This is a genomic window from Streptomyces sp. NPDC059002, assembly GCF_042740435.1.
Classification (GTDB): domain Bacteria; phylum Actinomycetota; class Actinomycetes; order Streptomycetales; family Streptomycetaceae; genus Streptomyces.
The window spans coordinates 1-56,048 of the sequence record NZ_JBHYJI010000015.1; the positions used below are offsets into that span (position 1 = coordinate 1).

Genomic DNA, 56,048 nt, shown 5'->3' on the forward strand with positions numbered 1-56,048 from the left:
CTACCAACCCCAAACCGCCCCAGCCCCTTGACCGAAGTCATAGGGGCACCCCCCCGCAGGCCCGGGGGCGCGTGTGCCCCCGCTTCCACCCACCCACCCCACCCCAGCGCCGCCGCAGGCCCCGCCGCTGTGGGCAGGCGTGCCGCAGGGCGGCACGGGTGGGCACAGCCCACGTCGCCGGGGGGCGTGAACGGAGGCGGGAGGCCGGGTGTGGGTGGGGCGTAGGGTTCGGGGATGGGTGAGCGAGGTTTGGGGCGGTGGGGCGGGGCCCTCGTGGGGGCCGGGGTCGCCGCACGCGCAGGGGCCGCCGTGCTGCGGGCGTGGGCGCCGGGCGGGGCGGGCCGGTGGGAGCGGAAGAACTACGCGGGGCGGACCGTGGAGTTGTACGCGGGACCGGCCGCCGCCGTCGGCACAGCGATCGGCGTGAGCGCGCTGCCCGCCAGACCCCGCGCCGCCGCGACACTGGCCGTGCTCGCGGCAGGCGCCTGCGGGACGTACGACGACATGGCGGGGGCCGGTGATCCGCGCCGCGGGTTCCGGGCGCATCTGGGGGCGCTGCGGCAGGGCGAGGTGACCAGCGGCGCCGTGAAGCTGTTCGGCGTCTCGGCCGCGGGCCTCGCCGCCGGTGCGCTGCTCAAGGAGCGCCCCGTGGACCGGCTGCTCGCGGGTGTGGTCGTCGCGGGCGCCGCGCACTTCGTGAATCTCGTCGACGTACGCCCGGGAAGGGCCGCCGGGACCGTGCTGGCCCTCGCGGCACCGGGGCTGCTGCGCAAGGGCCCCGGCGCGGTCGTCGCCGCGGCCTCGATGGGCGCGGCCGCTGCCGTGCTCCCCGACGACATCGGCGAGCGCGCGATGCTCGGCGACGCCGGGGCGCATGCCCTGGGTGCGGCGCTGGGCACCGCCGTCGTCGCGGGCAATGGACGCCTCGGCCTCGCCGCGCACGCCGCCGCACTGGTGGCCGCGGCGGTCTACGGGGACCGGGTGAGCGCGTTCGCTTCCACTCCTGCCGTCCGCACAAACACGGCGACCCTCACCCGTGTGGGTGATCCCAGGCCCTGAGTTGCCCCTCCAAACGCGGAAGTGACCTTTCGGCGGTGCCGGAACGCCCGTGCGGGCTGGCATCCTTGGCGCAGCATCTGCCCGACCCGCCCGAGCACCCCGACGCAGACTCAGGAGTCCCGGCCACGTGAGCCACGTGAGCAGCCACTCGCCGCACGGACAGACGTCACTGCACACCGTTCAAGTCCTCGGCGGCGGCAGCGCGGGCAGCAGCGCGCACGTCAGATCGCTGGCCGCGGGACTCGCCGCCCGGGGCGTGCGGGTCACCGTGTGCGCCCCCGAAGAGGCGGCCCTCGCATACGACTTCGCGAGCACGGGCGCCCGGCACGTCCCCGTGCCGCGGAGCGGCGATCCCGCCTCCGTCGCCGCCCTGCGCGCGGCCTGCGCCGAGGCCGATCTCGTCCACGCGCACGGCCTGCACGCCGCCCTGCGCGCGTCCGTCGCGCTGACCGGACGCCGCACCCCGCTCGTCGTCACCTGGCACACCCGCTCGCACGCGGAGGGCGCCCGTGCCCGCGTCCTGCGCCTTCTGGAGCGGCGCGTGGCCAGGGCGGCCGCCGTGGTCCTCGGCACCTCGTCGGATCTCGTCGACCGGGCGCGCAGCAGGGGCGCGCGGGACGCCCGTCTCGCGGCGATCGCGCTGCCCGCGCCGCGCCGCCCCGAGGCCGATGCGGCCGTCGAGGAACCCGAATCGGTCCGTCACAAGGCCCGCGCCGAACTCGGCGCCGTGGACCGGCCGTTGATCCTGGCCGTCGGCGCCCTCGAACGGCACCGCGGCTACGACCACCTCCTGGACGCCACGCGCGTGTGGCGGCACCTGGATCCGCTGCCGCTGCTCGTCGTCGCGGGGGAGGGGCCCGAACGGGCCGTCCTGCAGCGGCGCATCGAGGCGGAGGGGCTGCCCGCCCGGCTCGTCGGGCGGCGCGACGACGTGCCCGAGCTGCTCGCGGCCGCCGATCTCGCGGTGGTGCCCAGCAGTTGGGAGTCCCGTTCCGTCCTCGCGCAGGAAGCCCTGCACGCGCGCGTGCCGCTGGTGGCGACGGCCGTCGGCGGTGTCCCCGAACTGGTCGGCGACGCCGCCGAACTCGTCCCGTACGCCGACGCGGAGGCCCTCGGCACCGCCGTCGCCCGGCTGCTCGCCGACCCGGTGCGCAGGGGCGAGCTGAAGGCCAGGGGCGCGGCGCAGGCCGCCACATGGCCGACGGAGGACGAAACGGTCACCCAAGTGCTCAGCGTGTACGACGAGTTGACCCAGCCGCTGCCGTACAGCTGAGGCGCCTCACAGCACGTGGCGGCGCGCCCGCAGGGCCAGGCTCAGGGCGAGCACCGTCTGGGGGTCGTCGAGGTCCGTGCCCAGGAGTTCGCTGATCCGGGCCAGGCGGTTGTACAGGGTCTGCCGGTTCAGGTGGAGTTCGCGCGCCGTCTCCGCCTTGCGGCCCGCGTGCGCCAAGTACGTCTGGAGCGTGGGCAGGAGCGGCGGCCTTGACCGCTCGTCGTGGGCGCGCAGCGGGCCGATCGCACGGTCCACGAACGCCGCCAGGTCGGGATGGTCCCGCAGCCGCCACAGGAGCAGGTCGATGTCGAGCCGCCGCGCGTCGTACCAGGGGCGGTCGGACAGGCCCTGCGCGGCCGCCGCCGTCTCCGCCGCGTGCCGCAGGCCCGCGGACGCCGCGGCCCAGCCGCCCGCGACCCCGACCACGACGACCGGCGGCTGCGCCCCGGGCCGCTGCATCCCGGCCCGCTCCACTCCGGCCCGCAGCGCGGCGGCGACGCGGTCGGCCACCGCGGTGCGCTCCGACTCCGAGCGCAGCCCGAGCAGCAGCGGCACGCGGCCCTCGACGGGGCGTACGCCCAGGAGCACCGGCACTCCCACCGACGCCAGCTCCTCGGCGACCGCGCGTGCGAGGACCGCCCAGGCGCCGCCGGTCGGCAGCCCGTCGGCGAGCCGCATCACGACCGGCAGGAGCGGGCTCTCGCCCGGCTTGAAGCCGAGTACACGGGCCTGTGCGGGGGCGTCGTCGGCCGCGATCCGGCCCTCCGCGAGGTCGGTGAGGAAGTCGCCGCGGCCGCGCGCCGCGAGCTCCTCCTCCTGGCGGGCCTGCATCAGGACCACCGCGAGGCTGCCCGCGGCCCGCTCCGCGGCGATGCGGTGCACGGGCAGCGGCGCGGACTCCACGGCGAGCAGCACGAGCCTGGCCCGCACCGAGCCCGTGCCGGGCCCGCCGCCCGGCACGTCGACGAGGACCGCGCCCGCGGGCGGCCCGTCCTTGCGGTGCCCGCGCAGCCCCTCCCACACCTGCAGCGGATCGGCGCACTCGGTGCTCGCGCCCGCGGCGTACAGGAGCTGCCCGTCCGCCGTCTCAAGGAACACCGGGTTGCCGCTGAACTCCGCGAGGATGCCGAGGACTTGAGGCACGCCGCCCCCGCCGAGCAGCGCCTCCGTGCAGCGTCTGTGCACCTCCTCGGCCCGCTGGAGCAGCGCGTAGTGGCCGTTGACGATCTCGGTGTGCACCTCTTCGGTGACCGTCACGAAGGGCACCTCGCGGTGCAGCTGCACCAGCGGGAGGCCGGCCGCCCGCGCCGTGTCCACGATCGCCGCGGGCAGCCGGGTGAAGCGCGGGCCCAGCTCGACCACCAGGGCCGCGATGCCGCGCTCGGCGAGGTTGCGCACGAAGGCACGCTGTTCGGCGGGGCGCGCACCGAGCCCGAGCCCGGTGGTGAGCAGCAGTTCGCCGCCCTTGAGCAGGGAGGCGATGTTGGGCACCTCGCCCGCGTGGACCCACCGCACGGTCCGCTGCAGCCGCTCCGAGCCCGCGACGACCTCGGGGAGGCCGCTGCGCAACCCCGGCAGTTCCAGCGCGCGCTGCACGGTGATGCCGCCCTGAGTGCCCTGACTTTCCATGGCGCGGACGCTACCGGGGCACACGTTCTGGCGATATCTCAGGCGGGTCACGGTGGTGGTCCGGGGCCCTCGCGGCCCGACAACTCGTCGCTTCCGCGCGGCAATTGTGCGACCCCCTGCCGCTTGTGGCGTACGTCACTCGACGGCAAGGTGCCCGCCATGTCAGAGCAACCAACCACACCCGAGGTCCACCGCCTCAAGGCGAACTCCGTCGGGGTCGTCGGCGTCGTCTTCATGGCGGTCGCCACCGCGGCGCCCATCACGGCGATGACCGGCAACCTCCCGATCGCCGTCGGCGCGGGCAACGGCACCGGAGCCCCCGCCGGCTACCTCTTCGCGACGCTCGTCCTGACGGTGTTCTCCGTCGGATACGTCGCCATGGCCCGGCGCATCACCGCAGCGGGCGCCTTCTACGGCTATATCTCGCACGGCCTCGGCCGCGTCGCGGGCCTGGCGTCGGGGCTGCTCGCCGTCCTCGCGTACATCGTCTTCGAGGCGTCGATCGTGGGCGTCTTCGCGTACTTCGCGCGGACCACCGTCCTCGATCAGCTCGGCGTCGACGTGCCGTGGATCGTGTACGCGGCCGGGATGCTGGCCGTGACGGCCGTCCTCGCGTACTTCGACATCAACCTCACCGCGAAGGCGCTCGGCGTGATGCTCGTCGCGGAGATCGCCGTCCTCTTCGCGGTCGCCACCGCCGTCCTGGTCCAGGGCGGCGGCCCCGACGGAATCCCCCTCGAACCGGTCAACCCGAAGAACGCCTTCACCGGCACCTCCGCCGGGCTCGGCCTGTTCTTCGCCTTCTGGTCCTGGGTCGGCTTCGAATCGACCGCGATGTACGGCGAGGAGTCCCGCGACCCCAAGCGCGTCATCCCCCGCGCGACCCTCGTCTCGGTCGTCGGCGTCGGCCTCTTCTACATCTACGTCTCCTGGATGACGATCGCGGGCAACGGATTGACCGGCGCCGTGCGCGTCTCGCAGTCCGCAAGCCCGCTCGACCTCTTCTTCGACCCCGCGCACGGCTTCATCGGCGCCTGGGCGGTCGACACCTTCCAATGGCTGCTGATCACGGGCTCGTTCGCCTGCGGCATGGCCTTCCACCAGTGCGCGGCCCGCTATCTGTACGCGATCGGGCGCGAGGGCCTGCTGCATCGCGCCCTCGGCCGCACACACCCCGCGCACGGCTCGCCGTACATCGCCTCGTACGTCCAGTCCGTCATCGCCGTCGTGCTCGTGGCCGCCTTCTGGCTCGCCGGACTCGATCCGTACGTCCACCTCTACACGCTGCTCGCGATCCTCGGCACGATGGCGATCCTCATCGTGCAGACCCTGTGCTCCTTCGCGGTGATCGGCTACTTCCGGCGCAACCACCCCGAGGACCGGCACTGGTTCAAGACCCTGCTCGCCCCGCTGCTCGGCGGCGTCGGCATGAGCGCCGTCGTCGTGCTGCTCGTCGTCAACATGGACACGGCGGCCGGTGCCGCGGCCGACTCGCTCTTCTTCAAAGCCATCCCGTGGATCGTCGGCCTGGTCTTCTTCGGCGGCATTGGCCTCGGTTGGTACCTGAAGGCCCACAGGCCCTTGCGGTACGAGGTCATCGGCCGCGTCGTCCTTGAGGACGCGGCCGAACGCACCGAAGAAGCTCTGACCTGAGCACAGGTGCGGGCGGCGTCAGCCGCCGTACGCCCCCGAAGCCGTGAGCCGCAGTGCCGTGTCGATCAGCGGCACGTGGCTGAACGCCTGCGGGAAGTTGCCGACCTGGCGCTGCAGCCGCGGATCCCACTCCTCGGCGAGCAGCCCCAGGTCGTTGCGGAGCGCGAGGAGCTTCTCGAAGAGCTTGCGGGCCTCGTCGACCCTGCCGATCATCGCGAGGTCGTCGGCCATCCAGAACGAGCAGGCGAGGAACGCCCCTTCGTCGCCTTCGAGGCCGTCCACGCCCGCGTCGTCACCGGTCGTCGGGTAGCGCAGGATGAAGCCGTCCGACGTGGAGAGCTCGCGCTGGATCGCCTCGATCGTGCCGATGACGCGCTTGTCGTCGGGCGGCAGGAAGCCCATCTGCGGAATCAGCAGCAGCGAGGCGTCCAGCTCCTTGGAGCCGTACGACTGCGTGAAGGTGTTCCGCTCCTTGTCGTAGCCCTTCTCGCACACGTCCCGGTGGATGTCGTCGCGCAGCTCGCGCCACTTCTCCAGGGGGCCGTCCGCGTCGCCGGACTCGATGAGCTTGATCGTGCGGTCGACGGCGACCCAGACCATCACCTTGGAGTGCACGAAGTGGCGGCGAGGTCCTCGCACCTCCCAGATGCCCTCGTCCGGCTGGTCCCAGTGCGTCTCCAGGTAGCGGATCAGCTTGAGCTGGAGCAGCGAGGCGTAGTCGTTGCGGGCGAGGCCCGTCATATGGGCCAGGTGCAGGGCCTCGGTGACTTCGCCGTACACGTCGAGCTGCAGCTGGTGCGCGGCGCCGTTGCCCGCCCGTACCGGCTGCGAGTCCTCGTACCCCGGAAGCCAGTCCAGCTCTGTCTCGCCGAGCTCGCGCTCGCCCGCGATGCCGTACATGATCTGCAGGTTCTCCGGGTCGCCCGCGACCGCCCGAAGGAGCCACTCGCGCCAGGCGCGGGCCTCCTCGCGGTAGCCGGTGCGCAGCAGCGAGGAGAGCGTGATCGCGGCGTCGCGCAGCCATGTGAAGCGGTAGTCCCAGTTGCGGGAGCCCCCGATGTCCTCGGGCAGGGAGGTGGTGGGCGCCGCGACGATCCCGCCGGTGGGCGCGTACGTGAGCGCCTTCAGCGTGATCAGCGAGCGGACCACGGCCTCGCGGTAGGGGCCGTGGTACGTACAGTGCTCGACCCACTCCCGCCAGAAGGTCTCCGTGGCGGTGAGCGCCGCCTCGGGCTCCGGAAGGGCGGGCGGCTCCTTGTGCGAGGGCTGCCACGAGATGGTGAACGCGATCCGGTCGCCCGGCGCGACCGTGAAGTCCGAGTACGTGGTCAGGTCCTTGCCGAAGGTCTCGGCGGACGTGTCCAGCCAGACGGAATCGGGGCCCGCGACGGCCACCGTGCGCCCGTCGACCTTGTGCACCCAGGGCACCACACGGCCATAGCTGAAACGCATCCTCAGCGCGGAGCGCATCGGGACGCGGCCGCTGACGCCCTCGACGATCCGCACCAGCTGCGGGGCGTCGGTGTCGCGCGGCGGCATGAAGTCGATCACGCGGACGGTGCCGCGGGGGGTGTCCCACTCGGATTCGAGCACCAGGGAGTCGCCGCGATAGGTGCGGCGCGCGGCAGCCGGTGGCTGCGCGTCCGGGGTGTGTGCGGGCCCGAGGCGCCAGAAGCCGTGCTCCTCGGTGCCCAACAGGCCGGCGAAAACGGCGTGGGAGTCGAAGCGGGGCAGGCACAGCCAGTCGACTGTGCCGTCCCGGCAGACCAGGGCAGCGGTCTGCATGTCTCCGATGAGTGCGTAGTCCTCGATGCGCCCGGCCACGTGCATCTCCAGTCGAACGGCCACGTTCGCCCCGCGGGGCGCTTACTGGTCAGCGGTCAAGTGATCGTTGACGAGCGCTTGTTCCGGATGCAGGGCGGGGTGATGCCGTGTGCCGGAGGGGGCTCGGCAGCGAGTGTCCGAGCAGGATACGACGCACCCTAGTGATCCGCGCGCCCCTCCGGACAACGCGGCTCCGCCGAACGGGTGAACGCCTGGTGAGGGGCGGTGCCCGGGCCGACGCGCGGGGCGTGCGGGTCTCGTGACCGTCGTGTGTGCGCTCCGTGGCGGAGCGTGGCCGGAAGCAGGCCCGTCCCGTCGCTGATACCCTGGTAGCCCGTGAGCCGGTGGTCATAGAACCCCCGAACCGCAGCGACGGCACCTCCCCCGAATCCCTGGTGAGGGCGCCGGTACGCACCCTCCAGACCGCGACCACGGGAGCCCCCTCTTGGCCATGCAGCCCAAATCCACGACGACCAAGCACATCTTCGTCACCGGGGGTGTCGCCTCTTCCCTCGGCAAGGGTCTGACTGCCTCCAGCCTGGGTGCGCTCCTCAAGGCGCGTGGCCTGCGCGTCACGATGCAGAAGCTCGACCCGTACCTGAACGTCGACCCGGGCACGATGAACCCCTTCCAGCACGGCGAGGTGTTCGTCACCAACGACGGCGCCGAGACCGACCTGGACATCGGCCACTACGAGCGCTTCCTCGACGTCGACCTCGACGGCTCCGCGAACGTGACCACCGGCCAGGTCTACTCCCAGGTGATCGCCAAGGAGCGGCGCGGCGAGTACCTCGGCGACACCGTCCAGGTCATCCCGCACATCACCAACGAGATCAAGCACCGCATCCGCCGCATGGCCACGGACGACGTCGACGTCGTGATCACCGAGGTCGGCGGCACGGTGGGCGACATCGAATCCCTTCCGTTCCTGGAGACCGTCCGCCAGGTCCGCCACGAGGTCGGCCGCGACAACGTCTTCGTCGTGCACATCTCGCTGCTCCCGTACATCGGCCCCTCCGGCGAGCTGAAGACCAAGCCGACCCAGCACTCGGTCGCCGCCCTGCGCAACATCGGCATCCAGCCCGACGCGATCGTGCTGCGTGCCGACCGCGAGGTGCCCACCGCCATCAAGCGCAAGATCTCGCTGATGTGCGACGTGGACGAGGCCGCGGTCGTCGCCGCCATCGACGCCAAGTCGATCTACGACATCCCGAAGGTCCTGCACACCGAGGGCCTCGACGCCTACGTGGTGCGCAAGCTCGACCTGCCGTTCCGCGACGTCGACTGGACCCAGTGGGACGACCTGCTCGACCGCGTGCACAACCCGAAGCACGAGGTCACCGTCGCCCTGGTCGGCAAGTACATCGACCTGCCCGACGCCTACCTCTCGATCACCGAGGCGATGCGCGCGGGCGGCTTCGCCAACAAGGCCCGCGTCAAGGTCAAGTGGGTCACCTCGGACGACTGCAAGACCCCGGCGGGCGCCAAGAAGCAGCTCGGTGACGTCGACGCGATCCTGATCCCCGGCGGCTTCGGCGACCGCGGTGTCTCCGGCAAGGTCGGCGCGATCCAGTACGCCCGCGAGAACAAGGTGCCGCTGCTCGGCATCTGCCTCGGCCTGCAGTGCATCGTCATCGAGGCCGCCCGCAACCTCGCGGACATCCCCGACGCCAACTCCACCGAGTTCGACGCCGCCACCGCCCACCCGGTGATCTCCACCATGGCCGAGCAGCTCGACATCGTCGCGGGCGAGGGCGACATGGGCGGCACGATGCGCCTGGGCATGTACCCGGCGAAGCTCGCCGAGGGCTCCATCGCGCGTGAGGTGTACGACGGCAAGGAGTACGTCGAGGAGCGCCACCGTCACCGTTACGAGGTGAACAACGCCTACCGCGCCGAGCTGGAGAAGAAGGCCGGTCTGCAGTTCTCCGGCACCTCCCCGGACGGCAAGCTCGTCGAGTACGTCGAGTACCCGCGTGAGGTGCACCCCTACCTGGTCGCCACGCAGGCCCACCCGGAGCTGCGCTCGCGCCCGACGCGTCCGCACCCGCTCTTCGCCGGCCTGGTGAAGGCGGCCGTCGAGTGCAAGACGGGCGCCAAGTCCGGCAAGTAACACCAGGGCGATACGGTTGCCGGGGTGCGTGCCTTATGAGGCGCGTGCCCCGGTTTCTGTTTGCACGTGTGGGAGGACAGAGCGACATGACGATCAAGGACACCGCCGAGGAGTGGCAGGTCACGGCGACCCAGACGCCGTTCGTCGGGAACAAGACCTCCGTACGCACCGACGACGTGGTCATGCCCGACGGATCCGTCGTGCGCCGCGACTACCAGGTGCACCCCGGCTCGGTGGCCGTCCTCGCACTCGACGACGCGGGCCGCGTCCTGGTCATCCGCCAGTACCGCCACCCCGTCCGCGAGAAGCTCTGGGAGATCCCCGCCGGGCTGCTCGACATCCCCGGCGAGAACCCGCTGCACGCCGCCCAGCGCGAGCTCTACGAAGAGGCGCACGTCAAGGCCGAGGACTGGCGCGTGCTCACCGACGTCTACACCACCCCCGGCGGCTGCGACGAGGCCGTGCGCGTCTTCCTCGCCCGTGACCTCTCCGAGGCCGAGGGCGAGCGCTTCGAGGTCTCCGAGGAGGAGGCCGACATGGAGCTCGCCCGGGTGCCCCTCGAAGAACTCGTACGCGGTGTGCTCGCCGGAGAGCTGCACAACAACTGCCTCGTGGTGGGCGTCCTTTCGCTCTGCGCGGCGCTCAACGGAGACGGCGTCGACGCGCTGCGCCCGGCCGAGGCGCCCTGGCCCGCGCGGCCCTTCGAGGTCTGAGGCCGACCGTCACGAGGTCTCGTATGACGATCCACTGATCCGATCGGGCGACTTGTGCGCGCCGCGCGGCCGGGTGGGCCGCAGGGCCTGAACTAGGCTCTGAAAGCGTCCCGCCCGGAGTCCCGGCGGGTTCGTGCAGGCGGACGGGAGCGTGGCCCGTGACGGATCAGGCGGTCGACACGGACGGTGCGGCGGCGGGCGGCGCGGTGCCGTCGCCCGCGAGTGCCGCGGCCGGGCCGACAGAGACTCAGTTCGTGGGCAGGCGCCGGGAGTTGAAGGAACTCCGCGCCGACATCGACCGGGCAGGACTCGACACCCTCTCGGGCCGCAAGGCACCCCGCGCGCGCGTCCTGCTGATCGCGGGCCAGCCCGGAACCGGCCGCACCTCGCTCGCCGCGGAACTGACGCGGCAGCTCGCGGGCGACTACCCCGACGGGGTGCTGCGGGCCCGCCTCACCGAGCCCGACGGCGCGCGGGTGCCCACCGAACGCACCGCCCGTGAACTGCTCGACGCGCTGGCCGTGCCCGCGCCGCCCGGCGCCTGCGAGGACGACCTCTCCGCCGCGCTCAGGGACGCGCTCGCGGACCGCAGGGCGCTGCTGTTCCTCGACGACGCGGCGGACGCCGAGCAGGTCGACCCGCTGCTCCCCGACACCCCCGACTGTCTCGTCGTCGCCGTCTCCGACGGGCCGCTCACCGGCATCCCCGACGTGCGGCCCTGCACGCTCGGCGGCCTGGACAAAGGGGCCGCCGTCGAACTGCTCGCCCGCGCTGCGGGCGCCGTGCGCATCACCGTCGACCCGCGCTCGGCCGAGAGCCTGGTCGAGGCGTGCGCGGCGCACCCCCAGGCGCTGGTCCTCGCGGGCGGCTGGCTCTCCGTGCGGCCCAAGGCCGCCGTCGCCGATCTGGCCAAGCAGGTGCACGACATGCCGGACGAGGGGTCCGCCCTCGCGCGTGTCTTCTCCCACACGTACGCATCGCTGCCCGGGCCCGCCGCGCGGATACTGCGATTCCTCTCGCTCGCCCCGGCCGGCCACGTCGACCCGCACACCGCGTCCGCGCTCGCGGGCTGCTCGGTCTCCGCGGCCCGTACGACCCTCGACGACTTCGTGGCGCTCGGCCTGGTGCGCGCCGTGGACTCGCCGCTTCCGCAGTACGAGGTGCCGGGCTGCCTGGTGCCGCTGCTGCGCTCCCGCACCGAGAGCCAGGACCGCCCCGCCGAGGTGCAGCTGGCCAGGGCCCGGATGCTGGAGCGGACCGTGCGGCTGCTGCAGTCCTGCCGTGCGGTCACCGAGCCCGAGGGCTCGGCCGCCCGCAAGAAGCTCGCGGGGCTGCCGCGGGCGCTGCGCTTCCCCTCCGCGGGCGCCGCCGCCGAGTGGCTGCGGATCCGGCAGCCCGCACTGCTCGCCGCCGCCCGGCTCGCGGTGGCCGACGGGGATCTTGACACCCTCGCGCGGCGCCTGATGGCGGCCCTGACGCGGGCCCTTGTCGCCCACCGCGGCAAGGAGGACGCGGCTCCCGAGCTGTACGGCATCCACCAGCTGGTCCTCGGCGTGGCCGAGCGGCGGAACCTGCCGCGCGAGCAGGCCGCCGCGCTGCTGAACCTCGCCGACCTGGACGCGCAGACGGGACGGACGCGCGACGCCCTGGCCCGCTACCGTGCGGCGCTCGACGCGGGACGGGCGGCGGGCGATCCGTACGCCATCGGGCGCGCGATGGAATCCGTAGGCGGCACCTATCAGGAGCTGGGGGACTGGCCGCGGGCCTCGGACTGGTACGGCAGGGCGCTGGCCCAGCGCCTGGCCCGTGGCGAGCGCGCCGACGCGGCCCGTCTCTACGGCCGGATCGGCGCGGTGCACACCTACGCGGGTCGCTACGGAGAGGCCCTGCGCAACTGGAGTTCGGCCGTCACCGGGCACCGCAAGAACGGCGATGTGGCCGCCCAGGCAAGGGCGTTGAGCGAGATGGCGCGGGTGCAGGAGTACGCGGGGCGGCCCGAGGAGTCGCTGCGCACCTGCCAGGAAGCCGTCGAGTGGGCGCGGCACGCCAAGGACGTACGCCTGCAGGCGGCGCTGCAGCTCAGGCTCGCGGACACCCTGGAGCGGCTCGGCGACCCGGCGGCCGCCCGGCTGCACAGAGGCGCTGCCGAGCGCATGCTGGGAACGGAGTTCCCGGCGGACGCGAGGCTTGAATCGAACGGTGGAGCGGGGTCTTCCGCCTACGAAATCCGTAGCGCATCTGCGGAAGATTGAAGTATTGAAAGGCTAGACAGCGAGAAATCCTTCATTAGACTGGCTCCGCCGCGTCCATCCGTGGCGTCCCCCGCTGCGCCCTTGTGTGCACCGGTCTGTACCGCATTGCCCGAGAAATCCCCTGAGCCAAGGACCGTGATCGACGATGAAGGTCGGCATCCCCCGCGAGGTCAAGAACAACGAGTTCCGGGTGGCCATCACCCCCGCCGGCGTGCACGAGCTGGTGCGCCACGGCCACCAGGTCGTCATCGAGCGGAACGCCGGCGTCGGCTCCTCGATCACGGACGCCGAGTACGTCTCGGCCGGTGCCCAGATCCTGGACACCGCCGACGAGGTCTGGGCCACCGCCGACCTCCTCCTGAAGGTCAAGGAGCCCATCGCGGAGGAGTACCACCGCCTCCGCAAGGACCAGACCCTCTTCACCTACCTGCACCTGGCCGCCTCCAAGGAGTGCACGGACGCGCTCCTGGAGTCCGGCACGACCGCCATCGCGTACGAGACGGTCGAGACCGCGAACCGCGCGCTCCCGCTGCTCGCCCCGATGTCCGAGGTCGCGGGCCGCCTGGCCCCGCAGGTCGGCGCCTACCACCTGATGGCCGCCAACGGCGGCCGCGGCGTCCTGCCGGGCGGCGTCCCGGGTGTGGCCGCGGGCAAGGCCGTCGTCATCGGCGGCGGTGTCTCCGGCTGGAACGCCGCGCAGATCGCCATCGGCATGGGCTTCCACGTGACCCTGCTCGACAAGGACATCAACAAGCTCAAGGAGGCGGACAAGATCTTCGGTACGAAGATCCAGACCGTCGTCTCCAACGCCTTCGAGCTCGAGAAGGCCTGCCTCGAGGCCGACCTCGTCATCGGTGCCGTCCTCATCCCGGGCGCCAAGGCCCCGAAGCTGGTCACCAACGAGCTCGTCTCGCGGATGAAGCCGGGAAGTGTCCTTGTCGACATCGCGATCGACCAGGGCGGCTGCTTCGAGGACTCGCACGCGACCACGCACGCCGAGCCGACCTTCCCGGTCCACAACTCGGTCTTCTACTGCGTCGCCAACATGCCCGGCGCGGTGCCCAACACCTCCACCTACGCGCTGACCAACGCGACGATGCCGTACATCGTCGAGCTGGCGAACCGCGGCTGGGTCGAGGCCCTGCGCCGCGACCCGGCGCTGGCCCTGGGTCTCAACACCCATGACGGCAAGGTCGTTTACAAGGAGGTCGCCGAGGCCCACGGCCTGGAGCACATCGAGCTGGAGTCGCTCCTCGGCTGACCCGGTGACCGACTCCGGTCGGTCCCGGACGCTTTCGTCAACGAGAGTCGTCAATCTCACGCCCACGGCCGGACCTTGAGAGGGGTCCGGCCGTATGCGTATCAGTGTGGACACGCTCAACTCGCCTTGAACGTAACCCTTTAACCGTTTCGCCCACCCCTGAAACGTGGCGATGATGAGCCGCACACCCTTGACACAAGGGCGTTCCGTTGCCGACACATCGGGCCGGGTCCGGCGGATTGTGTTGCTGTGGAGCGGTGACACGCCATAGAGTCGCCAACCGTCGGCATGGTGCCACGCTGACCTATCGAGAAATTTCCTGGTCACCAAGGAGGTAAGACGACTTGTGAATGAGTCGACATTTGCTCCCGGGGGTGGTCAACCAGGAACGTCTGTGCGGGACCAAGGACCCGTGGGGCTCGAGGCCGTCGGCTCCGTCGCTGTCCGCACCTTCGAAGCCAGGCAGAGCCCCCAGCCGACACAGTCAGCACCCCAGAGCATGGATGGCCATCACGTGAACGCCATGGCCGGCGACCGGAGTGGCGATAACACCCACACCCACCTCGCCGACTACGAGGAACTGCCCCAGGGGCACTTCTACGACCCCGACGCCGAGTACGAGCCCGATCCGGAGTACGCGGCCACGCTCGCGCCGGACGCCGCCCGTCAGCGCCGCGAGCGCATCGGCCCCACGGGACGCCCACTGCCGTACTTCCCGATCCCGGGCCCGCTGACCGACCACGGTCCCGCGAAGATCATCGCGATGTGCAACCAGAAGGGCGGCGTCGGCAAGACGACGTCGACCATCAACCTGGGCGCCGCGCTCGCCGAGTACGGACGCCGGGTCCTGCTCGTCGACTTCGACCCGCAGGGCGCACTCTCCGTGGGCCTCGGCGTCAACCCGATGGAGCTGGACCTGACGGTCTACAACCTCCTCATGGAGCGCGGCATGTCCGCGGACGAGGTGCTCCTGAAGACGGCGGTCCCGAACATGGACCTGCTGCCCAGCAACATCGACCTGTCCGCCGCCGAAGTGCAGTTGGTGAGCGAGGTCGCCCGCGAGTCCACGCTGCAGCGCGCCCTGAAGCCGCTGATGCAGGACTACGACTACATCGTGATCGACTGTCAGCCCTCGCTCGGCCTGCTCACCGTGAACGCCCTGACGGCGGCTCACAAGGTGATCGTGCCGCTCGAGTGCGAGTTCTTCGCGCTGCGCGGTGTGGCCCTCCTGACGGAGACCATCGAGAAGGTCCAGGAGCGGCTCAACCCCGACCTGGAGCTCGACGGCATCCTCGCGACCATGTACGACTCCCGCACGGTGCACAGCCGTGAGGTGCTCGCGCGCGTGGTCGAGGCCTTCGACGACCACGTCTACCACACGGTCATCGGGCGCACGGTGCGCTTCCCGGAGACCACGGTCGCCGGTGAGCCCATCACGACGTACGCCTCCAACTCGGTCGGCGCGGCCGCCTATCGCCAGCTCGCCAGGGAGGTGCTCGCCCGGTGTCACGCCGAGTGAGTCTGCCCGGGGCCGACGAACTGTTCCGTACGACCGGGGGGACGGCGCTCCAGTCGTCGTCTCCGCGGCGCCCGGCCAACGGCGAGGCGCGGGTGCCCGCTCCCGCGGGCGAGAGCGACGAGACGGCGGCATCGGACGACGCCGCACAGGGCGACGGCGGTGAGCCCGCCGAACACGCGGCCACGGACGCGGAGTCGGGCTCCGGCGAGTCCCGCAGCCGTGCCGCGGGCGACGCGGAGAAGGGCGCGGGGCGCCGTTCGTCCTCGTCGTCGGCGCAGGAAGGTTCGTCCACCCAGGGCGGCGGCAAGGCCGGTTCCTCCACCGCGCAGGCGCGGCGGCGGGCCCGGGCGGCCAACCGGCGGCCCAGCGGGCGCGAGCGGCACGACGAGAAGATCACCGTGTACGTCTCCGCCGAGGAACTGATGGACCTCGAGCACGCGCGCCTCGTGCTGCGCGGCGAGCACGGGCTCGCGGTCGACCGCGGGCGGATCGTGCGCGAGGCGGTCGCCGTCGTCCTCGCCGACCTGGAGTCCCGCGGGGACGCGAGCATTCTCGTACGACGGCTTCGTGGGCGGTAGGGGTAGCGTTCCCTGGCGATGCGCCTGAACGATGAATCCGCACCGCCCCCCGTTGCCCGCCGCCGCACGTTGGGGCGTGGGCCAGGGGCGGCTCCCGCGGAGCCGGTGCCGGAGCCGGAGTTGGTGCCGGAGCCGGAGCCGGAAGAGCCTGGCCCGCCGGTCGAGCCCGATGACGGGCGCTTCAAGGTTCGGCTCGCGAATTTCGAAGGGCCCTTCGATCTGCTGCTGCAGCTGATCTCGAAGCACAAGCTCGATGTCACCGAAGTGGCGCTGTCCAAGGTGACCGACGAGTTCATGGCGCACATCCGAGCCATGGGGGCCGACTGGGACCTGGACCAGACGACCGAGTTCCTGGTCGTCGCCGCCACGCTGCTCGACCTCAAGGCGGCGCGGCTGCTGCCCGCCGCCGAGGTCGAGGACGAGGCCGATCTGGCGTTGCTCGAAGCGCGGGACCTGCTGTTCGCGCGGTTGCTGCAGTACCGCGCGTACAAGCAGATCGCGGACATCTTCAGCGGGCGTCTGGAGGACGAGGCGCGGCGCTATCCGCGGACCGTGGGGCTCGAGCCGCACCATGCCGAGCTGCTGCCGGAAGTCGTCATCAGCATCGGGGCGGAAGGGTTCGGCAAGCTCGCCGTGAAGGCGATGCAGCCGCGCGCGAAGCCGCAGGTGTACGTCGACCACATCCATGCCCCGCTGGTCTCCGTGCGGGAGCAGGCGGGGCTCGTCGTCGCCCGGCTGCGGGAGCAGGGGGAGGCCAGCTTCCAGGTGCTCGTGGCGGACGCGGGGGACACCCTGACGGTGGTCGCGCGCTTCCTCGCGCTTTTGGAGCTGTACCGCGAGAAGGCCGTCGCCCTGGACCAGGAGGACCCCCTGGGCGAGCTGATGGTGCGCTGGACGGGCGGGGACGGCGCAGAGGAGCCGACGGTGACCGATGAGTTCGACCGGGCCCCCGAGCCGGTCAAGGACGAGGAGAAGGCGTGAGTGCGCAGAGTCCTGTGGGCGAGCTTGCCGGTGCCGTCGCGGAGCTGGCGCTGCGGCCGGCCCTGGAGGCCGTCCTGATGGTCGTCGACGAGCCCGCCACCGAGGAGCATCTCGCGAAGATCCTGCAGCGGCCGAGGCGCCAGGTCGCCGACGCGCTGCGGGAGCTCGCCGACGAGTACACGGTGCAGAAGCGCGGCTTCGAGCTGCGGCTCGTCGCGGGCGGCTGGCGGTTCTACACGCGGCCCGAGTACGCCGCCGCGGTCGAGGGCTTCGTGCTGGACGGGCAGCAGGCGCGGCTCACCCAGGCGGCCCTGGAGACCCTCGCGGTCGTCGCGTACCGCCAGCCGGTCAGCCGTTCCCGGGTCTCCGCGGTGCGCGGGGTGAACTGTGACGGGGTGATGCGGACGCTTCTCCAGAGGGGCCTTGTGGAGGAGGCGGGCGCGGAACCCGAAACAGGTGCGATCCTGTACAGGACGACGAACTACTTTCTGGAGCGGATGGGCCTGCGCGGCCTTGACGAGCTCCCGGAGCTCGCGCCCTTCCTCCCCGAGGCGGACGCGATCGAGTCCGAGACGCTGGAAGGTGTCCCGTCGTTCGACCCGGACGCACCCGATGCGCCGGGGTACGAGTACCCCCAGGGCACAGACGACTAGACGGAACTTTTGATGCGAAGCAGCAGCGGCAGGAACAGCAGCGGAAACAACGGCGGGAGCCGTGGTGGCAACAGCGGCGGCCGCGGCAACAGCGGCGGCCGGGGAAGCACCGGCGGCCGCGGCAATTACCGGGGTGCCGGCAATGGCCGTGACGACAAGCAGGGCAGCGGCAGGCCGAGCAAGCCGCGTCCCGAGGAGCGGCGCTACGACGTGAGCCCCGCCGACGGCGGCACCGGGCCCAAGAAGGGCCGGGGCGCGGCCGCGCGCGGCGGCGCCAAGGGCGGCCCCCGCACGTCCCAGGGCGCGGGTGCCCGCGGCAGCCGTCGTGGCGGCGCCCCGGCGACCTCGCGGGAGTACGACGCCCGGCAGGAGGAGCGCAACCGCGAGCGGTACGCGGGCAAGCCCAAGGTGAACCTGCCCAAGACCTTCCCGGGCGCCGAGCAGGAGGGCGAGCGGCTGCAGAAGGTCCTGGCCCGTGCGGGCTACGGCTCGCGCCGTGCCTGCGAGGAGCTGGTCGACGAGGCCCGCGTCGAGGTCAACGGCGAGATCGTCCTGGAGCAGGGGCTGCGCGTCGACCCGGAGAAGGACGAGATCAAGGTCGACGGGCTGACCGTCGCCACGCAGTCGTACCAGTTCTTCGCGCTGAACAAGCCCGCCGGTGTCGTCGCCACCATGGAGGACCCCGACGGCCGCCAGTGCCTGGGCGACTACACGAACAACCGTGAGACGCGGCTGTTCCACGTGGGGCGCCTGGACACGGAGACCGAGGGCGTCATCCTGCTCACCAACCACGGCGAGCTGTCCCACCGCCTGACCCACCCGAAGTACGGCGTGAAGAAGACCTACCTCGCGCACATCGTGGGTCCGATCCCGCGCGACCTGGGCAAGCAGCTCAAGGACGGCATCCAGCTGGAGGACGGGTACGCGCGCGCGGACCACTTCCGCGTCGTCGAGCAGACCGGCAAGAACTACCTGGTCGAGGTCACGCTGCACGAGGGCCGCAAGCACATCGTGCGGCGCATGCTCGCCGAGGCGGGCTTCCCGGTCGACAAGCTGGTGCGGGTGGCCTTCGGGCCGATCACCCTGGGCGACCAGAAGTCCGGGTGGCTGCGGCGGCTCTCCAACACGGAGGTCGGCATGCTGATGAAGGAAGTCGACCTCTAGGTCTTCTAGATCTTCTAGATCCTCCAGATCTTCCCGGGTCTTCGGGCCCTGAGGGGTTGTGGCTGCCCGTCCGCTCTCTTTATAGTCGTGATGACTATTAAGGGGGTGGGCGGGCATGTCCGTGTCCGGGACCTACGACAAACACGCCTATGAGCCGTTCGCGGTCACCGTCGACCTGGCGGTGTTCACCATCCGCGACGGCGCGCTGCACGTGCTGCTCGTCGAGCGCGGCCAGGAGCCGTACGCGGGGCGCTGGGCGCTGCCCGGCGGGTTCGTGCTGCCCGACGAGTCGGCCGAACGGGCCGCGGGGCGCGAGCTGGCCGAGGAGACCGGCATCGCCGACGTCAGCGGGCTCCACCTGGAGCAGGTGCGCACCTACAGCGAGCCCGGCCGCGATCCGCGCATGCGGGTCGTCTCCGTCGCCTTCGCGGCACTCGTGCCCGACCCGCCCGAGGCGCGCCCGGGAGGCGACGCGGCGCGCGCGGCCTGGCTGCCGTACGGCCCCGCGACGTACCGGCCGCTCGCCTTCGACCACGACCGGATCCTCGCCGACGCCCATGAGCGGGTCGGCGCCAAGCTCGAGTACACCGGGCTCGCCACCGCCTTCTGCGCGCCCCAGTTCACGCTCGGCGAGCTGCGGCAGGTCTACGAGGCGGTGTGGGGCGCCGAACTCGACCCCGCCAACTTCCGCCGCAAGGTCGTCGGCACCGCGGGGCTCGTCGAGGCGGTGCCCGGCGCCGCACGGCTGACCGGCGGCCGCGGCAAGCCCGCGGCGCTCTTCCGCGCGGGCACCGCCACCGCCCTGCATCCGCCGCTGCTCCGCCCCTCCTCGGAAGGAACCTCCTCATGAAGCGCGCCGCCACCGGATCCCTCCTGGGCCTCGCGCTCGGGGACGCGCTCGGCTTCCCGACCGAGTTCAACGACGTGCCTTCGATCCTCGCCAAGTGCGGGCCCTGGCGGGAGATGGAACTGCCGCGTCCCGCCTTCATCACGGACGACACCCAGATGACGCTCGCGCTGGCCCGCGGGCTGCGTACCGCCATGGAGCGCGGGCTGCTCGGGCCCAAGCGCCTGGAGCGGCCGCTGCGCGAGGAGTTCGTGGACTGGTACCAGTCGCCGGAGAACAACCGCGCGCCCGGCAACACCTGCCTGCAGGCCTGCTACCTCCTCAAGAGCGGCAAGCCCTGGCTGGACGCGAGCCAGGTGCACTCCAAGGGCTGCGGCGCCAACATGCGCGTCGCGCCCCTCGGGCTCGCCCCCGGGCTGAGCGACGAAGTGCGGGCCGGTGCCGCCCAGCTGCAGTCCGCGCTCACCCACGGCCACCCGACCGCGCTCGCCGCCTCCGACCTCACCGCGCACGCCGTACGGCTGCTCGCCGAGGGCGCCGAGCCGACAGGGCTCGTCGGACTGCTGCGCTCCTACGCGTACGAGAATCGTGAGACGTACCACGAGCGCTGGCTCGGCGAGCTGTGGACGCGGGACGGGGCCGCGACGCCGGAGGCGTTCATCGCGCGCGGCTGGGACGAGTGCCTCGACGTCCTCGGGCGGGTCCAGGAAGCGCTGCGCTCGCCCTCGCCCGAGACCGACCCGTGCCTCGCCACCGGCGAGGGCTGGATCGCCGAAGAGGCGTTCGCCACCGGCCTGTTGTGCTTCCTGATGTTCGTCGACGAGCCGGTCACCGCGCTGCGCAGGGCCGCCTGCACGTCGGGCGACTCGGACTCGATCGCGTGCCTGACCGGGGCCTTCGCGGGCGCCCACCTCGGGGCGGGCGCATGGCCCGCACAGTGGACGGACCGGATCGAGCACCGGGACGAGCTGCTCGCGTTCGGGGCGCTCTGGGACGCTTGAGGGATGACTGCGGACCTGCGCGGGGTGCACCTGCTGCCGGTGGCCGATCTGGTGGGGCGGGATCCATCTGATGCGCAGCGAGCGGGTCGTCGCCTAGGTCGAGGCCGAGCGCGGCGGCGCCGACGTGGACCACGCGCGCGTGGCCGCCGACGTGGAGCGGCTGCACGCCCTCCTGGACGAGGCCCAGGCGGACTCAGCGCTGCCGGGCATCCACTCCGCGTACGACGCGCTGCACGACCTCGTCGTCCGCGTACGCCTCAAGGGCTGACGCGCGGCGCGTGCGGAACAGGAAGTCCTCGATCCGCTTCCGGTCGGGCCCGGCCGGGAGCGGGCTGCGCGGCGCCGCCTCCTCGGCCTCGGCCGCGAGGCGGTTCATCCAGGACTCGACCTCGGGCCAGGACAGCTCGCCGCGCTTGACGGCGAGCAGCGGCTCGCGCTGCTCGCCCACGTCGATCGTCAGCTCGCCGGTGCGCAGCAGGTCCCGGCAGGACATCAGCAGCCGCAGCAGGTGCATGGCGTGCTTCCAGCGCGGGGCGCCGTGGGTGCGGACGTCCGAGTCGAGCTTCTTGCGCTGGCCGAGGGCGTAGCGCGCGAAGGTGTCGTGGGCCTCGCGGGAGAGGAACGCGTCGCGCAGGGCGAGGAGTTCGCGGCCGGTGTCGGTGACGTGCTCGACGAGCGGGGAGTGCAGGCACTCCAGGACGTTCGGGTTGGCGCGCAGGGCGAGTTCGCAGAAGCGCTCCAGCTCCCAGCTGAACTGTTCCTCGGCGGGACCGTCCAGATGCGTCGGGGGCTTCTCGAAGTGCCAGAAGAGCGGGGTGGGGGCGAGGAAGACGCCCCTGCGGTCGGTGTCGCTGCCGTCCGTGGCCAGGCCGAAGGCGCGCGAGCCCATCACGCAGGAGTAGATCGCGTGGTCGCGTACGAGAGCCAGGTCCTGGGGGTGCATGCGGTGAGCGTACGGGCCCCCGTCAGCCGAGCGTGATCGAATTTCCGGTGACCGTGATCTTCTGCGGGGGCAGTGGGCGCGGCGCGGGGCCGTCCGCGACCGCTGCGTCGGCCACGCGGTACTTGCTGCCGTGGCAGGGGCAGTTGATCGTGCCGTCCGCCACCTCGGAGACCGTGCAGCCCTGGTGGGTGCAGACCGCGGAGAAGGCCTTGAAGTCGCCGCTCTCGGGCTGGGTCACGACGACCTTCTTGTCCTTGAACACCTTGCCGCCGCCGACCGGGATGTCGGAGGTCTTCGCCAGCTCGGGCCCTGCGGGTGGCTTCTCGCTCTCGCCGGAGGGCTTCTCGCCGGACCCGGACGGCTTCTTCGACGCGGGCGTGCCGTCGGATTCTGTGGGGGACCGCGACGGCTCCGCCCCCTCGTCGCCGTACTTCGTGCAGCCCGCCGCCAGCGCCCCCGCCCCCGCCGCGAGAACCGCCCGCCGCGACGCGCCCCCGCTCACGCCGCCACCGCTCACGTCGTCACCCCGAACGTACGGAAGAACCACAGCGCCGACGTCAGCCAGAGCACCGTGAGCGACGCGAAGACCAGGCCCGCGACCACCGGAAGCAGCCAGCCGGGCAGCTTCTCCGAGCGGAGCAGCAGCATCTTGGCGCTGAACGCGCCGAAGAAGAAGCAGCCGAGCAGCGAGTGCCACATCACCCGGGTCGAGTACGTCTGGTAGCCGAGCGCGTAGAGGCAGTGCACCGCCACGGGGACGGCGACCAGGAACGCGATCCGGCCCGACCAGCGGTGCAGGGCCGCCGACCAGGAGGGCCCTGGGAGCTTGCCGTACAGCATCAGTGCCGAGACGACCTGGAGCAGCGCGAAGGCGAACGCCGTCGTGCCCAGCCAGGCCTTGACGGCGCTCGTGCTGCTGAACCCGGCCAGGTTGAAGGCGGTGCCCTCCGGGTCGTGGACCTTGCCGTACGCCCCGAGGCCCACCGCGACGACCGCGGCGAACAGTGCGGGCACCAGATAGCGGGCGGCGCCCGGCCTGCGGTGCTCGCCCGCGCCGGGAGGCACGGGGAAGCCGCCCTGGGTGGGGGCGTTGGGGTCGACGCTCATGAGGGCTCCCTCGACGGCGTTGCGGGACGGGCGGCGCTACGGCGTGACGGGACGGGCGGTGACGACGTCGCCGTCGACGCGGACGGTGCCGGTGCGCGGGTCGAGCCGCGGGGCCTTCGCGGGCTCGCCGTCGCGGTTGAGGATGCCGACCTGGCTGCCGTCGGGCAGGACGATCCAGCCGCCGTCGAGCTTCGCGCCGCGCACCTCGGTGGTGGCGCGGTAGAGGCCGGACGGTTTGACGGCCCTGGCGGCGGTGAACGTGCGGCTCCGGTCGACGTCGACCGTGCCGCGGACCCGCTTGCCGGAGAGCTGTCCCGTCAGCTTCGCGCCGTGCTTGCCGGTCAGCCGCATCGAGCCGTCGTCCTCGACGTTCCCCTTCAGCCAGGACTCGGTGTCGCGGCCGTCGCAGTAGTACGCGATGGCCTTGCCGTCGCGCAGCGAGATGGAGACCGCCGAGGTGTCGTCGTCGGTGCGGCCCGCGTAGTCGGCGTTGGGCGGCGGCTTCTGCGGCTTCTTCGACGGGGATGCGGACGGAGTGGCCGACGGGCTCTTCGCCGGTTCCTCGGAGGGCGTCGCCGTGGCCGTCCCGGGGGAGGAGGCGGCGCCGGGTTCCTCCCCTCCGTACGACGAACTGCCCGTCCCCGTCGTCGCGTTGAGCGACAGCATGAACAGGGCGAGCAGCAGCCCGGCGAGAAGGGTGTAGAGCGGACCTGAGCGCTTCATACGAGCCTCCCCCGAGGCACGGCACCTGCCGACACTCCATGCAAGCGGACCCGCGCCACCCCCGTCCATAGCTAAACGGCCCCCAATCGGCCCAAGTGGCGACAGGGGGCGATTCGGGCGACATTGGCATGGTCTGAGGCCCGCGGCCCTCCGCGGCGCGGGCCCGGCCACTCACTCGAAAGGCACGACCATGGCGGGTAACGATCTGGGCAGCCTTCTCGGCGGTCTCCTGGGCGGCGGCCAGCAGGGCGGCTCTTCCGGCGGTGGCGGTGGCGGTGGCGGTGGCAACATCCTCGCCGCGCTGCTCGGCGCACTCATGAGCAAGGGCGGATCGAACGGAGGCAACCCGCTGTCCGGCCTCCTGGACGGGCTGACCAAGGCGGGGCTCGTCGATCAGGCCCAGTCCTGGGTCGGCACCGGTGAGAACAAGGAGGTGACCGGCGCGCAGGTGCAGGAGGCGCTGCCCGACGACACCCTCCGCCAAGTCGCCGAGGAGGCCGGAGTCTCCCCTGAGCAGGCCGCGAACGAGATCGCTCAGGTGCTGCCGCAGGCCGTCGACAAGCTGACCCCCGGCGGCCAGGTGCCCTCGGGGTCGCTGGAGGACCTGATCAGACAGCAGCAGCTCTGACCTTCCCCGGTATGGTGCGCGGCGCCCGTCTCGGCAGACGGGCGCCGCGCACTCCTGTGCCGGGCGCTGACTACGCTTGTCGTACGAAGACGTCGTAGGTACGCGAGCGAGGAGCAGCACTGTGGCGGTACGAGCGGTCCGGGGCGCCGTCCAGCTGGAGCGGGACGAGGCCGGTCACATGGGCGAGCAGGTCAGCGCGCTGCTCACCGCCATCCTCGAGCGGAACGGGCTGACCCAGGAAGACCTGATCAGCATCTGGTTCACGGCCACGCCCGATCTGCACTCCGACTTCCCCGCGGCCGCCGCGCGCGGCCTCGGCATCGTCGACGTACCGCTGATCTGCGCGCAGGAGCTGGACATCGAGGGCGCCATGCCGCGCGTCGTCCGCGTCCTCGCCCACATCGACACCGACCGACCCCGCTCCCAGGTCGCGCACGTCTACCTCGGCACCGCCGCCGCACTCCGCAAGGACATCGCCCAGTGAGAACCGCCCTCGTCATCGGCACCGGCCTGATCGGCACCTCCGCCGCCCTCGCCCTGGCCTCCCGCGGCGTCGCCGTGCACCTCGCCGACCACGACAAGGACCAGGCCCGCACCGCGGCCGCGCTCGGCGCCGGCACCAACGAGGCGCCCGCGGGGCCCGTCGACCTGTGCGTCGTCGCCGTGCCGCCCGCGCACGTCGCGGCCACGCTCGCCGACGTGATGCGGCGCGGGGCCGCGCGCGCCTACCTCGACGTGGCCAGCGTCAAGGGCGGCCCGCGCCGCGAACTGGAGGCGCTGGGCCTCGACCTCACCCCCTACATCGGCACGCACCCCATGTCGGGCCGGGAGCGCAGCGGCCCGCTCGCCGCCACCGCCGACCTCTTCGAGGGGCGGCCCTGGGTGCTCACGCCGACCAGGGACACCGACACCGAGGTCCTCAACCTCGCCCTGGAACTCGTCGCGCTCTGCAGGGCCGTCCCCGTCGTGATGGACGCCGACGCCCACGACCGCGCGGTCGCCCTCGTCTCGCACATGCCGCACCTGGTCTCCAGCATGGTCGCGGCCCGCCTGGAGCACGCCGAGGAGTCGGCGGTACGGCTCTGCGGCCAGGGCATCAGGGACGTGACGCGGATCGCCGCGTCCGACCCGCGCATGTGGATCGACATCCTCTCCGCCAACCCGGGCCCGGTCGCCGATCTGCTCGCCGCGGTCGCCACCGACCTGGACGACACGGTGGTGGCGCTGCGCGCGCTGCAGTCCGCCGACGAGACGGAGCGGACCGAGGGCGTGGCGGGCGTCGAGAACGTGCTGCGGCGCGGCAACGCGGGCCAGACCCGGGTGCCGGGCAAGCACGGATCGGCCCCTGCCTCGTACGAGATCGTCGCCGTGCTCATCGACGACAAGGCGGGACAGCTGGCCCGCATCTTCGCCGACGCGGACCGGGCGGGCGTCAACATCGAGGACGTGCGCATCGAGCACGCCACCGGACAGCAGGCGGGCCTGGTGCAGCTGATGGTCGAGCCGAAGGCGGCGCCCGTGCTGACCGCGGCGCTGCGCGAGCGGGGCTGGTCGATCCGGCAGTAGCGGCCGCGGAGGGCCGGTGCGCGGGGGCTGTAAGGGCAGGGTGTGTGAGCCAGTAACCTTGTGCGGGGCGTGTTCGCGCCCCGCTTCCCTGGCCTGCGTACTGCGAAAGGTGTCCACCGCCCCGTGGAAACTGCTGAAACCGCCGCCCCGGCAGCCGTGATCGTCGCCATCGACGGCCCCTCCGGCACGGGCAAGTCGAGCACCTCGAAGGCCGTCGCCGCCCAGCTCGGCCTCAGCTACCTGGACACCGGCGCCCAGTACCGGGCGATCACCTGGTGGATGGTGCACAACGGCATCGACCTCACCGACCCCGGTGCGATCGCCGCCGCCGCGGGCAAGCCCGAGATCATTTCGGGCACCGACCCGGCCGCCCCGACCATCACGGTCGACGGCACGGACGTCGCGGGCCCGATCCGCACCACCGAGGTCACCTCCAAGGTCAGCGCGGTCAGCGCCGTCCCCGAGGTGCGCACCCGCATCACCGAGCTGCAGCGCTCCATCGCCGCGTCGGCCGAGCAGGGCATCGTCGTCGAGGGCCGTGACATCGGTACGACCGTGCTGCCCGACGCCGACCTGAAGATCTTCCTCACCGCCTCGCCGGAGGCCCGTGCCGCCCGCCGCTCCGGCGAGCTCAAGGGCGCCGATGTGAAGGCGACCCAGGAAGCCCTGGTCAAGCGGGACGCGGCCGACTCGAGCCGCAAGACGTCCCCGCTGGCCAAGGCCGACGACGCCGTCGAGGTCGACACCACCGAGCTCACGCTGCAGCAGGTCATCGAGTGCGTCGTCACCCTGGTCGGGGAGAAGCGGGCGACGAAGTGAGCGAGGCTCCCGCCGACCGGGGCGCATCCGAGCGGGGCGCCGAGGTCGGCCGCCGCATCGGCGTGGGCCTGATGTACGGCCTGTGGAAGCCGCGTGTGCTCGGCGCCTGGAAGGTGCCCGCCAGCGGCCCGGTGATCCTGGCGGTGAACCACTCGCACAACGTCGACGGCCCGATGGTCATGGGCGTGGCGCCCCGGCCGACGCACTTCCTGATCAAGAAGGAAGCATTCGTCGGACCGCTCGGCACGTTCCTGCACGGGATCGGCCAGGTCGAGGTGGACCGGTCGGTCGCCGACCGCACCGCGATCACCAGGGCGCTCGGCGTCCTCTCGGACGGCGGCGTCCTCGGGATCTTTCCTGAGGGCACCCGGGGCGAGGGCGACTTCGCCTCGCTGCGCGCGGGCCTCGCGTACTTCGCGGTACGCAGCGGGGCGCCGATCGTCCCGGTCGCCGTGCTCGGCAGCACGGAGAAGCGCGGACGGCTGATAAAGCAGCTGCCCCCGCTGCGCAGCCGGGTCGACGTCGTCTTCGGAGACCCCTTCGAGGCGGGTGACGGCAGCGGCCGGCGCACGCGCAAGGCGCTCGACGAAGCGACCGTGCGCATCCAGGAGCGGCTCACCGGCCACCTGGAAAACGCCAGGCGCCTGACCGGGCGCTGAGCGAGACTTATCAAGTAGTGCCCCGGGCCGATACGAGAGGCCGGTGCACCGATCACCACGATGAACGACGAGGTACGGACTTCATGAACGACCAGACACAGCCCGAGGGCGACGGCTTCGCCGAGCACGACCACGGGGCGCTCGGCGACGCCGAGTACGCACAGTTCATGGAGCTCGCCGCCGAAGAGGGCTTCGACATCGAGGACGTCGAGGGCGCCATCGAGGAGGCGGGCCACGGCCCGCTGCCCGTCCTCGCCGTCGTCGGCCGCCCCAATGTCGGCAAGTCGACCCTGGTGAACCGCATCATCGGCCGCCGCGAGGCCGTCGTCGAGGACAAGCCGGGCGTCACCCGCGACCGCGTCACCTATGAGGCCGAGTGGGCGGGCCGCCGTTTCAAGGTCGTCGACACGGGCGGCTGGGAGCAGGACGTGCTCGGCATCGACGCGTCGGTGGCCGCCCAGGCCGAGTACGCGATCGAGACCGCCGACGCGGTGGTCTTCGTGGTCGACTCCACGGTCGGCGTCACCGACACCGACGAGGCCGTCGTCCGCCTGCTGCGCAAGGCCAAGAAGCCCGTGGTGCTCTGCGCCAACAAGGTCGACGGCCCGAGCGGCGAGGCCGACGCCACCGCCCTGTGGTCCCTCGGCATCGGCGAGCCGCACCCGGTCTCCTCGCTGCACGGCCGCGGCACCGGCGACATGCTGGACGCCGTTCTCGAAGCGCTGCCCGAGGCGCCCGCGCAGACCTTCGGGTCAGTCGTCGGCGGCCCGCGCCGCATCGCGCTCATCGGCCGTCCGAACGTCGGCAAGTCCTCGCTCCTGAACAAGGTGGCCAACGAGGACCGCGTCGTCGTCAACGAACTGGCGGGCACCACCCGCGACCCGGTCGACGAGCTCATCGAACTGGGCGGCATCACCTGGAAGTTCGTCGACACGGCGGGCATCCGCAAGCGCGTCCACCTCCAGCAGGGCGCCGACTACTACGCCTCGCTGCGCACCGCGGCCGCCGTCGAGAAGGCCGAGGTCGCGGTGATCCTCATCGACGCCTCCGAGACCATCTCGGTGCAGGACCAGCGCATCGTGACGATGGCCGTCGAGGCGGGCCGCGCGATCGTCATGGCGTACAACAAGTGGGACACCCTCGACGAGGAGCGCCGCTACTACCTGGAGCGGGAGATCGAGACGGAGCTCGGCCAGGTGGCCTGGGCCCCGCGCGTCAATGTCTCGGCGGCCACCGGGCGCCACATGGAGAAGCTCGTCCCGGCGATCGAGACGGCCATCGAGGGCTGGGAGACGCGCGTGCCGACCGGGCGTCTGAACGCGTTCCTCGGCGAGATCGTCGCCTCGCACCCGCACCCGGTGCGCGGCGGCAAGCAGCCCCGCATCCTCTTCGGCACGCAGGCCGGCACCAAGCCGCCGCGGTTCGTCTTCTTCGCCTCCGGCTTCATCGAGGCGGGCTACCGCCGCTTCCTGGAGCGCCGACTGCGCGAGGAGTTCGGCTTCGAGGGCACGCCGATCCACATCTCGGTGCGGGTCCGCGAGAAGCGCAGCCGCAAGAAGTAGGCGGACACCCGCAGCCACGCAGCGCAATGCCCGGCCTCCCCTCGACGGGGCGGCCGGGCATTGCGCGTCTCAGTGCTCGCGGCGCGGCCCCGGTGGCAGTGCGGCGGGGAAGTGGTGATGGCCGGTCGTGTGGTGGCCCATCATGGGGTGGCTCATCGTGGGGTGGTCGTGCTGGCCGTAGCGGGCCACCTGGAACTGGCCGAAGGCGGTGTGCCGCGGATCGTGGCCGCGGTGCTGGACGCCGTACGGCCCCGTGCCGAAGGCGGTGAACCCCAGCTCCTCCTCGCCGGTCCGGTCGCCCGGCAGCGCCCTGAAGGCCCTGAGGTACTCCGAGTACAGCGTGTCGTAGATCGGGGTGGCCGAGCGGTCGCCCGTCGTGTCCTGCGCCGCGCGCATGGACGGGATCGGGTTCTGGTACGCCGGCCGGTGGCGTGAGGGGTCGTATGGGTGCACGTCTGTGCCAACGAACCCGCCGCCCGACGGATGCGGGGGCCGCGCCGCTTTCCCGGTCCGGCGGGGGTGACCGGCGCATTCGGGGCTCGGCGCGGCCCGCAGGACGCCCGCTCCGTCAGGTCCCGGCGAGCGGCATCGCGCAGGCGACCAGCTGGCCCCGGGCCGCCGCCTTGTCCAGCGCGTCGCGCAGCAGGTCCTCGCGCGGCTGGCGGCCGATCACGCCGACGGGCGCGGCGAAGAGCAGCACGGTCTGCGTCTTGTTGGCCGCGGCCCGCCAGGCCTCGGTGACCTGGAGCGGGTGGTGCGCCTGCCACCAGGCGACCGGGGAGCCGCCGCCGGTGCCGGGCTGCAGCACGGCGTGCAGCTGGCCCATGGCGAGCAGCACGGACCAGCCGGGCAGCCCGGGGGGTACGCCGTCGAGCGAGGTGAGCGGCATGAAGCCCTGCTCGATCAGGAGGGGCAGGAAGTCGTCGCCGCCACCGCTGCCGGGCAGGGTGCCGGGGCGGGCGATGGGTCCGGTCGGCTCGACGACGAGTGCGGGGCGCAGCTCGCCCTCGATCAGGACGAGGCCGCTGGTCACGCCGAGCACGGCCTGGTCGGGCTTGACCTCGGCGGGGCCTTCGCCGTCCTCGCCGGTGATCGACCGCACGGCGCCCTGCAGTTGCTCCTCGGAGACCGTGACGATCTGGGAGGGCAGGCAGGTGGCGTGGGCGAAGGCGAGCACGGCGGTCTCGTCGCCGACGAACAGGACGGTGCTGGTGCGTTCCTGCTCCGCGTCGCCAGGGGTGCGGCAGGACGTGCAGTCGTAACTGCCGGGGGTGTTGTCTCCGGCGAGCAGCCGGTCGGCCTCTTCGTCGCCGATCTCGGCGCGTACGTCGTCGCTGACGTCGAGCATGCGCGGCACGGTGGCTCCTCGCGATCGTCACATTGGGGTGCGTGGGGTGGGTGTGGCGGCCGGGCGGTGCCCGGCTCATAAGAAGACAACGGTGGATCAGTGGCGCAAGTCACGCGCGGAAGCGAACGGAATCGAACCATCCGCAGCGGAGGGTGAGTCGCGCCCCGGAATCTGTCACTCCGCGCCAACACGTGCCGGGTGCACGGAAGTTGGGGCCGTGAGGTGAGTCACAGATCAACTGCCCGACTGGTCGACAAATCCCGAAATCCGTGAATGAAGTGGGTGGCCGAAAGTCGCCGATACCCCTGGTAACACTCAACTGGCCTGGAATGACAAGGAGTTGGTTGTTATCGGGGCGAGAGGGCTTCTAGATTCCACCGCCGTGTGCAGCGAGCACCGCTCGGGTACGTCCGCCGGTCGCACCAGCCAGCTCTAGCACCGACACCGGCGGTCGGGGCCGGACGGGACCCCAGGCGCCGGATGCGCGAGGGGCCCGAACGGCCAGGGGGAGCCCGGGTCCTTCGAGAGGGAAATTCATGTCCGCACGTCCCAAGTGCATTCGCAAGACGGCAGTGATCGGAGGGGCCGCGCTGATCGCCCCGCTGGGGCTGCTCGCCGCGACCGGCCAGGCCGACGCGGCAGACGGCGGAGTGTGGGACCGCATCGCACGGTGTGAGAGCGGCGGAAACTGGCAGATCAACACGGGTAACGGCTACTACGGCGGGCTGCAGTTCTCCGCCGGCACCTGGCGCGCGTACGGCGGCGGAGCCTATGCGTCCACCGCCGACAGGGCGTCCAAGGCGCAGCAGATCGCTGTCGCCACCAAGGTCCAGCGCGCGCAGGGATGGGGCGCATGGCCCACCTGTGCGGCCCGGGCCGGCGCGTACGGCAGTGCGCCGTCCGCCGCCGCACCCGTGCCGAAGACCGTGAAACCGGCGCCGAAGGCCGCCCCGCAGCGGGCGGCGCAGGACCGCGGCGACCGCGGCGCCTCGCGTGGCGCTCCAGGGAACTACACCGTCCGGCAGGGCGACACGCTCAGCCGCATCGCGGCCCGGCACGGCACCAGTTGGCAGCAGGTGTACGCCGTCAACAAGGCGGTCATCGGCGGGGATCCCGACATGATCGTGCCGGGTCAGCGGATCAGGGTCTGAGACCGCGGGGATCCGGCATCGGGCCTGGTCGGCCGACCGGGTGGGGTCACATCCGCGGCGGCGCGGCACGCCCTGGGGCCGCCGCGGAGCTGCCTAGCGTGACCCGATGCACCCGAAGTTGAAGCAGAAGCTGACCAGGCGTCTGCGGTCCGTGTCCCTGGCGGTCGGCGCGCTCCTCGCGGCGGTGGCGCTGCCGGGGACCTCCGCGTCCGCGGCTCCGCCGCCGCTGCCGGGAGCCGCCTCCGCGACGTACGACTGTTCCCTGACCAAGGGCCCGTGGCACTGTCTCGCCCAGTGCGAGAGCAGTGGGCGATGGCATGTGAACACGGGCAACGACTACTACGGAGGGCTGCAGTTCTGGCAGCCCACCTGGGAGGAGCACGGTGGGCTCAAGTACGCGCCGCGCGCCGACCTCGCCACCAGGGAGGAGCAGATCAAGGTCGCCGAGGCGGTGCTGCGCACCCAGGGGTGGGAGGCCTGGCCCGTCTGCTCCAAGGAGGTGCGCATCGACCGGTTCGACCGGCCCGACGCCGCCGTGCCCGCCGACCGGCGCCTGCACACCGTCAAGGCCGGGGAGACGCTGAGCTCCATCGCCCAGCGCTACCGGGTCAAGGGCGGCTGGCAGGCCCTCTACAAGGCCAACCGCGACATGATCGGGCAGTATCCGGACCGGCTCAACGTCGGGACCCTGCTGGTCATTCCGCGTGGTGGAGCGAGTTCCGGGCGGGGCTGAGTTCGCCCGGTTCGCCGCTGAACACCACGGCGCCGCGGCGCAGTTCGTGGACGACTGCCGTTCGCCTCGTGCCCCCACCGGGGCGCAGGGCGGGCGGCAGTCGCTGTTCCGCCACGATCACGCAGGCGTCCAGGGCGTCGAGGAGTTCGTACGTGCGGGCCGCCGTCACCGGGGACATGCCCTGCGTCGGCTCGTCCACGAGGACCGCCGTCGCGCCCGACAGCGGGGCCCGGGACAGCGCCAGCATGCGCTGCTCGCCGCCGGAGAGGGTGCCCGCCCGGCGGGCGAGCAGCGGGCGCAGCTCGGGGTAGACATCCAGGGCCGCCGCGAAGTCACCCTTGGGGTGGGCCAGTTCGAGATTCTCCGCGACGGTGAGGGAGGCGAACACGGCCTGCCGGTCCGGCACGAAGCAGAGGCCGTGCGCGGCCCGTACGTGGGCGGGCTGGTGCGTGATGTCCGCGCCGTCCCTGAGGACGCTGCCCCGGGTGAGGGGGAGTGTGCCCGCGAGGGCGCGCAGGGTCGTGGTGCGGCCGGAGCCGTTGCGGCCGAGGAGGACGGTGAGGGCGGGGGAGGGCGCGGCAAGGGTGACGCCGTGGAGGGCCTCAAGAGGGCCGTAGTGGACGTGGGCCCCGCGCAGTTCGATGCCGCCCTTCACCGGGCCTCCAGCACTTGGCCCGCCGGGCCCGATGCGACGATGCGGCCCGCCGTCATCACGTGCACGGTGTCCGCGAGGCCCGCCACCAGGTCGAGGTCGTGTTCCACCACGAGGATCGCGGTGCCGTCGGCCGCGAGGGCGCGCAACAGGGTGGCCAGTGCGGCGACTTCGGCCGTGTCCAGGCCCGCTGCCGGTTCGTCGAGGAGGAGCGTGTGGGGGGTGCCTGCGAGTGCCCTTGCCAGTTCCGTGCGTCTGAGGGTGCCGGTGGAGAGGGCGTCCGCGGGGTGGGTGCGGAGCGGCTCCAGGGCCAGGAGGCGGAGGGTCCGGGCGGGTGGGTGCGGTCCCCGGAGTGCCTGTTCTGCTCCTACTTGGATGTTCTCCTCGATCGTCAACGACGGGAAAACCGCCAGCTGTTGGAAGGTGCGGGCCATGCCCAGGCGGGTGCGGGCGTGGGCCGGGAGCGCGGTGATGTCCCTGGTGCCGAGGGTGATGCGGCCGGTTGCGGGGCGGAGGGTGCCCGCCAGGCAGTGGAAGAGGGTGCTCTTGCCCGCGCCGTTGGGGCCGACGACCGCGGTGATGTGGCCCGGGGGGACGGTGAGGGAGACGTCGTTCAGGGCGGTGAATCCGTCGTAGGTGAGGGTGATGCGGTGGGCGGTCAGGGGAGTGTCGGTGCGGCTGGTGCGCCCGGTGCGGCGTGGGTGCGGGGCCGCGGGGGTGTCCGCGTGCTCGCCGTCCCGGGGCTTGTGCCCTTGCGCGTCGGCGTGTGTGCTGCGCTCCGCTCGCGGATGCTCCCGTGGCCCTTCCGGCCGGTCCTGCGGCTGCGGCTCGGTGTCCGCCCGGCGCAGGGCCGCGCGGAGCCGGGCGCCCCGTGGAGTCAAGTGCGGGGTGCGGCGCAGGTGTTGGGTGGCGGTGCGCAGTGCCTCGTACGGGCCGCCGGGGAAGCGGCCGATCAGGATGGCGAGGAGGCCGATGAGGGCCGCGGCCACGCCGCCGCGGGTGCCCGCGTCCAGGCCGACCAGGAGCGCCGCGGCGGCCAGCGCGCCCAGGATGCTGTCCGAGCCGAGGACCAGGACGGCCGCGAACCAGAGGAGGCCGCGCACGGGGTCGTACGCCCCGGCGTCGAAGGCCCGTTGGCCCATGGCGAGCATGCCGCCGCCCAGAGCGGCGAGTGCCGCGCCGGTGACGAAGGCCGCGAGCTTGAGCGCGGGCACCCGGACCCCGGCGGCCGCCGCGCCCTCCTCATGGTCCCGCATCGCCGCGAGCGCCCGGCCGGTGCGGCCCCGGCGCAAGGCGGTGACCAGGAGCAACGCGCCGGTCAGAAGGGCGAGTTCGAGGACGTAGTAGGCGCGGTCGCCGGTGAAGCCCGCGGGGCGGTCCAGGGTCAGGCCCGCCGTCGCGTACGGCTGGGCGAAGACGAAACGGCTGACGCCCACGCCGACCGCGAACGTCGCGAGGGCCAGGGCAAGGCCGCGCCGGCTGATCGCGGGCCACCCCGTCAGCAGGCCCAGGGGCGCCACCAGGAGCACCGCCACCGCGAGGGCGGGCAGGTGCGGGAGTTCGGGGAGGCCGGGGAAGCGGCCCGCCGTGAGGAGCGCCGTGAAGAGCGCGCCGAGGCCCGCGTACGCCGCCTGGCCCAGGGAGATCTGGCCTCCCCTGCCCGTGACGATCACCAGGGACAGGAGGATCACCGCAAGCGCGGGGACCTGGACGGAGGTGGTGAGGTCCGAGCCCGCGAAGCCCAGCGGGAGCAGGAAGAGGACCGTGGCCACTATCCAGGCGCCGGGGGGTGTCGGGACGCGGGCCGTCGCCGTGCGGGGGAGGGCGTCCTGGGAGCCGATGCCGGGGAGCACCAGGGCCGCGATCAGCAGGGCGATCACGAAGAGGTTCGCGCCGGAGGTCTGCAGGAGCTGCTCCTGCCAGCCGCCCGGGTGCAGCCGGGTGAGCTGGCTCTGGGCGACTCCGAGGCCCAGGGCCACCAGGACCGCGACGGGCAGGCTGCGCATCCCGGCGGCCACCGCCACGGCGAGGACCTCCATCACCAGGAGCGGCATGCCGTAGGGGTCCAGGCGTACGTAGGGGGCGAGGAGCACCCCGGTGAGGCCCGCCGTGAAGGAGCCGAAGGCCCAGCCCGCGGCGGAGACGCGGTCCGCGTCGATGCCGGAGAGCACGGCGAGGCCGCGGTTGTCGACCACGGCGCGCAGCTCGCCGCCGAAGCGGGTCCAGCGGGTCACCGCGCCCACGGCGGCGGCGAGCGCCACCGCCGTCGCCAGCTGGGCCCAGGGGTCGGCGGACAGCAGGGTGGGCGCGTCGTCGCGGGCCCCCGGGCCCCAGAGCAGGGCCGCCCCGCCGACGAGGAGGACGAAGACGCCGATCGAGGCGACGAGGGTCTGCGCCTGGGCGCCGCCGATGACCGCGAGCGGGCGGAACACCGCGCGGTCCAGGAGGAGGCCGATGGCCGGGGCGACGACCAGCAGGGTCACCGCGGCGGCCAGCGGGAGCGGCCAGTGCCACTCGGCCGTGCACTGGCGCAGGACGTACGCGCAGACCATCGCGATCGCACCGTGCGCGAAGTTGAGGACGCCGGTCGCGCGGTACGTGACGATCAGGCCGATGCCGGTGAGGGCCGCCGCGCTGCCGACCGAGAGCCCGGCCAGTGTGAGGTCGTAGCTCAGGGACGCCACCGGGTCATCGCTCCGGGGCGGGGTCGGGGGCGGCCGGGGGCTCGTCGGGGAGGTCCGTGCCGGGGGGCCGGGGTTCGCAGATCGGGCAGGGGCCCAGGTCGCCCTGCGACAGGATGGTGGCGTCCGCGGGGACCGCTTCCGGTTTGCCCGCGACCAGGGGGCAGTCCGCGCGGTGCCACAGCGTTCCGCCGGGGACCATGAGGAGTTCCCCGCTGGTCGCCATGGCGGTCGGCGGACGTTCCGGTGCGGCCGCGGGCTCCGCCGCCACGAGGAGGCCGTACAGCTCCTCCACGCGCGCCGCGGCCAGCGTGCTCCTGCCGTGGGTGAGCAGCAGCGTGCCCGCGACGATCAGTGCCGCGCCCGGCACCGTGCACGAGGCGAGATAGGGCAACTGCCGTTCGGCGAACCGCTCCCCGGAGATGCCGTACCAGCCGATCACACAGAGCACGGCACCGGCGGCGAGCGCCGCGAAGGCCGCCCACAGCGCGGGGTGCACGGCGCGCAGCCTGGCCGAACGGGACGCACTGTCCGTCGTATCTGTCCGAGCCGCCCGCATCGAGGCCCCCTGGTACACGTCAGTAACGTCGATGGGCTGTCCATGTCAGCCGATGGCTTGCACTATGCCTTCTGGAAGCTGACCCTGAAAGCACCGGGCCGTGATGGCCCGGACCGACACCCGGTGGTGAGCCAGATGGTTCTCGGGACCAGCCCCAGGCGGGGGACAGATCGCGGGCGGGGAAGGGTGCGGAGCGCGGTGCCGGCGGCCGCCGCGGTCCTGCTGATCGCATCGGCCGCCGTGGCCTGCGGTGACGACAGCGGGGGCGGTGACGGCAGCGAGCCGCCCGAGCCCTCCGTGGAGAAGACGGTCGAGGCTCCGGAGAAGAGCGCGACCGCGCCCGCCGATCCGGCGGCCGCGGAGAAACAGGTGAGGACGAACTGGGAGAAGTTCTTCGATCCCAAGACGTCCATGAAGGACAAGGAGGCCCTCCTGGAGAACGGGTCCAGGATGCGGGCCGTCCTGCAGAGTTTCAGCGGCGACGAGCGCGGCAAGCAGGTCGCGGCGAAGGTCGGCAAGGTCGAGTTCACCTCGCCGAAGGCGGCCGACGTGACGTACGCGCTGACGCTGAAGGGCGCCACCGCGCTGCCCACCGCCTCCGGGACCGCGGTCAACCAGGACGACACCTGGAAGGTGTCCGTCAAGACCCTCTGCGCGCTGGTGAAACTGAGCGGGAATGCGTCGCCCGGTCCGGGCTGCTGAGGTTCTGCTCGCCGTCGCGCTCCTGGTGGCGAGCGCGGCCTGCGGGAGCCGGCTGCCGGAGAGCGACTTCGAGCACAGGGGCACGGCGCCCGCACCCGCCGGGGGAGCGCCCCTCCGGGTCGGCATCATCACCAGCGCGACGAGCCCGGTCGGCGGCTCCGCGTTCACCGGGCCGCGCGACGGGGCCGAGGCGTACTTCGACCGGCTCAACGCGCGCGGCGGCATCGGCGGCCGCAAGGTCGAGGTGCGCACCTGCGACGACGGCGGCAGCGGCGTCGGCAACAACGACTGCGTGCACAAGCTCGTCGAGGAGCAGAAGGTCGTCGCGCTCGTGGCCACCGCCTCCCTGGACTACGCGGGCGCCTCGCGGGTGTCCCACGCGCGCGTGCCCGACATCGGCGGCCAGCCGATCGGATCCGCGTACGACACGTATCCGCATCTCTACGGGATCTACGGCAGCCTCGCCCCGCGGAACGGGAAGCCGGGGTGGGACGGCAAGCTGTACGGCGGCACGGAGGTCTACCGCTACTTCAAGCGCGAGCAGGGGGCACGGACCGCGGCCGTCGTCTCCTACAACCAGGCCGCGTCCGCCGCCTACGCCCGGCTCGTCACCCGGGGCCTGAAGGCCGAGGGCTACGAGGTGGTCACCGAGCAGGTCGACTTCGCGCTGCCCAACTTCCGTGCCGCCGCGGCCGACTTGAAGGAGCAGGGCGCCGACCTCGTCTTCGACGCGATGGACACGCACGGCAACGCCCAGCTGTGCGAGGCCATGGACGACGTGGGGGCGAAGGTCACCGCCAAGGTCACCAACGTGCAGAACTGGACGTCGTCCGTGGACGAGGACTACAAGGACGCGCCGCGCTGCCGCAACGCCCTGTGGGCCACCGGGTCGAGCCGGAACTACGAGGACACCGGCCACCCCGCCGTACGCGAGTTCCGTGCCGCCATGAAGGGAAAGGCGCTCTCCCAGTGGCAGCTGGAGGGCTGGGCCGCCGCCATGTGGTTCACCGACGCCGCGAAGTCCTGCGCCGGTGACGTCACGCGCGCGTGCGTGGACCGCTTCATGAACCGGGACGAGCCGTACTCCGCGCGCGGGCTGCTCCTGCCCGTCACGTACGAGCGGCGGGCCGAACCGCCCGCGACCCGCAGGACGTGTGTCTCCGTGGCCCGCTGGCAGGACGGCAAGGGCTGGGTCACCCAGGGCGGGGACATGGAGGACAACTGCTTCGATGTCCCGCAACTCTCCTACCAGCCGTGATCTGCGAGATCACCGGAAAGTTCCCGTTCTCCGCTACCGATCACGCATCTCTTGCGAAACAAAGTGATGATGAAACCCAACCGTTGGCCAGGAATCCCGGTCTAACCCTGCGGTAGGCGGATGAGGGGGACTGTCCGCAAGGTAGCGCGGGATACGGGGACGTATGCACATCTCTTTCCTGATTCACAACGCGTACGGGATCGGAGGGACCATCCGGACGACGTACAACCTCGCGAACACGCTCGCGCAGCAGCATGACGTGGAGGTCGTGTCCGTCTTCCGGCACCGTGACGAGCCCGTGTTCGCGCCTGACCAGCGCGTGCGGCTCAGCCACCTCGTCGACCTGCGCAAAGGCACCGGGGGATACGAGGGCGACGACCCCGAACACCTGCTTCCCGCGCGGACGTTCCCCAGCGCGGAGGGTCGCTACGCCCAGTACAGCGCGCTCAGCGACCGGCGCATCGCGGACCATCTCGCCCGGCTCGACGCGGACGTCGTGATCGGCACCCGCCCCGGCCTCAACGTGCACATCGCCCGCCAGACCGCGCGCGGCCCGCTGCGCGTCGGGCAGGAACACCTCACGCTCGACAGCCACTCCAGGGAACTCCGCCGCCAGCTGCGCAGCGTCTATCCGCGCCTCGACGTCCTGACCACGACGACCGAGGCCGACGCTCGCTCCTACTGCCGCAAGATGCGGCTGCCCGGCGTGCACGTCCAGGCCGTGCCGAACCCCGTGCCCGCGCCCGGCATCGAGCCCGCCGACGGCTCCCACAAATGGGTCGTCGCGGCCGGCCGGCTCGCGCCCGTCAAGCGTTACGACCTGCTGATCAGGGCCTTCGACAAGGTGCGCCGCGAGCGCCCCGACTGGCGGCTGCGGATCTACGGCAGCGGCAAGCAGAAGGAGAAGCTGCGCGCCCTGATCGACGAACTCGGCCTTTACAACCATGTGTTCCTGATGGGCCCCGCCCACCCCATCGAGTCCGAGTGGGCCAAGGGCTCCATCGCCGCTGTCACCTCCAGCCTGGAGTCCTTCGGCATGACGATCGTCGAGGCGATGCGCTGCGGACTGCCCGTGGTGGCCACCGACTGCCCGCACGGCCCCGGCGAGATCATCGACAACGGAGTCGACGGACGCCTCGTCGAGGTCGGCAACCCCGACGCGATCGCGGGCGGCCTGCTCGAACTCATCAACGACGACGCGCTGCGGCGCGAGATGGCGGGCGCGGCGCTGCAGGACTCCGAGCGCTTCGACCCGGCAAGGATCGCCGAACGCTACGACGCGATGTTCTCCGGGATGCTCACCCGCGGGAGCTCGCTCGGAGGCCGGATGCGCGGCACCCTGCACCGCACCCGCGGCGCACTGCTCGGGGGCGCGTACGCGGTGCGGGACCTCGCGGCAACACGACACGGCGCACAGATGAAGGGATCGACCGCATGACGGCCTTGGCCGCCGCACAGGCGCAGTCGCACGCCGGGGACGACGAGGAGACGGCGACGGCGCCGCGCGCCGACTGCATCGCCGACTCCGCGGGCGGCCTCACCTTCGACGTGACGGAATCCGGGGAACCGGGCCTGAAGGACGCGGCGTATCTGCTGCTGCGCCGCCGCGAGGCCGCCTCCGCCGAGGACCATGTGCGCCTGCCCCTGTCCCCTTCGGCCGACGGCAGGCTGCGCGCCGCACTGCCCAGCAGCGTCGAGCTCGCCGAGGGCCGCTGGAACGCCTACATCCAGGTGGCGGGCGGCGAGCCGCGCCGTCTGATGCCCGGCCTGAACGACCTGCGCTCGCTGGTGGACCGCGCGCCGAGCGGCAGCCGCGGACATGTCGCGGTGCGCATCCCGTACGCGACGAAGCAGGGCAACCTCTCGGTGCGCAGCTGGCTGCGCGCGCCGCACGCCGAGGTCGGCGAGCTCGGGATATCCGACGACGCCATGACCGTCCAGGGCCGGGTGTACGGCACCGTGCTCACGGACGCCGGGTACGCGCAGGCCGTCCGGCGCGCCGAGCCCGGCCTGGTCCGGCGGGCCGAAGTGACCGCGGAGGGGCCGGAGTTCACCTTCTCGCTGCGGTACGGCCCGCTCACGGAGAGCGGCCCGGGCCCCTGGGACCTGTGGCTGCTCCCGGCGGGGGAGGACGGGCCGCGCATCCGTCTCGCCCGGCTCCTCGACGACGTGCCGGACAAGAAGACGATCTTCACGTACCCGGTGGTGCGGGTCGACGCGGCGGACGGCGCGACCGAGGCGGGGCCGTACTACACGAACGACAACGACCTGTCCGTACGCGTCAGGGAGGCGAGGGCGGTCGAGGAGGCCGAGGCGGAGGGCTGACGCGGGGCGGTTGCCGAGGGCCGACCGAGCGGAATCGCGGAACGTCGCTGTCCTGAACTCCGGGCACAATCACGTCCATGTTGGAGACATCGGCACGACTGCTCCGCCTGCTCTCCCTGCTGCAGGCCCACCGCGAATGGTCCGGCGCGGACCTCGCCGACCGGCTCGGCGTCACCCCGCGCACGGTCCGCCGCGACGTCGACCGGCTGCGGGAACTCGGCTATCCCGTCAACGCGAGCCCCGGCACCGGCGGCGGCTATCAGCTCGGCGCGGGGGCCGAGCTGCCCCCGCTGCTCCTGGACGACGACGAGGCGGTCGCCGTCGCCGTCGGCCTGCGCACCGCGGCGGGGCAGGGCATCGAGGGCATCGGCGAGACCTCGGTCCGCGCGCTCTCCAAGCTCGAACAGGTCCTGCCGAACAGGCTGCGCCGCCGCGTCGGCGCCCTGAACGCGTTCACCGTGCCGCTGCTGCGCACCCCGCAGCAGCAGGGCGTGGACCCCGAGGTGCTCACCGAACTGGCCCATCTCTGCCGGGACTCGGAGCGGCTGCGCTTCGACTACCGCGACCACGAGGGCAGTTCGACCCGCCGCACCGTCGAGCCGCACCGCCTGGTGTGCACCGAGCGCCGCTGGTACCTCGTCGCCTGGGACCTCGACCGCGCGGACTGGCGCACGTTCCGCGCGGACCGCATCACCCCGAGACCGCCGCACGGCCCGCGCTGCACGCCCCGCACGCCGCCGGCCGACGATCTGGCCGCGTACGTCCAGCGGGGCGTCTCCACGCGCGCGTACGCCGCACAGGCGGTGGTCCGGCTGCTCGTCCCGCTGGCGGAGGCGGCCCAGCGGATCACCCCCTCCGACGGCACGCTGGAGGCCGAGACCGAGCACAGCTGTCTGCTGCGCACGGGGGCGGCGAGCCTGGACGTGATGGTCTTCCATGTGATGTTCATGGGCATGGAGTTCGAGGTCGTGGAGCCCGCCGAGCTCGGTGACCGGATCAGGTCGGCCCGGGACCTCCTGAGCCGGGCCCTGGACCGGGGTGTTCCGTCTGCGGATCCTGCGGCACACCGCTCACGTCCCGCGCCGCGAACGCCGCGTACTCGGGATGGTGCAGATCGAACGCCGGGGACTCCGAACGGATCCGGGGCAGCGTGACGAAGTTGTGCCGCGGCGGCGGGCAGGAGGTCGCCCACTCCAGGGAACGGCCGAAGCCCCAGGGGTCGTCGACCTCGACCTTCTCGCCGTACTTGGCGGTCTTCCAGATGTTGTAGAGGAACGGCAGCGTGGACAGGCCGAGCAGGAACGCCCCGATGGAGGAGACGGTGTTGAGGACCGTGAAGCCGTCGGCCGCCAGATAGTCCGCGTACCGCCGCGGCATGCCCTCGGCGCCCAGCCAGTGCTGGACCAGGAACGTGGTGTGGAAGCCCACGAAGAGCGTCCAGAAGTGGATCTTCCCGAGCCGTTCGTCGAGCATCTTGCCGGTCAGCTTCGGCCACCAGAAGTAGAAGCCGCCGAAGGTCGCGAAGACGACGGTGCCGAACACGACGTAGTGGAAGTGCGCGACGACGAAGTAGGTGTCGGTGACGTGGAAGTCGATGGGCGGCGAGGCGAGCAGGACGCCGGTGAGGCCGCCGAACAGGAAGCTCACCAGGAAGCCGACCGCCCACAGCATGGGTGTCTCGAAGGACAGTGAGCCCTTGAGCATCGTGCCCGTCCAGTTGAAGAACTTCACGCCCGTCGGGACCGCGATGAGGAAGGACATGAAGGAGAAGAAGGGCAGCAGGACCGCGCCGGTGGCGAACATGTGGTGCGCCCAGACGACCACGGACAGACCGGTGATGGCCGTCGTCGCGCCGACGAGCGGCAGATAGCCGAAGATCGGTTTCCGGCTGAAGACCGGGATGATCTCCGTGATGATGCCGAAGAACGGCAGCGCGATGATGTAGACCTCGGGATGCCCGAAGAACCAGAACAGGTGCTGCCACAGCAGCGCACCGCCGTTCTCCGAGGCGAAGACGAGCGAGTGGAAGCGCCGGTCCGCCTCCAGGACGAGCAGCGCGGCGGCGAGCACCGGGAACGCGATGAGCACCAGGATCGATGTGAACAGCACATTCCAGGTGAAGATGGGCATCCGGAACATCGTCATGCCCGGTGCCCGCATCCCGATGATGGTCGTCAGGAAGTTCACCGAGCCGAGGATCGTGCCGAAGCCGGAGAGCGCGAGCCCCATGATCCACAGGTCGGCGCCGATGCCCGGCGACCGCTCCAGGCTGTTGAGCGGCGCATAGGCGAACCAGCCGAAGGCGGCGGGCCCGCCCGGCACGAGCAGCGAGCCGAGCACCATCAGGCCGCCGAAGAGGAACAGCCAGTACGAGAGCATGTTCAGCCGCGGGAAGGCGACGTCGGGCGAGCCGATCTGCAGCGGCATGATCTCGTTGGCGAAGCCCGCGAACGTCGGCGTCGCGAAGAGCAGCAGCATGATCGTGCCGTGCATGGTGAAGGCCTGGTTGAACTGCTCGTTGGTCATCAGCTGCAGCCCGGGGCGGGCGAGTTCGGCCCGCATCATCAGGGCCATCAGACCGGCGATCAGGAAGAAGACGAACGAGGTGACGAGGTAGAGGTGGCCGATCTTCTTGTGGTCGGTGGTGGTCAGCCAGTCCACGATCACCCGGCCCGGGCGCCGTACCCGCACCGGTCGCTCGGTCGCGCGCACCGTATCGGTCCCCATCGCTTGCCCCTTCGCCATCGCGTCCCGGGCCTGCCCGGAGCCTGCTCGAAGCTCACGCCATGATGCTCGTGTCGCCCCGACTCCGACAGGGGGCGTACACCGCTTCGCGCGGGCGCCGGATCGCGATCTGTGCAGGAATCGTGAATTCCCTATGCCTCGTCACATCCCGTGGAGAGGCCGGGATTCGGAAATGCGGCGGGCTCGCAAAGGCGGCTCCGCGGTATTTCGGGCGGGGTATTCCGGCGATCTTTGGGTGATCTTTCGGGCGGTACGGGAGCGACTCTGCGAGTCGTCTCAATTACGTCGCCACAAGTACGGAACCGCCCGTACGTGTGACGGAGTTCGACCGAAACGCGCGTCGTGATCCTGTGACAAAAGCGTGACCGGAGAGGTATCCGTGACGCATGGTGCGCGGCTCCGGCCTTCCCGGGCGGGCCCCGGACTTCCCCGGTGCGACCGCGCCGCCTAACGTGGCGGCCATGGCACCTATTCCGACCCCTCCCGCAGAGCCCCAGGACAGCCCGGACGCCTACGTCGGCCTGCCGGCCGCAGGCGCCGAACGGCGGGCGCGCGAGCGCGGCTGGTCCACGGTCAGGTCGCTGCCGCCGGGGGCGATGATCACGATGGAGTACCTCGCGGGGCGGCTCAACTTCGAGGTCAAGGACGGTGTCGTGACGCGCTCCTGGAAGGGCTGAACGGCGGCCTGAGGCGCCCGCGTACGACGCGCGGCGCCCGCCACCCGGACAAGACGAAGGCCCGGTTCCGACAGGAACCGGGCCTTCGCGATGCGGGGGATGGGCTGTGCGTACCGGCCCCCGCCGTCCGTGGGGTCAGCCGCCCGCCACCGGGCGGGCCGACGTGGTGCCGCGCGGCACGCGGTCCGCGTGCGGCGGGCGGCGGCTGCCGGCCGGGGTGACCGGCGACCGCTCGGAGCGTGCCGTGTGCGGGCCGGGCGCGAGGTAGGCCGGGGGCCGGGCCCCGCGGGCGGCGCCGATGGTCTCGCGCAGCGGCGGCTCCTCGTCCGCGGCGGAGCGCTGCGGAACCATCGCGGGGGCGCCGGGCAGCGGGGCCGGGACGGTCACGATGCCGGTGCGGCGGGCCCGCAAGGCGTCGCGGACGCTGAAGATCACGGCCTCGGCGCGGGTGATCAGCGGCTCGAACCAGGGCAGCGCGAGCAGGATGAGCAGGCCCGCGGCCCAGCCGAGGAAGACATCGCTCAGCCAGTGCGTGCCGAGGTAGACGGTGGTGAGGCCGACGCTCAGGGAGACCACGGCGGAGAGCGCCGAGAGATAGCGGCGGGTGAGCGGGGTCGAGGCGAGGTAGGCCAGGATCCCCCAGGTCACGACGGCGTTGGCGGTGTGGCCGGAGGGGAATATATCGCCGCCCTGCCACATCTCGTTCGAGCCGATCGCGGTGGCGTAGTGCGGGCCGAGGCGGCCCATGCCGAGCTTGGCGGCGCCGACCGTGGCGTTGAGCAGGAGCAGGGACGCGCCGAACATGAGCAGCGGGCGCAGCGTGTGCTGCCGCCAGGAGCGCCAGCCGAGCCAGGCCGCGACCATGACGGCGGTCGGGCCGCGCTGGCCGAGGACGACCCAGTAGTCGAGGAAGGCGTGGATCTCGGGCCACTGCTGGTAGGGCCGGAAGAACATGACCTGCCAGTCGAACCGCACCAGCCACGAAGTGGTCAGCACGGCGACGACGATGGCCAGGTAGAAGGCCAGGGTCGCGCTGAAGAGCACGACCCTGTGCCGGCTCATCCTCGGCACGTCGAGGTGGGCCGGTCGTTCCGGCTCACGGTCAAGACGGGCGAAGACCCGGTCAAGACGGGTGAGGTTTCGTTCGGTACGCACCCAATCGACGTTACAGCGAGTGAGTGCGGCACTAGGCCGAATCAGTGGCTTTGTGATGACGATGTGATGTGGGATTGATCTCAGGACGAGGTTTATTCCCGGGGGTTTATTAATCCGGGCGATCTCCTTTACTCAATTCGTTGATCGTTTCCGGGGTCGTTTTATGGCCCTTATGAATTCGTTCACCGGGTCCTGGCGCGGAATTTCCCGTCCGATCACCGGGCGACGGCGCACACCCCCAGAAATGATCATGACGTGATCACGGCGGCCCCGAGCCGTGCAGCCAGAACGCCCCGTACACCGCGCTCACCACGGCCACGCACCCCAGGACCAGCGCCGACCTGGACGTACGCAGCCGGGCCAGCGCCACCGCGAGGGGCAGAAGCAGCGGGAAGGCCGGCATCAGGAGCCGCGGCTTCGAGCCGAAGTAGCCCGCCGCGCACAGCGCGAGCGCGACGACGATCCCGGTGTAGACGAGCAGCGGCAGCGGCTGCTTGCTCCGTACGCCGATGACGTACAGCCAGACCACGAGCGCGACCCCGACGATCAGCCCGATGCCCGCGAGCGCGCCGGGGACGGAGGTGAACTTCTCCCCGATGAAGCGCGCGAAGGCATAGCCGAAGTCGAAGCCGTTGCCCCAGCCGGCCTGGACGTCGAGATAGCCGAAGAGGCCGGCACCGGTGCGGTGGCCGACCCAGAGCACATAGCCCGCGGCGCCGAGCGGGGCGAGGACGACACCGAGGACCATGCGCCAGTCCGCGCGCCGCTCCCGGTACACCTGGACGGCCGCCGCCACCCAGATCGCGGCGACCACCGCCGCGCCCACCGGCCGGGTAAGACCCGCGAAGGAGGCGAGTACGCCCGCCGCCACCCAGCGCCCCCGGAGCACCGCGTACAGCGACCAGGCCGCGAGCGCCGTGAACAGGGACTCGCTGTACGCCATCGACTGCACGATGCCGACCGGCAGCACGGCCCAGATCCCGGCCGCGCAGATCCCGGCCCGGCGTCCGTAGAGGCGGTCGGCGACCGCGAAGATCCCCGCCGCCGCGAACAGCGAGGCGAGCCAGCTCACCACCAGACCCGCGTCCGCGTACGACAAGGGGCTGATCGCCGAGACCAGCCGCTCGAGCCACGGCAGGAGGGGGAAGAACGCGAGGTTCGAGTGGACGCTGCCGTCCGGCAGCGTCACCTCCCAGCCGTAGCCGTGCTCGGCGACGCGGGTGTACCAGAGGGAGTCCCAGCGGGCGGTCAGCAGCGCGTGCGGACTCTTGCCCGCCGCGGCGCCCCAGATCGCGAGCACCGCGAGACCCAGCGCACGCACCCCGGCGTACACGAGGAGCGCGGGCGCCGCGCGGCGCAGCGCGGGGCCCGCGAGGGAGGGCGCGGGGCGTTGATCAAGATCAGTCACGGGCTCGATTATCGGTCGTGCGGGGAACCGGACGCCCGCTCGGGGCGTGGTCGGGAGACGGGGGCGTGGCGCACACCACACCGCATCCGTACAACCGTGAGAGGTCCACCACGCGCCCCAGGCGTGGACTCGCGTACTCTGACGGCTCACTCGCCTTTGTCCGCGCCGCCGGAGCAGGAAGTTCATCCCGCAGGCCGCCGATGCGAGGGATCACTGGGAGGTACGCACATGTCCGGGACGACCACGGCCGCAGCACCGATCGGCCGTCGGGGATCCGGGGCGGGTGCGGGGGCGAACCGCTGGCTCGTCCTCGTCGTCCTCTGCGTCAGCCTGCTGCTCGTCGCCGTCGACGCCACCGTGCTGCACGTCGCCGTGCCCGCGGTCACCGAGGACCTGCGGCCCGGCGCCATCGAGCTGCTGTGGATCGTCGACATCTATCCGCTGGTCTGCGCCTCGCTCCTGATCCTCTTCGGCACGCTCGGCGACCGCGTCGGCCGCAGACGCGTCCTCCTGCTCGGCTACGGCCTCTTCGGCGTCGCCTCCGCGATCGCGGCCCTCGCCGACAACGCGCAGGTCCTCATCGCGGCCCGGGCGCTGCTCGGCGTCGGCGGCGCGATGATCATGCCCGCGACCCTCTCGATCCTGCGCCAGGTCTTCCCCGACCGGCGCGAGCGGGCCGTCGCCATCGGCATCTGGAGCGCGGTGGCCGCCGTCGGCGCGGCCGTCGGACCGCTGCTCGGCGGGTTCCTCCTCGAGCACTTCTGGTGGGGCTCGGTCTTCCTCATAAACATCCCGCTGATGCTGGTCAGCCTGCCCATCGGACGCTGGCTCCTGCCCGAGTCCACCGGCGACCGCGACGGACCGTGGGACGTCATCGGCGCGCTGATGGCCGCGGCCGGGCTCTTCGGCGTCGTGCTCGGCGTGAAACGGCTCGGCAGCGGAGAGTCGCCGCTCGGCGCCACCACCCTCGTCTCGCTCGTCCTGGGCGTCGCCCTGCTCGTCGGCTTCGTGCGCAGACAGCGCAGGCGCAAGCATCCGCTCGTCGATCTGTCGATGTTCGGGCGGCCCGCGTTCAGCACGTCGGTCGGCTGCATCGTCCTCGCCATGCTCGCCCTGGTGGGCCTCGAACTGATCGCCGCGCAGTATCTGCAGCTGGTGCTCGGCCTGTCCCCGCTGGAGACCGGGCTCCGGCTCCTGCCGCTCACCGTCGCCGCGATGGCCGCCGGGCTCGCCGGATCGAAGATGCTGCAGCGCTTCGGGCCGCGCGTGATGGTCAGCACCGGCTTCGCCCTGACCGCGGTGGCCGTGGTGCTCCTCACCGGCATGGGCGACCACGCCAACGACGCGCTGCTCCTCGCCGGGTTCGTCCTGCTCGGCTTCGGCCTGGAGACGACCCTCTTCGGGGCGTACGAGTCGATGCTGAGCGAGGCGCCCCCGTCCCAGGCGGGCGGCGCCGCGGCGATCGGCGAGACCTCCTACCAGCTGGGCGCGGGCATAGGCATCGCGCTGCTCGGCAGCGTCATGAACGCGGCGTACGCGCCGGGGCTCTCCTCGGTGCGGGGGGTTCCGGCGGCGGACAGTGCGGCGGCGAGCCACTCGCTCGGCGAGGCGTACGACGTCGCGGCGCGGCTCGGGGGTGGGCCGGGGGATGCTCTGCGGGCTGCGGCGCGTGATTCTTTCGTGCATGGGCTGCATGTGACCTTGCTGGTCAGTGCGGGGCTGTTGCTTCTTGGCGCGCTGGCGGCGTTGCGGTTGCCGCGGGTCATGGAGTGTGGGGCGCCTGCGGCGCGGGCTGAGGCGGGGATTCCCTCGCCCCGGGATCCGGCGGGGGTCGGTGCGGGGGCGTCCGCCGACGCGTGAGCCTCTTGGTGGCTGGGTTCTTTGGGTGCGGGTGCGTCGTGGCTGGTCGCGCCCACGCGGCGGAGCCGCATATCGACACAGCCCCGCGCCCCTTACGGGGCCCGGCTGGTCCCGCGCCCCTTACGGGGCCCAAGGCACCCTGGACGTGCGGGAGACTGCGTCGTAACGTCAGCGCGAGCCGTGACTAACTACCAGTGCTAGTTTTGTGCCGCCGGAGGCCCCGCATGTCCGCAAGTGCCCGTACCCCTCTGCCGCCCTTCGACCCCGCCGACCCCCTCGGCATCGACGACCTCCTCGAACCGGAGGACCTCGCGATCCGTGACACGGTCCGCAGCTGGGCGGCCGACCGCGTCCTGCCGCACATCGCCGACTGGTACGAGAAGGGCGAGCTGCCCGGTATCCGCGAGCTGGCCCGTGAGCTCGGCTCCATCGGGGCGCTCGGGATGTCTTTGGAGGGCTACGGCTGCGCGGGCGCGAGTGCCGTCCAGTACGGGCTCGCCTGTCTGGAGCTCGAGGCCGCCGACTCCGGCATCCGCTCCCTCGTCTCCGTGCAGGGCTCCCTCGCCATGTACGCCATCCACCGCTTCGGCTCCGAGGAGCAGAAGCAGCGGTGGCTGCCGGGCATGGCCGCGGGCGAGATCATCGGCTGCTTCGGCCTCACCGAGCCCGACCACGGCTCCGACCCGGCGTCGATGCGTACGCACGCGAAGAAGGACGGCACCGACTGGGTGCTCACCGGACGCAAGATGTGGATCACCAACGGGTCGGTGGCGGGCGTCGCCGTGGTGTGGGCGCAGACCGACGAGGGGATCCGCGGCTTCGTCGTGCCGACGGACAGCCCCGGCTTCTCGGCCCCCGAGATCAAGCACAAGTGGTCGCTGCGCGCGAGCGTCACCAGCGAGCTGGTCCTCGACGAGGTGCGGCTGCCCGCGGACGCCGTGCTGCCCGAGGTCGTCGGCCTCAAGGGCCCGCTCAGCTGCCTCTCCCACGCCCGCTACGGCATCGTCTGGGGTGCCATGGGTGCGGCCAGGTCCTCCCTGGACGCGGCCATCGAGTACGCGAAGACGCGCGAGCAGTTCGGCCGGCCCATCGGCGGCTTCCAGCTCACCCAGGCCAAGCTCGCCGACATGGCGGTCGAGCTGCACAAGGGCGTTCTGCTCGCCCATCACCTCGGGCGGCGCCTCGACGCGGGCAGGCTCAGGCCCGAGCAGGTCAGCTTCGGCAAGCTCAACAACGTACGAGAAGCGATCGAGATCTGCCGCACGTCCAGGACGATCCTGGGCGCCAACGGGATCTCGCTCGAATACCCCGTCATGCGGCACGCGACGAACCTCGAGTCGGTCCTCACCTACGAGGGCACCGTCGAGATGCATCAGCTGGTACTGGGCAAGGCGCTCACCGGACTCGACGCCTTCCGGTAGTCCGGCGCCGGTGCACGGTCGCGGTGAGCGGCCTTGCCCCTAGCTCTGATTGAAGAAGCCGTCCGAGGGGCGGCTCGCGGCCTCGCCGTTGACGATCTGGGTGTTCGCGGGGGTGAGCAGGAAGACCCGCGTCGCCACGCGCTCGATCGAGCCGCGCAGACCGAAGGTGAGGCCGGCCGCGAAGTCCACCACGCGCTTGGCGTCGGTGGGCTCCATGGCCGTGAGGTTCATGATCACCGGGACGCCGTCCCGGAAGAGTTCGCCGATGGCCCGTGCGTCCCGGAAGCTGTCCGGGGTCACGGTCCCGATCCTGCGCCCCTCCTCCTCGGCCGCCTCGGTCGCCACCCGCACGCGCGGGTCGGTGACCCAGGCCTCCGGCTGCTCGGGCCCCTCGGCCCGGTCGTCCTCGTACCCGTCGTCGTAGTAGCGCTCGTCATTGTTGTCGTCGACGAGGCCAAGCCAGGCACTCGCCTTGCGCACCGATCCCATGGACGCCTCCTCTCACAGCGGTTTCCCTGCGTTCCGCATCCCTATGGTCGTCCATGATGCGGATGGTGCGCCAAGTGGATAGTCGCCGCGCGGGGTTTTCGTGACGGTACTGGTGCAGAGTCAACACACCGACGTGCGTTGCCCTCCAAGGGTGTTGCTGTGTACGGCTGCTGACAGTGAGTGAAATATGATTCTTCACGGCGTATGGGTGACGACCGGTGCGTCCGGGTGAACGGGACCCTCGCTACGATGCCGGAGTTGATCAGTTTCCGGACTCTCGGGGGAGTCGTCTTGTTCGGAATCGTCAGGCCCTGCAGCCACCGTCTCGGTGAAGGGCTCAAGACGCAGTGGATGGCGCATCTGTGCGGGCTCTGCCTCGCACTGCGCGGTGACCACGGGCAGTTCGCCCGGGTCGTCACCAACTACGACGGGCTCATCGTCTCGGTTCTGACGGAGGCTCAGGCCGAGCGGTCGACCGGCTGGCGGCGCACCGCGGGGCCCTGTCCGCTGCGCGGGATGCGGACGGCCTCCGTCGCGCAGGGCGAGGGCGCGCGGCTCGCCGCCGCCGTCTCGCTGGTGCTCGCCTCGGCCAAGGTCCGCGACCATGTCGTCGACGGGGACGGGCTGCTCGCGCGGGGGCCGGTGGCCGTCGCCGCCCGCCGTGTGGCCAGGAGCTGGGACAAGGCGGGCGCGCGCACCGGTGCCGCGGTGGGGTTCGACACGGCGGTCCTGGTCGACGCCGTCGAACGGCAGGCCGGCATCGAGACCTTGGCCGGGCCCGGCACCTCCCTGCTCACCGTCACCGAGCCGACCGAGACGGCGACCGCGGCGGCCTTCGCGCACACCGCGGTGCTCGCCGGGCGGCCCGGCAACGCGGCGCCGCTCGCCGAGGCGGGGCGGCTCTTCGGCAGGCTCGCGCATCTCCTGGACGCCGTGGAGGACCAGCAGGCCGACGCCGCGTCGGGTGCGTGGAACCCGCTGACGGCGACCGGCACCTCGCGGGCCGAGGCGCGCCGTCTCGCCGATGACGCGCTGCACGGCATCCGCCTCGCGCTGCGCGACGCCGAGTTCACCGACGGCAAGCTCGCGCACCGGCTGCTCGCGCACGAGCTGGGCAGGTCCATCGACCGGGCCTTCGGGACCGACGCGTGCGGGCACGCCCACCAGGTGACGGCCCATCAGGACGGGTCCTTCGGTCCGCCGCCGCAGCAGGGCGGTCCCTACGGGCCCCCGGCCGGTGGTCCGTACGGCTCGCAGAATCCGTACGGGGGCGGCAATCCGTACGGGGGCGGGGCGCCCGGCGGGCCCGGTGGCCCGGGCGGGTTCGGGGGCGGTCCCGGTGGCTTCGGGGGCGGGCCCGGTTTCGAGCCGCAGCCGCCGAAGCCCGGCAAGCGCGGCTTCTGGGCCGGGTGTGCCGTCGCCATCGGGCTGTGCTGCACCTGCAAGGTGTGCTGCGCCGACCACTTCGAAGGCCCCTGGTCCCGCAAGAAGCGCGAGGGCTGCTGCAACAACTGCGACTGCGGCGGCGACGCGGGCTGCTGCTCGTGCTGCGAGTGCTGTGAGTGCTGCGACTGCGGGCTCTAGGGGCGGGGCTTCGCAGGGGGCGTAGGTGAGGGTGCGTCAGTCCTTGATCTCCGGCGGGGAGATCCGGGACTTGTCGATCGCCGAGCCCTGCGTGCCCCACTTCTTCAGGATGCGGTCGTACGTGCCGTCCTTGATCAGCTGATCGACCGCGGCGCGGAACGCGGGCGCCAGCTTCGTGCCCTTCTTGAAGGCGAAGCCGACGTCGAGCCGGTGGTACTCGCCGAGGAACTTCAGGCCCTCCTGCTGTTTCACGGCGTACCGCAGGCCGTTGATGGTGGACATCACCACGTCCGCGCGGCCCTGTTGCAGGGCGGGCCAGATCGCGCCCTGATCGGCGTAGGTCTTCACGCTGTACGGCTTCTTGCCCGCGTCGTCGCAGACGTGCTTGTTGTCCTCCAGGGTCACTTCGAAGGTGGTGCCCGCGCCGGTCGCCACGTTCAGGCCGCAGAGCTGCTCGAAGTCGGTGACCTTGGTCAGCTTGCTGTCCTTGCGGACGGCGAAGCCCTGGCCGTCGTTGATGTAGGTCACGAAGTCGATGGTCCTGCGGCGCTCCTCCGTCACGCCGAAGTTGCCCGTGCCCAGGTCGTACTTGCCGCTGTCCAGGGCGGGCAGGATCGCCTCGAAGCTCGCGGCCTCCCGCTTCAGCTTCAGGCCGAGGACCTTGGCGACGGCGTCCGCGAAGTCGATGTCCTGTCCGACGACGGTCTTGCCGTCCGCCAGGTAGGTGGTGCCCGGCGGGGTCCCGCCGACGGCGGAGGCCAGCCTGAGGGTGCCCCGTTCGCGTACGTCCGCGGGCAGCAGCCGGGCCGCGGCCGCGTCCTTCCGCACCGCCGACACCACGTCCTTGGTGGGAATCCCGGAGCTGTCGCCCGCGGGGGCCGCGCCGCCCGTGGCATCGGCGGAGTCGCCGGAGCCGCAGCCGGTGAGGACGAGCGTGGCGGCGGTGATCAGGGCGAAGGCCGCGGGGATGCGGCGGGAATGCGGGGGCGTGCGCATGGCGTGACGGTCTCCAGCTAGGCAGGGCAGGGCGAAGCGACGTGCGAGGGGAGGGGTGCCGGTGCTCGTGCCGTGGACAGGGCGGCTGAGCGGTGGCGTACGTGTGTGAAGGCGGGGCGACGGCGCGTGGGCGCTCGACGGTGGAAGGGGAACGCAGGGACCGACCCGGCGGCGGGCGGGAGAAGGGTTCGGCGAGCCCGGAAAGGGGCTCGGTGCGTGCAGGGGGGTCGGCTCAGGAGGACATCAACAAGACGCCGACCACACTCGACCGAGGTCGATGTGGGAGCGCGTGACCAGCCACTGCTGCGGATGCATGGCCTAAGTGGAACAGGCATCCGTTTCTGCGTCAACTGCCGTGAGACGTACGGCTCATAATCTGGACAGCCTTGACAGCGGGCGGAAAGCGCACCGTAATCTCAAGGACGGATCGTGCTGAGGGGCTCGGTCCGTGTGAAGGCACCACCGTGTTCGATCTCCTGTATCCACGGAGCCTTCCGCATGTCTTCCGACACCCTCGCCAAAGTCGCGACCGCCCCTCCTCCCGAAGGTCCCGCACCGCTCTCCGACACACCGCACATCGTGCCGAGGCCCCGCGCGGGCCAGTGGACGGCCGCCGCGCTCGTCCTGATCCTGCTGGCGCTCGCCGCCAACTCCGTCGTCCGCAACGAGGCGTTCCAATGGGACGTCGTCGGTGACTACTTCACCTCGGCGGCCGTCCTGCGCGGCCTCGGGCTCACCCTCTGGCTGACCGCCGTCGTCATGGCGCTCGGCTTCGCGCTCGGCACGCTGCTCGCCATGGCCAGGCTCTCCGCCAACCCCGTGCTCCGCGCGGTGAGTTGGGGGTACGTCTGGTTCTTCAGGTCGATGCCGATCCTGGTGCAGCTGCTCTTCTGGTTCAACATCGGCGCCCTGTACCCGCAGGTGTTCGGGATCCAGACGGTGAACCTGATGGGGCCCGCCACCATCGCCGTCGTCGGACTCACCCTGCACGAGGCCGCGTACGCCGCCGAAGTGGTGCGCGGCGGCATCCTCTCCGTGGACCGGGGGCAGATCGAGGCCGCGCAGTCGCTCGGGCTCGGCCGGTGGCGGCGCTGGCGGCGGATCGTCCTGCCGCAGGCCATGCGGTCCATCGTGCCGCCCGCAGGGAACATGCTGATCGGCACGCTCAAGGGCACCTCGATCGTCAGCGTCATCGCCGTACAGGACCTGCTCTACTCCGTGCAGCTCGTGTACCACCGCACCTACCAGGTCATCCCGCTCCTGATGGTCGCCACCATCTGGTACGTCGTGGTCACCTCGGTGCTCAGCGTCGGCCAGCACTACGTGGAACGGCACTACGCGCGCGGATCGGAGCGGACCCGATGAGGCGCTCGCTCGTGATCGTGGGGGCCGGGCCGCGCGGCACCGGCATCCTGGAACGCATCGGCGCCAACGCGGCCGAGCTGTACGGGGGTTCGGGGCTCGACATCCACCTCGTCGACCCCTACCCGCCCGGCGGCGGCCGCATCTGGCGGCACGACCAGTCGCCGCTGCTCTGGATGAACTCGCAGGCCCAGGACGTCACGATGTTCACCGACGAGACGGTGCAGGTGACGGGCCCCGTCCTGCCGGGACCCGCGCTCGACGAGTGGTCCGGGCTCGACGGACGCACCTTCGTCAGCCGCCGCGACCAGAGCCGCTATCTGGGCTGGGTGTACGAGAAGGCGGTGGCGGGACTGCCGCGCGACACCGTCGTCCGCCACCACCGGCGCAGGGCGGTGCGCGTCACCGGCGAGCGCACCGGCCGCCAGGAAGTGTGGCTGGAAGACGTCGAAACGCCGCTCACCGCCGATCTCGTCATCCTCACCCAGGGCCATCTCGACGCCGAACTCGACGAGGAGCAGGCCCAACTGGCCGCCTACGCCGAGCGGAACGGGCTCGTGCACCTGCCGCCCGACTTCACCGCCGACACCGACCTGTCCAGGATCGCCCCCGGCGAACCCGTCCTCGTACGCGGCTTCGGGCTCGCCTTCGTCGACCTGATGGTGCTGCTCACCGAGGGGCGCGGCGGGCGGTACGAGGGGGAGACGTATCTGCCGTCCGGGCGCGAGCCCGTCCTGTACGTCGGCTCGCGGCGCGGCGTCCCCTACCACTCCAAGATCGGTTACGACTGGACGGGTGAACGGCCGCCGCTGCCCCGCTACTTGGGCCCCGCCGAGATCGACGAGCTGCTCGCAAGGCCCGAAGGCCACGACTTCCGCCGCGACGTATGGCCGCTCATCGAGAAGGAGCTCGGCTTCGCCCACTACCACCGGCTCTTCACCGGGCACCCCGAGCGCACCCGCGCCGCCTGGGCGGACTTCGACGAGAAGTACGCGGCGTGCCCGCCCGGCAGCCCCGAACTGGACGCCCTCGTCGCCTCCACCGTGCCCGACCCCGCCGACCGGCTCGACCTCACGGCACTCGACCACCCGCTCGCCGGGGTGCGGCACACCTCGTACGAAGCACTCCAGGACGGTCTGCGCGGCTACATCACCGACGACCTCACACGCCGGCACGACCCCGGGCACAGCCCCGACCTCGCCGTGTTCCTCGGACTGCTCTCCGTCTACGGGCAGTTGATGCGGCTCGGCGACGTGGGGGAGTGGTGGCACGGCTTCTTCAGCTATCTCGCGTCCGGGCCGCCGGGACCCCGGCTGCGGCAGCTGCTCGCCCTGTCCCGCGCCGGGATCGTACGGTTCCTCGGCGCCGACGTCCGCGTCACCGCGGAGGACGGGGTGTTCCGCGCGCAGAGCCCGACCCTGCCGGGGCAGGTCACCGAGGCCCGCGCGCTCGTCGAGGCGCGCCTTCCGCAGCCCACCGTCGCCCGCACCCGCGACCCGCTGCTGCGCGCCCTGTACGCCGAAGGGGTCGCGGTGACCGAGGCGGGGCTGCTCGCCGTCGATCCCGCCGACGGCCGGGTGCTCGACCGCGCGGGCGTGCCCCATCCGCGCCGTTTCGCGCTCGGCCCGCACACCGACGCGCGCGGCGCGGGGGCGTTCACCCGACCGCGCACCAACAGCCCCTCCTTCCGGCAGAACGACGCCACCGCCCGCGCCGTACTCGACTTCCTGCGCACGACCTGAGCCCCGAGGAATCCCATGTCTTCCCTGACCAGCGATCCCCCCGTCGGCGCGGCCGGCGAAGCGACAGGACCACCTGTCGAGGACTACGGCGCCCTGAAGGTCGTGCCCGTGCGCCACCCCTTGCGGTGGGCCGCCGTCGCCGCGACCGCCGTCCTCGTCGCCCAGTTCGCGCACGGCCTCGTCACCAACTCCGCCTGGGAATGGGAGGTGTTCGCCGAGTTCTTCACCGCCGACGTGATCCTCAAGGCGGTCTGGGTCACCCTCCAGCTCACCTTCTACGGCACCGCCATCGGCTTCGCGCTCGGCATCGTCCTGGCCTTCATGCGGCTCTCGGCGAGCCCGTTCCTGAAGTCCGTGGCCTTCGGCTACATCTGGGCGTTCCGCTCCATCCCGCTCATCGTGCAGCTGCTGTTCTGGTTCAACCTGGCCTACCTGTACAAGGAGCTGCAGTTCGGGATCCCCTTCGGGCCCGGCTTCTTCTCCTTCGACACGATGGGGCTGGTCGGCGCGATGAGCGCGGCCGTCCTCGGGCTCGCGCTGCACCAGGCCGCGTACGCCGCCGAGATCGTGCGCGCGGGCGTACTGGCCGTCGAGGGCGGGCAGTTGGAGGCGGCGGCCGCGCTCGGCATCCCCAAGCTGCGGCAGGTGCGCAGGATCGTTCTTCCGCAGGCCA

At 71.9% G+C, this 56,048-nt stretch carries 49 protein-coding genes and 2 pseudogenes (1 of these 51 running past the window's edge); 35 read left to right on the forward strand and 16 right to left on the reverse strand.

Annotated features, from left to right (window positions below; all coding sequences use genetic code 11):
* Nucleotides 1-234: 234 nt before the first annotated feature.
* Complete coding sequence (locus tag ACFWZ2_RS16125) at nt 235-1,059, forward strand: hypothetical protein (protein WP_384545989.1); 825 nt, start codon at nt 235-237, stop codon at nt 1,057-1,059.
* 127 nt (nt 1,060-1,186) lie between these two features.
* Nucleotides 1,187-2,332, forward strand: coding sequence for a glycosyltransferase family 4 protein (locus tag ACFWZ2_RS16130; protein ID WP_384545990.1), 1,146 nt, complete (start codon nt 1,187-1,189; stop codon nt 2,330-2,332).
* Nucleotides 2,333-2,338: 6 nt separating this feature from the next.
* Here the strand turns inward: ACFWZ2_RS16130 and ACFWZ2_RS16135 are convergent, their stop codons facing one another.
* Nucleotides 2,339-3,961 (reverse strand): PucR family transcriptional regulator, encoded by a 1,623-nt coding sequence (locus ACFWZ2_RS16135; RefSeq protein ID WP_384545992.1) that lies wholly within the window; start codon nt 3,959-3,961, stop codon nt 2,339-2,341.
* Nucleotides 3,962-4,120: 159 nt separating this feature from the next.
* Here ACFWZ2_RS16135 and ACFWZ2_RS16140 point away from each other — a divergent pair, with 159 nt between their 5' ends.
* A complete protein-coding gene (locus tag ACFWZ2_RS16140) occupies nt 4,121-5,614 on the forward strand; it encodes an APC family permease (RefSeq protein WP_384545993.1) in 1,494 nt (497 codons plus the stop codon).
* 18 nt (nt 5,615-5,632) lie between these two features.
* Here the strand turns inward: ACFWZ2_RS16140 and ACFWZ2_RS16145 are convergent, their stop codons facing one another.
* Nucleotides 5,633-7,444, reverse strand: coding sequence for a glycoside hydrolase family 15 protein (locus ACFWZ2_RS16145; RefSeq protein ID WP_384546259.1), 1,812 nt, complete (start codon nt 7,442-7,444; stop codon nt 5,633-5,635).
* 445 nt (nt 7,445-7,889) lie between these two features.
* On the opposite strand from ACFWZ2_RS16145, the gene ACFWZ2_RS16150 reads away from it, so the two are divergent.
* The 12 genes and pseudogenes from ACFWZ2_RS16150 to ACFWZ2_RS16205 all read left to right on the forward strand — a co-directional run.
* A complete protein-coding gene (locus tag ACFWZ2_RS16150) occupies nt 7,890-9,551 on the forward strand; it encodes a CTP synthase (protein ID WP_384545995.1) in 1,662 nt (553 codons plus the stop codon).
* 86 nt (nt 9,552-9,637) lie between these two features.
* Nucleotides 9,638-10,264 carry an NUDIX domain-containing protein gene (locus tag ACFWZ2_RS16155; protein ID WP_384545997.1) on the forward strand — a complete coding sequence of 209 codons (627 nt, stop codon included), beginning with the start codon at nt 9,638-9,640 and terminating at the stop codon, nt 10,262-10,264.
* A 158-nt stretch (nt 10,265-10,422) separates the two neighbouring features.
* A complete protein-coding gene (locus ACFWZ2_RS16160) occupies nt 10,423-12,516 on the forward strand; it encodes a tetratricopeptide repeat protein (protein ID WP_384545998.1) in 2,094 nt (697 codons plus the stop codon).
* 145 nt (nt 12,517-12,661) lie between these two features.
* Nucleotides 12,662-13,777: an alanine dehydrogenase gene (gene ald, locus ACFWZ2_RS16165; protein ID WP_362326961.1), complete on the forward strand. Its 1,116-nt coding sequence runs from the start codon at nt 12,662-12,664 to the stop codon at nt 13,775-13,777.
* A 346-nt stretch (nt 13,778-14,123) separates the two neighbouring features.
* Complete coding sequence (locus tag ACFWZ2_RS16170) at nt 14,124-15,296, forward strand: ParA family protein (protein WP_384546000.1); 1,173 nt, start codon at nt 14,124-14,126, stop codon at nt 15,294-15,296.
* Nucleotides 15,281-15,874 (forward strand): hypothetical protein, encoded by a 594-nt coding sequence (locus ACFWZ2_RS16175; protein ID WP_384546002.1) that lies wholly within the window; start codon nt 15,281-15,283, stop codon nt 15,872-15,874. Before ACFWZ2_RS16170 ends, ACFWZ2_RS16175 begins: the two co-directional genes overlap by 16 nt.
* Before the next feature lie 18 nt (nt 15,875-15,892).
* Nucleotides 15,893-16,855, forward strand: a complete 963-nt coding sequence (locus tag ACFWZ2_RS16180; protein ID WP_384546003.1) for a segregation and condensation protein A — start codon at nt 15,893-15,895, stop codon at nt 16,853-16,855.
* Complete coding sequence (scpB, locus tag ACFWZ2_RS16185; RefSeq protein WP_384546005.1) at nt 16,852-17,508, forward strand: SMC-Scp complex subunit ScpB; 657 nt, start codon at nt 16,852-16,854, stop codon at nt 17,506-17,508. The genes ACFWZ2_RS16180 and scpB overlap by 4 nt, the downstream gene beginning before the upstream one ends.
* A 12-nt stretch (nt 17,509-17,520) precedes the next feature.
* Nucleotides 17,521-18,672 carry a pseudouridine synthase gene (locus tag ACFWZ2_RS16190; RefSeq protein WP_384546007.1) on the forward strand — a complete coding sequence of 384 codons (1,152 nt, stop codon included), beginning with the start codon at nt 17,521-17,523 and terminating at the stop codon, nt 18,670-18,672.
* 115 nt (nt 18,673-18,787) lie between these two features.
* Nucleotides 18,788-19,522, forward strand: a complete 735-nt coding sequence (locus tag ACFWZ2_RS16195) for an NUDIX domain-containing protein (protein WP_384546009.1) — start codon at nt 18,788-18,790, stop codon at nt 19,520-19,522.
* Nucleotides 19,519-20,520, forward strand: a complete 1,002-nt coding sequence (locus tag ACFWZ2_RS16200) for an ADP-ribosylglycohydrolase family protein (protein ID WP_384546010.1) — start codon at nt 19,519-19,521, stop codon at nt 20,518-20,520. Before ACFWZ2_RS16195 ends, ACFWZ2_RS16200 begins: the two co-directional genes overlap by 4 nt.
* A gap of 100 nt (nt 20,521-20,620) precedes the next feature.
* Nucleotides 20,621-20,788, forward strand: a pseudogene (locus ACFWZ2_RS16205) (nucleotidyltransferase domain-containing protein); the annotation flags it as partial.
* Here ACFWZ2_RS16205 and ACFWZ2_RS16210 read toward each other — a convergent pair.
* The 4 genes from ACFWZ2_RS16210 to ACFWZ2_RS16225 are packed head-to-tail and all read right to left on the reverse strand — an operon-like array spanning nt 20,714 to nt 23,293.
* A complete protein-coding gene (locus tag ACFWZ2_RS16210) occupies nt 20,714-21,463 on the reverse strand; it encodes a DNA polymerase beta superfamily protein (RefSeq protein ID WP_384546012.1) in 750 nt (249 codons plus the stop codon). The pseudogene ACFWZ2_RS16205 and the gene ACFWZ2_RS16210 overlap by 75 nt on opposite strands.
* Nucleotides 21,464-21,485: 22 nt before the next feature.
* Complete coding sequence (locus ACFWZ2_RS16215) at nt 21,486-21,980, reverse strand: Rieske (2Fe-2S) protein (RefSeq protein WP_384546014.1); 495 nt, start codon at nt 21,978-21,980, stop codon at nt 21,486-21,488.
* The gene (locus ACFWZ2_RS16220; protein ID WP_384546016.1) at nt 21,977-22,570 is read right to left on the reverse strand and encodes a DUF6529 family protein; all 594 of its coding nucleotides are present in this window, start codon (nt 22,568-22,570) and stop codon (nt 21,977-21,979) included. Before ACFWZ2_RS16220 ends, ACFWZ2_RS16215 begins: the two co-directional genes overlap by 4 nt.
* Before the next feature lie 36 nt (nt 22,571-22,606).
* Entirely contained in the window at nt 22,607-23,293 is a 687-nt protein-coding gene (locus tag ACFWZ2_RS16225; RefSeq protein WP_384546018.1) for a hypothetical protein, read from the reverse strand.
* A gap of 133 nt (nt 23,294-23,426) precedes the next feature.
* Between ACFWZ2_RS16225 and ACFWZ2_RS16230 the strand changes: the two genes are divergently transcribed.
* The 6 genes from ACFWZ2_RS16230 (at nt 23,427) to der (ending at nt 28,527) form a co-directional block, all read left to right on the forward strand.
* A complete protein-coding gene (locus tag ACFWZ2_RS16230; protein WP_384546261.1) occupies nt 23,427-23,921 on the forward strand; it encodes a YidB family protein in 495 nt (164 codons plus the stop codon).
* Between the two features lie 121 nt (nt 23,922-24,042).
* Nucleotides 24,043-24,405, forward strand: a complete 363-nt coding sequence (gene aroH / locus ACFWZ2_RS16235) for a chorismate mutase (RefSeq protein WP_384546020.1) — start codon at nt 24,043-24,045, stop codon at nt 24,403-24,405.
* Nucleotides 24,402-25,487, forward strand: coding sequence for a prephenate dehydrogenase (locus tag ACFWZ2_RS16240; RefSeq protein ID WP_384546021.1), 1,086 nt, complete (start codon nt 24,402-24,404; stop codon nt 25,485-25,487). Before aroH ends, ACFWZ2_RS16240 begins: the two co-directional genes overlap by 4 nt.
* 123 nt (nt 25,488-25,610) lie before the next feature.
* The gene (gene cmk / locus ACFWZ2_RS16245) at nt 25,611-26,306 is read left to right on the forward strand and encodes a (d)CMP kinase (protein ID WP_384546023.1); all 696 of its coding nucleotides are present in this window, start codon (nt 25,611-25,613) and stop codon (nt 26,304-26,306) included.
* On the forward strand, nt 26,264-26,965 hold the full coding sequence (locus ACFWZ2_RS16250; protein WP_384546025.1) for a lysophospholipid acyltransferase family protein: 702 nt from the start codon (nt 26,264-26,266) through the stop codon (nt 26,963-26,965). The genes cmk and ACFWZ2_RS16250 overlap by 43 nt, the downstream gene beginning before the upstream one ends.
* 83 nt (nt 26,966-27,048) lie before the next feature.
* Complete coding sequence (gene der / locus ACFWZ2_RS16255; protein ID WP_384546027.1) at nt 27,049-28,527, forward strand: ribosome biogenesis GTPase Der; 1,479 nt, start codon at nt 27,049-27,051, stop codon at nt 28,525-28,527.
* A gap of 69 nt (nt 28,528-28,596) precedes the next feature.
* Here der and ACFWZ2_RS16260 read toward each other — a convergent pair whose 3' ends face one another.
* Entirely contained in the window at nt 28,597-28,923 is a 327-nt protein-coding gene (locus ACFWZ2_RS16260) for a hypothetical protein (protein WP_384546029.1), read from the reverse strand.
* A gap of 172 nt (nt 28,924-29,095) precedes the next feature.
* Nucleotides 29,096-29,884: a hypothetical protein gene (locus tag ACFWZ2_RS16265; protein ID WP_384546030.1), complete on the reverse strand. Its 789-nt coding sequence runs from the start codon at nt 29,882-29,884 to the stop codon at nt 29,096-29,098.
* A 527-nt stretch (nt 29,885-30,411) separates the two neighbouring features.
* Between ACFWZ2_RS16265 and ACFWZ2_RS16270 the strand changes: the two genes are divergently transcribed.
* Together ACFWZ2_RS16270 and ACFWZ2_RS16275 are read left to right on the forward strand one after the other, a co-directional pair.
* On the forward strand, nt 30,412-31,026 hold the full coding sequence (locus ACFWZ2_RS16270) for a transglycosylase family protein (RefSeq protein ID WP_384546032.1): 615 nt from the start codon (nt 30,412-30,414) through the stop codon (nt 31,024-31,026).
* Between the two features lie 106 nt (nt 31,027-31,132).
* On the forward strand, nt 31,133-31,759 hold the full coding sequence (locus ACFWZ2_RS16275; RefSeq protein WP_384546034.1) for a transglycosylase family protein: 627 nt from the start codon (nt 31,133-31,135) through the stop codon (nt 31,757-31,759).
* Here the strand turns inward: ACFWZ2_RS16275 and ACFWZ2_RS16280 are convergent.
* Genes ACFWZ2_RS16280 through ACFWZ2_RS16290 form a run of 3 tightly spaced genes read right to left on the reverse strand, consistent with a single transcriptional unit; the run spans nt 31,722 to nt 35,651 of the window.
* Nucleotides 31,722-32,414, reverse strand: coding sequence for an ATP-binding cassette domain-containing protein (locus ACFWZ2_RS16280; protein WP_384546035.1), 693 nt, complete (start codon nt 32,412-32,414; stop codon nt 31,722-31,724). The two genes, ACFWZ2_RS16275 and ACFWZ2_RS16280, sit on opposite strands and share 38 nt — an antisense overlap.
* On the reverse strand, nt 32,411-35,095 hold the full coding sequence (locus tag ACFWZ2_RS16285) for an ATP-binding cassette domain-containing protein (protein WP_384546037.1): 2,685 nt from the start codon (nt 35,093-35,095) through the stop codon (nt 32,411-32,413). Before ACFWZ2_RS16285 ends, ACFWZ2_RS16280 begins: the two co-directional genes overlap by 4 nt.
* Before the next feature lie 4 nt (nt 35,096-35,099).
* A complete protein-coding gene (locus ACFWZ2_RS16290; RefSeq protein WP_384546039.1) occupies nt 35,100-35,651 on the reverse strand; it encodes a hypothetical protein in 552 nt (183 codons plus the stop codon).
* Between the two features lie 135 nt (nt 35,652-35,786).
* Between ACFWZ2_RS16290 and ACFWZ2_RS16295 the strand changes: the two genes are divergently transcribed.
* The 5 genes from ACFWZ2_RS16295 to ACFWZ2_RS16315 all read left to right on the forward strand — a co-directional run bounded on the left by ACFWZ2_RS16295 (nt 35,787) and on the right by ACFWZ2_RS16315 (nt 41,090).
* Nucleotides 35,787-36,353 (forward strand): hypothetical protein, encoded by a 567-nt coding sequence (locus ACFWZ2_RS16295; RefSeq protein ID WP_384546040.1) that lies wholly within the window; start codon nt 35,787-35,789, stop codon nt 36,351-36,353.
* Nucleotides 36,328-37,611 carry an ABC transporter substrate-binding protein gene (locus ACFWZ2_RS16300; protein ID WP_384546042.1) on the forward strand — a complete coding sequence of 428 codons (1,284 nt, stop codon included), beginning with the start codon at nt 36,328-36,330 and terminating at the stop codon, nt 37,609-37,611. Before ACFWZ2_RS16295 ends, ACFWZ2_RS16300 begins: the two co-directional genes overlap by 26 nt.
* 163 nt (nt 37,612-37,774) lie before the next feature.
* Nucleotides 37,775-39,049: a glycosyltransferase family 4 protein gene (locus tag ACFWZ2_RS16305; protein ID WP_384546043.1), complete on the forward strand. Its 1,275-nt coding sequence runs from the start codon at nt 37,775-37,777 to the stop codon at nt 39,047-39,049.
* Nucleotides 39,046-39,936 carry a hypothetical protein gene (locus tag ACFWZ2_RS16310; protein WP_384546045.1) on the forward strand — a complete coding sequence of 297 codons (891 nt, stop codon included), beginning with the start codon at nt 39,046-39,048 and terminating at the stop codon, nt 39,934-39,936. Before ACFWZ2_RS16305 ends, ACFWZ2_RS16310 begins: the two co-directional genes overlap by 4 nt.
* Before the next feature lie 77 nt (nt 39,937-40,013).
* Nucleotides 40,014-41,090, forward strand: coding sequence for a helix-turn-helix transcriptional regulator (locus ACFWZ2_RS16315; protein WP_384546047.1), 1,077 nt, complete (start codon nt 40,014-40,016; stop codon nt 41,088-41,090).
* A gap of 46 nt (nt 41,091-41,136) precedes the next feature.
* On the opposite strand, the pseudogene ACFWZ2_RS16320 reads toward ACFWZ2_RS16315, so the two are convergent.
* Nucleotides 41,137-42,681 (reverse strand): annotated as a pseudogene (locus ACFWZ2_RS16320) (cbb3-type cytochrome c oxidase subunit I); the annotation flags it as partial.
* Nucleotides 42,682-43,142: 461 nt separating this feature from the next.
* Between ACFWZ2_RS16320 and ACFWZ2_RS16325 the strand changes: the two are divergent.
* A complete protein-coding gene (locus ACFWZ2_RS16325) occupies nt 43,143-43,358 on the forward strand; it encodes an I78 family peptidase inhibitor (RefSeq protein ID WP_384546049.1) in 216 nt (71 codons plus the stop codon).
* 135 nt (nt 43,359-43,493) lie between these two features.
* Here the strand turns inward: ACFWZ2_RS16325 and ACFWZ2_RS16330 are convergent, their stop codons facing one another.
* The gene (locus tag ACFWZ2_RS16330; protein ID WP_384546051.1) at nt 43,494-44,513 is read right to left on the reverse strand and encodes a phosphatase PAP2 family protein; all 1,020 of its coding nucleotides are present in this window, start codon (nt 44,511-44,513) and stop codon (nt 43,494-43,496) included.
* A gap of 259 nt (nt 44,514-44,772) precedes the next feature.
* The gene (locus tag ACFWZ2_RS16335; protein ID WP_384546053.1) at nt 44,773-45,921 is read right to left on the reverse strand and encodes a glycosyltransferase family 39 protein; all 1,149 of its coding nucleotides are present in this window, start codon (nt 45,919-45,921) and stop codon (nt 44,773-44,775) included.
* Between the two features lie 228 nt (nt 45,922-46,149).
* On the opposite strand from ACFWZ2_RS16335, the gene ACFWZ2_RS16340 reads away from it, so the two are divergent.
* Both ACFWZ2_RS16340 and ACFWZ2_RS16345 read left to right on the forward strand, forming a co-directional pair.
* Nucleotides 46,150-47,781: an MFS transporter gene (locus ACFWZ2_RS16340; protein ID WP_384546055.1), complete on the forward strand. Its 1,632-nt coding sequence runs from the start codon at nt 46,150-46,152 to the stop codon at nt 47,779-47,781.
* Between the two features lie 224 nt (nt 47,782-48,005).
* Nucleotides 48,006-49,202 carry an acyl-CoA dehydrogenase family protein gene (locus tag ACFWZ2_RS16345; RefSeq protein ID WP_384546057.1) on the forward strand — a complete coding sequence of 399 codons (1,197 nt, stop codon included), beginning with the start codon at nt 48,006-48,008 and terminating at the stop codon, nt 49,200-49,202.
* A gap of 39 nt (nt 49,203-49,241) precedes the next feature.
* On the opposite strand, the gene ACFWZ2_RS16350 is transcribed toward ACFWZ2_RS16345, so the two are convergent.
* Nucleotides 49,242-49,691: a cell division protein SepF gene (locus tag ACFWZ2_RS16350; RefSeq protein WP_384546058.1), complete on the reverse strand. Its 450-nt coding sequence runs from the start codon at nt 49,689-49,691 to the stop codon at nt 49,242-49,244.
* Between the two features lie 291 nt (nt 49,692-49,982).
* Between ACFWZ2_RS16350 and ACFWZ2_RS16355 the strand changes: the two genes are divergently transcribed.
* Entirely contained in the window at nt 49,983-51,275 is a 1,293-nt protein-coding gene (locus ACFWZ2_RS16355) for a DUF5685 family protein (RefSeq protein ID WP_384546059.1), read from the forward strand.
* Between the two features lie 36 nt (nt 51,276-51,311).
* Here ACFWZ2_RS16355 and ACFWZ2_RS16360 read toward each other — a convergent pair whose 3' ends face one another.
* Nucleotides 51,312-52,271, reverse strand: coding sequence for a transporter substrate-binding domain-containing protein (locus tag ACFWZ2_RS16360; protein WP_384546061.1), 960 nt, complete (start codon nt 52,269-52,271; stop codon nt 51,312-51,314).
* Between the two features lie 498 nt (nt 52,272-52,769).
* On the opposite strand from ACFWZ2_RS16360, the gene ACFWZ2_RS16365 reads away from it, so the two are divergent.
* The 3 genes in view from ACFWZ2_RS16365 to ACFWZ2_RS16375 are tightly spaced (at most 15 nt apart) and all read left to right on the forward strand, a layout consistent with a single transcriptional unit that may run on beyond the window.
* Nucleotides 52,770-53,636, forward strand: coding sequence for an amino acid ABC transporter permease (locus ACFWZ2_RS16365; protein ID WP_384546062.1), 867 nt, complete (start codon nt 52,770-52,772; stop codon nt 53,634-53,636).
* Nucleotides 53,633-55,375 (forward strand): FAD/NAD(P)-binding protein, encoded by a 1,743-nt coding sequence (locus ACFWZ2_RS16370; protein WP_384546064.1) that lies wholly within the window; start codon nt 53,633-53,635, stop codon nt 55,373-55,375. The genes ACFWZ2_RS16365 and ACFWZ2_RS16370 overlap by 4 nt, the downstream gene beginning before the upstream one ends.
* Before the next feature lie 15 nt (nt 55,376-55,390).
* A protein-coding gene (locus ACFWZ2_RS16375; RefSeq protein ID WP_384546066.1) for an amino acid ABC transporter permease crosses the window boundary here: on the forward strand, nt 55,391-56,048 show its 5' portion. The gene runs 239 nt beyond the window's last position; 658 of the gene's 897 nt are visible here — the first part of the coding sequence; it begins with the start codon at nt 55,391-55,393; the stop codon falls past the right edge of the window.

What these genes read in the sequence shown, in the direction of transcription:
- ACFWZ2_RS16210 (WP_384546012.1), bottom strand. Translation starts at nt 21,463, where the DNA reads ATGCACCCCCAGGACCTGGCTCTCGTACGCGACCACGCGATCTACTCC.
- ACFWZ2_RS16225 (WP_384546018.1), bottom strand. Translation starts at nt 23,293, where the DNA reads ATGAAGCGCTCAGGTCCGCTCTACACCCTTCTCGCCGGGCTGCTGCTC.
- ACFWZ2_RS16135 (WP_384545992.1), bottom strand. Translation starts at nt 3,961, where the DNA reads ATGGAAAGTCAGGGCACTCAGGGCGGCATCACCGTGCAGCGCGCGCTG.
- ACFWZ2_RS16155 (WP_384545997.1), top strand. Translation starts at nt 9,638, where the DNA reads ATGACGATCAAGGACACCGCCGAGGAGTGGCAGGTCACGGCGACCCAG.
- ACFWZ2_RS16300 (WP_384546042.1), top strand. Translation starts at nt 36,328, where the DNA reads ATGCGTCGCCCGGTCCGGGCTGCTGAGGTTCTGCTCGCCGTCGCGCTC.
- ACFWZ2_RS16360 (WP_384546061.1), bottom strand. Translation starts at nt 52,271, where the DNA reads ATGCGCACGCCCCCGCATTCCCGCCGCATCCCCGCGGCCTTCGCCCTG.
- ACFWZ2_RS16315 (WP_384546047.1), top strand. Translation starts at nt 40,014, where the DNA reads ATGTTGGAGACATCGGCACGACTGCTCCGCCTGCTCTCCCTGCTGCAG.
- ACFWZ2_RS16150 (WP_384545995.1), top strand. Translation starts at nt 7,890, where the DNA reads ATGCAGCCCAAATCCACGACGACCAAGCACATCTTCGTCACCGGGGGT.
- ACFWZ2_RS16220 (WP_384546016.1), bottom strand. Translation starts at nt 22,570, where the DNA reads ATGAGCGTCGACCCCAACGCCCCCACCCAGGGCGGCTTCCCCGTGCCT.
- ACFWZ2_RS16340 (WP_384546055.1), top strand. Translation starts at nt 46,150, where the DNA reads ATGTCCGGGACGACCACGGCCGCAGCACCGATCGGCCGTCGGGGATCC.
- ACFWZ2_RS16365 (WP_384546062.1), top strand. Translation starts at nt 52,770, where the DNA reads ATGTCTTCCGACACCCTCGCCAAAGTCGCGACCGCCCCTCCTCCCGAA.
- ACFWZ2_RS16145 (WP_384546259.1), bottom strand. Translation starts at nt 7,444, where the DNA reads ATGCACGTGGCCGGGCGCATCGAGGACTACGCACTCATCGGAGACATG.
- ACFWZ2_RS16295 (WP_384546040.1), top strand. Translation starts at nt 35,787, where the DNA reads ATGGTTCTCGGGACCAGCCCCAGGCGGGGGACAGATCGCGGGCGGGGA.
- ACFWZ2_RS16310 (WP_384546045.1), top strand. Translation starts at nt 39,046, where the DNA reads ATGACGGCCTTGGCCGCCGCACAGGCGCAGTCGCACGCCGGGGACGAC.
- ACFWZ2_RS16190 (WP_384546007.1), top strand. Translation starts at nt 17,521, where the DNA reads ATGCGAAGCAGCAGCGGCAGGAACAGCAGCGGAAACAACGGCGGGAGC.
- ACFWZ2_RS16140 (WP_384545993.1), top strand. Translation starts at nt 4,121, where the DNA reads ATGTCAGAGCAACCAACCACACCCGAGGTCCACCGCCTCAAGGCGAAC.
- ACFWZ2_RS16305 (WP_384546043.1), top strand. Translation starts at nt 37,775, where the DNA reads ATGCACATCTCTTTCCTGATTCACAACGCGTACGGGATCGGAGGGACC.
- ald (WP_362326961.1), top strand. Translation starts at nt 12,662, where the DNA reads ATGAAGGTCGGCATCCCCCGCGAGGTCAAGAACAACGAGTTCCGGGTG.
- ACFWZ2_RS16275 (WP_384546034.1), top strand. Translation starts at nt 31,133, where the DNA reads ATGCACCCGAAGTTGAAGCAGAAGCTGACCAGGCGTCTGCGGTCCGTG.
- ACFWZ2_RS16370 (WP_384546064.1), top strand. Translation starts at nt 53,633, where the DNA reads ATGAGGCGCTCGCTCGTGATCGTGGGGGCCGGGCCGCGCGGCACCGGC.
- ACFWZ2_RS16180 (WP_384546003.1), top strand. Translation starts at nt 15,893, where the DNA reads ATGCGCCTGAACGATGAATCCGCACCGCCCCCCGTTGCCCGCCGCCGC.
- ACFWZ2_RS16195 (WP_384546009.1), top strand. Translation starts at nt 18,788, where the DNA reads ATGTCCGTGTCCGGGACCTACGACAAACACGCCTATGAGCCGTTCGCG.
- ACFWZ2_RS16125 (WP_384545989.1), top strand. Translation starts at nt 235, where the DNA reads ATGGGTGAGCGAGGTTTGGGGCGGTGGGGCGGGGCCCTCGTGGGGGCC.
- ACFWZ2_RS16345 (WP_384546057.1), top strand. Translation starts at nt 48,006, where the DNA reads ATGTCCGCAAGTGCCCGTACCCCTCTGCCGCCCTTCGACCCCGCCGAC.
- ACFWZ2_RS16260 (WP_384546029.1), bottom strand. Translation starts at nt 28,923, where the DNA reads ATGCGCGCGGCGCAGGACACGACGGGCGACCGCTCGGCCACCCCGATC.
- der (WP_384546027.1), top strand. Translation starts at nt 27,049, where the DNA reads ATGAACGACCAGACACAGCCCGAGGGCGACGGCTTCGCCGAGCACGAC.
- ACFWZ2_RS16270 (WP_384546032.1), top strand. Translation starts at nt 30,412, where the DNA reads ATGTCCGCACGTCCCAAGTGCATTCGCAAGACGGCAGTGATCGGAGGG.
- ACFWZ2_RS16350 (WP_384546058.1), bottom strand. Translation starts at nt 49,691, where the DNA reads ATGGGATCGGTGCGCAAGGCGAGTGCCTGGCTTGGCCTCGTCGACGAC.
- ACFWZ2_RS16325 (WP_384546049.1), top strand. Translation starts at nt 43,143, where the DNA reads ATGGCACCTATTCCGACCCCTCCCGCAGAGCCCCAGGACAGCCCGGAC.
- ACFWZ2_RS16200 (WP_384546010.1), top strand. Translation starts at nt 19,519, where the DNA reads ATGAAGCGCGCCGCCACCGGATCCCTCCTGGGCCTCGCGCTCGGGGAC.
- ACFWZ2_RS16290 (WP_384546039.1), bottom strand. Translation starts at nt 35,651, where the DNA reads ATGCGGGCGGCTCGGACAGATACGACGGACAGTGCGTCCCGTTCGGCC.